At 37.7% G+C, this 57671-nt stretch carries 52 protein-coding genes (1 of these 52 running past the window's edge); 27 read left to right on the top strand and 25 right to left on the bottom strand.

The window, feature by feature from the left end:
• Nucleotides 1-543: 543 nt before the first annotated feature.
• Together GJU39_RS06940 and GJU39_RS06945 are read right to left on the bottom strand one after the other, a co-directional pair.
• Nucleotides 544-1743, bottom strand: a complete 1200-nt coding sequence (locus tag GJU39_RS06940; protein ID WP_154280002.1) for a DUF763 domain-containing protein — start codon at nucleotides 1741-1743, stop codon at nucleotides 544-546.
• 39 nt (nucleotides 1744-1782) lie between these two features.
• Complete coding sequence (locus GJU39_RS06945) at nucleotides 1783-2760, bottom strand: alpha/beta hydrolase (protein ID WP_154280003.1); 978 nt, start codon at nucleotides 2758-2760, stop codon at nucleotides 1783-1785.
• Between the two features lie 132 nt (nucleotides 2761-2892).
• Here GJU39_RS06945 and GJU39_RS06950 point away from each other — a divergent pair, with 132 nt between their 5' ends.
• Nucleotides 2893-3939 carry a metallophosphoesterase gene (locus tag GJU39_RS06950; protein WP_245227711.1) on the top strand — a complete coding sequence of 349 codons (1047 nt, stop codon included), beginning with the start codon at nucleotides 2893-2895 and terminating at the stop codon, nucleotides 3937-3939.
• Here GJU39_RS06950 and GJU39_RS06955 read toward each other — a convergent pair.
• Entirely contained in the window at nucleotides 3932-5077 is a 1146-nt protein-coding gene (locus tag GJU39_RS06955; RefSeq protein ID WP_154280006.1) for a sensor histidine kinase, read from the bottom strand. The two genes, GJU39_RS06950 and GJU39_RS06955, sit on opposite strands and share 8 nt — an antisense overlap.
• Before the next feature lie 156 nt (nucleotides 5078-5233).
• On the opposite strand from GJU39_RS06955, the gene GJU39_RS06960 reads away from it, so the two are divergent.
• Nucleotides 5234-6706, top strand: a complete 1473-nt coding sequence (locus GJU39_RS06960) for a glycoside hydrolase family 130 protein (protein ID WP_154280007.1) — start codon at nucleotides 5234-5236, stop codon at nucleotides 6704-6706.
• Nucleotides 6707-6783: 77 nt separating this feature from the next.
• Here the strand turns inward: GJU39_RS06960 and GJU39_RS06965 are convergent, their stop codons facing one another.
• Entirely contained in the window at nucleotides 6784-9054 is a 2271-nt protein-coding gene (locus tag GJU39_RS06965) for a glycosyltransferase family 4 protein (RefSeq protein ID WP_154280008.1), read from the bottom strand.
• Between the two features lie 136 nt (nucleotides 9055-9190).
• On the opposite strand from GJU39_RS06965, the gene ku reads away from it, so the two are divergent.
• Nucleotides 9191-9961, top strand: a complete 771-nt coding sequence (gene ku, locus GJU39_RS06970) for a non-homologous end joining protein Ku (protein WP_154280009.1) — start codon at nucleotides 9191-9193, stop codon at nucleotides 9959-9961.
• A 79-nt stretch (nucleotides 9962-10040) separates the two neighbouring features.
• On the opposite strand, the gene GJU39_RS06975 is transcribed toward ku, so the two are convergent.
• Nucleotides 10041-11159, bottom strand: coding sequence for an alpha/beta hydrolase (locus GJU39_RS06975; protein ID WP_154280010.1), 1119 nt, complete (start codon nucleotides 11157-11159; stop codon nucleotides 10041-10043).
• 372 nt (nucleotides 11160-11531) lie between these two features.
• Here GJU39_RS06975 and GJU39_RS06980 point away from each other — a divergent pair, with 372 nt between their 5' ends.
• Entirely contained in the window at nucleotides 11532-11675 is a 144-nt protein-coding gene (locus GJU39_RS06980) for a hypothetical protein (RefSeq protein WP_154280012.1), read from the top strand.
• A gap of 233 nt (nucleotides 11676-11908) precedes the next feature.
• Here the strand turns inward: GJU39_RS06980 and GJU39_RS06985 are convergent, their stop codons facing one another.
• Nucleotides 11909-12277: a response regulator transcription factor gene (locus GJU39_RS06985; protein ID WP_154280014.1), complete on the bottom strand. Its 369-nt coding sequence runs from the start codon at nucleotides 12275-12277 to the stop codon at nucleotides 11909-11911.
• 145 nt (nucleotides 12278-12422) lie between these two features.
• Here GJU39_RS06985 and GJU39_RS06990 point away from each other — a divergent pair, with 145 nt between their 5' ends.
• The 4 genes from GJU39_RS06990 (at nucleotide 12423) to GJU39_RS07005 (ending at nucleotide 16092) form a co-directional block, all read left to right on the top strand.
• Nucleotides 12423-14636 (top strand): ATP-binding protein, encoded by a 2214-nt coding sequence (locus GJU39_RS06990; protein ID WP_154280016.1) that lies wholly within the window; start codon nucleotides 12423-12425, stop codon nucleotides 14634-14636.
• A 2-nt stretch (nucleotides 14637-14638) separates the two neighbouring features.
• The gene (locus GJU39_RS06995; RefSeq protein ID WP_154280018.1) at nucleotides 14639-15058 is read left to right on the top strand and encodes a response regulator; all 420 of its coding nucleotides are present in this window, start codon (nucleotides 14639-14641) and stop codon (nucleotides 15056-15058) included.
• Between the two features lie 88 nt (nucleotides 15059-15146).
• Nucleotides 15147-15731 (top strand): biliverdin-producing heme oxygenase, encoded by a 585-nt coding sequence (locus tag GJU39_RS07000; protein WP_154280020.1) that lies wholly within the window; start codon nucleotides 15147-15149, stop codon nucleotides 15729-15731.
• A 181-nt stretch (nucleotides 15732-15912) separates the two neighbouring features.
• Nucleotides 15913-16092, top strand: a complete 180-nt coding sequence (locus GJU39_RS07005; protein ID WP_154280022.1) for a histone H1 — start codon at nucleotides 15913-15915, stop codon at nucleotides 16090-16092.
• A 230-nt stretch (nucleotides 16093-16322) separates the two neighbouring features.
• Here GJU39_RS07005 and GJU39_RS07010 read toward each other — a convergent pair whose 3' ends face one another.
• The 3 genes from GJU39_RS07010 to GJU39_RS07020 are packed head-to-tail and all read right to left on the bottom strand — an operon-like array spanning nucleotide 16323 to nucleotide 21083.
• Nucleotides 16323-17903: a hypothetical protein gene (locus GJU39_RS07010; RefSeq protein ID WP_154280024.1), complete on the bottom strand. Its 1581-nt coding sequence runs from the start codon at nucleotides 17901-17903 to the stop codon at nucleotides 16323-16325.
• Nucleotides 17904-17923: 20 nt separating this feature from the next.
• Nucleotides 17924-18988 carry an HmuY family protein gene (locus GJU39_RS07015; RefSeq protein ID WP_154280026.1) on the bottom strand — a complete coding sequence of 355 codons (1065 nt, stop codon included), beginning with the start codon at nucleotides 18986-18988 and terminating at the stop codon, nucleotides 17924-17926.
• Nucleotides 18989-19013: 25 nt separating this feature from the next.
• Nucleotides 19014-21083, bottom strand: a complete 2070-nt coding sequence (locus GJU39_RS07020) for a TonB-dependent receptor plug domain-containing protein (RefSeq protein WP_154280028.1) — start codon at nucleotides 21081-21083, stop codon at nucleotides 19014-19016.
• Between the two features lie 176 nt (nucleotides 21084-21259).
• Between GJU39_RS07020 and GJU39_RS07025 the strand changes: the two genes are divergently transcribed.
• From GJU39_RS07025 to GJU39_RS07065, 9 genes are all read left to right on the top strand, one after another.
• Nucleotides 21260-22192 (top strand): helix-turn-helix transcriptional regulator, encoded by a 933-nt coding sequence (locus GJU39_RS07025; protein ID WP_154280029.1) that lies wholly within the window; start codon nucleotides 21260-21262, stop codon nucleotides 22190-22192.
• Nucleotides 22193-22325: 133 nt separating this feature from the next.
• Nucleotides 22326-23420 carry an MBL fold metallo-hydrolase gene (locus GJU39_RS07030; protein WP_154280031.1) on the top strand — a complete coding sequence of 365 codons (1095 nt, stop codon included), beginning with the start codon at nucleotides 22326-22328 and terminating at the stop codon, nucleotides 23418-23420.
• A 51-nt stretch (nucleotides 23421-23471) separates the two neighbouring features.
• Nucleotides 23472-23834, top strand: coding sequence for a hypothetical protein (locus tag GJU39_RS07035; RefSeq protein WP_154280032.1), 363 nt, complete (start codon nucleotides 23472-23474; stop codon nucleotides 23832-23834).
• Between the two features lie 30 nt (nucleotides 23835-23864).
• Nucleotides 23865-24677 (top strand): hypothetical protein, encoded by an 813-nt coding sequence (locus tag GJU39_RS07040; protein ID WP_167515662.1) that lies wholly within the window; start codon nucleotides 23865-23867, stop codon nucleotides 24675-24677.
• Entirely contained in the window at nucleotides 24678-25619 is a 942-nt protein-coding gene (gene miaA, locus GJU39_RS07045; protein WP_154280035.1) for a tRNA (adenosine(37)-N6)-dimethylallyltransferase MiaA, read from the top strand.
• Nucleotides 25620-25721: 102 nt separating this feature from the next.
• On the top strand, nucleotides 25722-26231 hold the full coding sequence (locus GJU39_RS07050; protein WP_154280037.1) for a hypothetical protein: 510 nt from the start codon (nucleotides 25722-25724) through the stop codon (nucleotides 26229-26231).
• A 153-nt stretch (nucleotides 26232-26384) separates the two neighbouring features.
• Nucleotides 26385-26930 carry a hypothetical protein gene (locus tag GJU39_RS07055; RefSeq protein WP_154280039.1) on the top strand — a complete coding sequence of 182 codons (546 nt, stop codon included), beginning with the start codon at nucleotides 26385-26387 and terminating at the stop codon, nucleotides 26928-26930.
• A 96-nt stretch (nucleotides 26931-27026) separates the two neighbouring features.
• Nucleotides 27027-27557 carry a DUF3347 domain-containing protein gene (locus tag GJU39_RS07060; protein WP_154280040.1) on the top strand — a complete coding sequence of 177 codons (531 nt, stop codon included), beginning with the start codon at nucleotides 27027-27029 and terminating at the stop codon, nucleotides 27555-27557.
• A gap of 133 nt (nucleotides 27558-27690) precedes the next feature.
• The gene (locus tag GJU39_RS07065; RefSeq protein WP_154280041.1) at nucleotides 27691-28980 is read left to right on the top strand and encodes a citrate synthase; all 1290 of its coding nucleotides are present in this window, start codon (nucleotides 27691-27693) and stop codon (nucleotides 28978-28980) included.
• A 69-nt stretch (nucleotides 28981-29049) separates the two neighbouring features.
• Here the strand turns inward: GJU39_RS07065 and GJU39_RS07070 are convergent, their stop codons facing one another.
• From GJU39_RS07070 to GJU39_RS07090, 5 genes are all read right to left on the bottom strand, one after another.
• Nucleotides 29050-30177 carry a DUF3667 domain-containing protein gene (locus GJU39_RS07070; RefSeq protein WP_154280042.1) on the bottom strand — a complete coding sequence of 376 codons (1128 nt, stop codon included), beginning with the start codon at nucleotides 30175-30177 and terminating at the stop codon, nucleotides 29050-29052.
• Nucleotides 30178-30198: 21 nt separating this feature from the next.
• Nucleotides 30199-31584 (bottom strand): nucleoside permease, encoded by a 1386-nt coding sequence (locus GJU39_RS07075; protein ID WP_154280188.1) that lies wholly within the window; start codon nucleotides 31582-31584, stop codon nucleotides 30199-30201.
• A gap of 171 nt (nucleotides 31585-31755) precedes the next feature.
• Nucleotides 31756-32370: a bifunctional nuclease family protein gene (locus GJU39_RS07080; protein ID WP_154280043.1), complete on the bottom strand. Its 615-nt coding sequence runs from the start codon at nucleotides 32368-32370 to the stop codon at nucleotides 31756-31758.
• A gap of 51 nt (nucleotides 32371-32421) precedes the next feature.
• Nucleotides 32422-33390: an electron transfer flavoprotein subunit alpha/FixB family protein gene (locus tag GJU39_RS07085; RefSeq protein WP_154280044.1), complete on the bottom strand. Its 969-nt coding sequence runs from the start codon at nucleotides 33388-33390 to the stop codon at nucleotides 32422-32424.
• 99 nt (nucleotides 33391-33489) lie between these two features.
• Nucleotides 33490-34227: an electron transfer flavoprotein subunit beta/FixA family protein gene (locus GJU39_RS07090; RefSeq protein WP_154280046.1), complete on the bottom strand. Its 738-nt coding sequence runs from the start codon at nucleotides 34225-34227 to the stop codon at nucleotides 33490-33492.
• A 62-nt stretch (nucleotides 34228-34289) separates the two neighbouring features.
• Between GJU39_RS07090 and GJU39_RS07095 the strand changes: the two genes are divergently transcribed.
• Together GJU39_RS07095 and chrA are read left to right on the top strand one after the other, a co-directional pair.
• Entirely contained in the window at nucleotides 34290-34625 is a 336-nt protein-coding gene (locus tag GJU39_RS07095; RefSeq protein ID WP_154280048.1) for a tetratricopeptide repeat protein, read from the top strand.
• A gap of 30 nt (nucleotides 34626-34655) precedes the next feature.
• Entirely contained in the window at nucleotides 34656-35873 is a 1218-nt protein-coding gene (chrA, locus tag GJU39_RS07100) for a chromate efflux transporter (protein WP_154280050.1), read from the top strand.
• Between the two features lie 72 nt (nucleotides 35874-35945).
• On the opposite strand, the gene dnaB is transcribed toward chrA, so the two are convergent.
• Nucleotides 35946-37508: a replicative DNA helicase gene (dnaB, locus tag GJU39_RS07105; RefSeq protein ID WP_154280052.1), complete on the bottom strand. Its 1563-nt coding sequence runs from the start codon at nucleotides 37506-37508 to the stop codon at nucleotides 35946-35948.
• Between the two features lie 187 nt (nucleotides 37509-37695).
• Between dnaB and rlmB the strand changes: the two genes are divergently transcribed.
• Nucleotides 37696-38463: a 23S rRNA (guanosine(2251)-2'-O)-methyltransferase RlmB gene (rlmB, locus tag GJU39_RS07110; protein ID WP_154280054.1), complete on the top strand. Its 768-nt coding sequence runs from the start codon at nucleotides 37696-37698 to the stop codon at nucleotides 38461-38463.
• A gap of 61 nt (nucleotides 38464-38524) precedes the next feature.
• On the opposite strand, the gene GJU39_RS07115 is transcribed toward rlmB, so the two are convergent.
• Nucleotides 38525-39616 carry a mannose-1-phosphate guanylyltransferase gene (locus tag GJU39_RS07115; protein WP_154280056.1) on the bottom strand — a complete coding sequence of 364 codons (1092 nt, stop codon included), beginning with the start codon at nucleotides 39614-39616 and terminating at the stop codon, nucleotides 38525-38527.
• Nucleotides 39617-39630: 14 nt separating this feature from the next.
• On the bottom strand, nucleotides 39631-40599 hold the full coding sequence (locus GJU39_RS07120) for a KpsF/GutQ family sugar-phosphate isomerase (RefSeq protein WP_154280058.1): 969 nt from the start codon (nucleotides 40597-40599) through the stop codon (nucleotides 39631-39633).
• Nucleotides 40600-40690: 91 nt separating this feature from the next.
• Here GJU39_RS07120 and recQ point away from each other — a divergent pair, with 91 nt between their 5' ends.
• The 3 genes from recQ to GJU39_RS07135 all read left to right on the top strand — a co-directional run bounded on the left by recQ (nucleotide 40691) and on the right by GJU39_RS07135 (nucleotide 44497).
• Nucleotides 40691-42880 carry a DNA helicase RecQ gene (gene recQ, locus GJU39_RS07125; protein ID WP_154280189.1) on the top strand — a complete coding sequence of 730 codons (2190 nt, stop codon included), beginning with the start codon at nucleotides 40691-40693 and terminating at the stop codon, nucleotides 42878-42880.
• Between the two features lie 85 nt (nucleotides 42881-42965).
• Nucleotides 42966-43778: a 3-deoxy-8-phosphooctulonate synthase gene (gene kdsA, locus GJU39_RS07130; protein WP_154280060.1), complete on the top strand. Its 813-nt coding sequence runs from the start codon at nucleotides 42966-42968 to the stop codon at nucleotides 43776-43778.
• 2 nt (nucleotides 43779-43780) lie between these two features.
• Nucleotides 43781-44497, top strand: a complete 717-nt coding sequence (locus tag GJU39_RS07135) for a YqjF family protein (protein ID WP_154280061.1) — start codon at nucleotides 43781-43783, stop codon at nucleotides 44495-44497.
• Nucleotides 44498-44593: 96 nt separating this feature from the next.
• Here GJU39_RS07135 and GJU39_RS07140 read toward each other — a convergent pair whose 3' ends face one another.
• From GJU39_RS07140 to GJU39_RS07175, 8 genes are all read right to left on the bottom strand, one after another.
• The gene (locus GJU39_RS07140; RefSeq protein ID WP_154280063.1) at nucleotides 44594-46480 is read right to left on the bottom strand and encodes an OmpA family protein; all 1887 of its coding nucleotides are present in this window, start codon (nucleotides 46478-46480) and stop codon (nucleotides 44594-44596) included.
• A gap of 37 nt (nucleotides 46481-46517) precedes the next feature.
• Nucleotides 46518-47141: a 7-carboxy-7-deazaguanine synthase QueE gene (locus tag GJU39_RS07145; RefSeq protein WP_154280065.1), complete on the bottom strand. Its 624-nt coding sequence runs from the start codon at nucleotides 47139-47141 to the stop codon at nucleotides 46518-46520.
• 275 nt (nucleotides 47142-47416) lie between these two features.
• A complete protein-coding gene (locus GJU39_RS07150; protein ID WP_154280067.1) occupies nucleotides 47417-47839 on the bottom strand; it encodes a type II toxin-antitoxin system VapC family toxin in 423 nt (140 codons plus the stop codon).
• Nucleotides 47840-47842: 3 nt separating this feature from the next.
• Complete coding sequence (locus tag GJU39_RS07155; RefSeq protein WP_154280069.1) at nucleotides 47843-48103, bottom strand: DUF6364 family protein; 261 nt, start codon at nucleotides 48101-48103, stop codon at nucleotides 47843-47845.
• A gap of 131 nt (nucleotides 48104-48234) precedes the next feature.
• On the bottom strand, nucleotides 48235-49116 hold the full coding sequence (locus GJU39_RS07160) for a bifunctional 5,10-methylenetetrahydrofolate dehydrogenase/5,10-methenyltetrahydrofolate cyclohydrolase (RefSeq protein ID WP_154280071.1): 882 nt from the start codon (nucleotides 49114-49116) through the stop codon (nucleotides 48235-48237).
• 80 nt (nucleotides 49117-49196) lie between these two features.
• The gene (lepA, locus tag GJU39_RS07165; RefSeq protein ID WP_154280073.1) at nucleotides 49197-50984 is read right to left on the bottom strand and encodes a translation elongation factor 4; all 1788 of its coding nucleotides are present in this window, start codon (nucleotides 50982-50984) and stop codon (nucleotides 49197-49199) included.
• A 100-nt stretch (nucleotides 50985-51084) separates the two neighbouring features.
• Entirely contained in the window at nucleotides 51085-52509 is a 1425-nt protein-coding gene (locus tag GJU39_RS07170; RefSeq protein WP_154280074.1) for an MATE family efflux transporter, read from the bottom strand.
• 339 nt (nucleotides 52510-52848) lie between these two features.
• Nucleotides 52849-53268, bottom strand: coding sequence for an acyl-CoA thioesterase (locus GJU39_RS07175; RefSeq protein ID WP_245227713.1), 420 nt, complete (start codon nucleotides 53266-53268; stop codon nucleotides 52849-52851).
• Between the two features lie 406 nt (nucleotides 53269-53674).
• On the opposite strand from GJU39_RS07175, the gene rpsO reads away from it, so the two are divergent.
• From rpsO to GJU39_RS07195, 4 genes are all read left to right on the top strand, one after another.
• On the top strand, nucleotides 53675-53959 hold the full coding sequence (gene rpsO / locus GJU39_RS07180; protein WP_131537188.1) for a 30S ribosomal protein S15: 285 nt from the start codon (nucleotides 53675-53677) through the stop codon (nucleotides 53957-53959).
• 174 nt (nucleotides 53960-54133) lie between these two features.
• Nucleotides 54134-56269, top strand: coding sequence for a polyribonucleotide nucleotidyltransferase (pnp, locus tag GJU39_RS07185; RefSeq protein WP_154280078.1), 2136 nt, complete (start codon nucleotides 54134-54136; stop codon nucleotides 56267-56269).
• A gap of 291 nt (nucleotides 56270-56560) precedes the next feature.
• On the top strand, nucleotides 56561-57232 hold the full coding sequence (gene rpe / locus GJU39_RS07190) for a ribulose-phosphate 3-epimerase (RefSeq protein ID WP_154280079.1): 672 nt from the start codon (nucleotides 56561-56563) through the stop codon (nucleotides 57230-57232).
• Nucleotides 57233-57271: 39 nt separating this feature from the next.
• Nucleotides 57272-57671, top strand: partial view of a TonB-dependent receptor gene (locus tag GJU39_RS07195; RefSeq protein ID WP_154280080.1) — the 5' end (the start) only. It continues 2027 nt past the right edge of the window; 400 of the gene's 2427 nt are visible here — the first part of the coding sequence; the start codon lies at nucleotides 57272-57274; its stop codon lies off the right edge, out of view.

Consider the following 57671-nt stretch of genomic DNA (forward strand, 5'->3'; position numbering starts at 1 on the left):
TGCTGAACTTGATTCAGCATCTTTATATATGAATCTAGTTCCAGAAAATAAATTCGTATTGTCACATTGAGCTTGTCGAAATGCCGTGAGTTTGTAGAAAGCCCTTCGACAGGCTCAGGATGACACACTGACCGGTGAGGTCTTGCTTGAACTCCTCGTACGTCCTGCTGAATTTATGATCCTTTAGCAGCATCCTCTGATCATCCTGTCGAACCTTCAATCGTTCTTGCTGAACTTGATTCAGCATCTTTATATATGAATCTAGTTCCAGAAAATAAATTCGTATTGTCACATTGAGCTTGTCGAAATGCCGTGAGTTTGTAGAAAGCCCTTCGACAGGCTCAGGATAACACACTGACCGGTGAGGTCTTGCTTGAACTCCTCGTGCGTCCTGCTGAATTTATGATCCTTTAGCAGAATTCCCTGATCATCCTGTCGAATCTTCAATCGTCTTTGCTGAACTTGGTGGCATTCTGAATTCATTTCAGAACAGCATCTTATCTTTGTACAATAGGCTTTGGGATAGATTCAGTGCGCATAACCCTAAAATAAACTCAACTGATCACCCGGCGGTTTCTCTTTCCCGAAAATAGTTCTCCCGCCATGTTTCCAGCTTTCTGCTCTTTCTTTCTCAATCACCTTTTCAAAATTCATATTCGGCATAAAATTCCGCTCTGCATTTCGCGCAATCTGATGCAGCGATTTAATCGCCTGTTGCCTCTCGCTTTCCCCGATTTTAGCTTTCTCCACCGCTTTTTGCAAAACACTAATCGTCTCATCATAAACATTTACCGGAACCGGAAATGGATGTCCGTCCTTGCCGCCATGAGCAAAAGAATAACGCGCAGGATCTGTAAACCGCGAGGGGGTTCCATAAATCACTTCACTTACCAAAGCCAACGACTGTAATGTCCGTGGTCCCATGCCTTCCAGAAGCAGAAGTTCTTCAAAATCAGTTGGCTGTTTTTCCTGAGCCAGCCATAAGATACTGCCCAGGCGTTTCAGGTCGACATCTTGTGCTTTTACATCATGATGATCAGGCATCACCAGTTTCTGAATTTCCGAAATCATTCTGGTAGGGGATTCTGCAGTAATACCCATCATCGTCTGACGCGTAACATCAGCCTCAATAGAAGTAAGATTGAGAATCTGTCCCTGATTAACGCCACAAATTCCCGTATGCGGTTCTTCTATAAATGATTTTAAATTTTCTGAATGCCAATGGTATCGCCTGGCCGTGGAACTGGCATCGCTCATACCTTGTTGCACAACGGCCCAGTCGCCATCACTACTTAAAATAAAACTATGCAGGTATAATTGAAAGCCATCCTGAATGGCTGTATTGTCTACTTTCGCGCTAAGTTTGCTCGCCCGAACCAATTCTGTGCCGTTCAGGCCGGTTTTATCTGCTATTCTTAATAGTTCATTTGGGGTTTCGCGACTGGATTTTCCTTTTCCACCGCAAATATATATGCCGAGTTCTTTAGAAAGTGGATTGATCGATTTCTTCAAAGCGCCCATAACTGAAGTGGTAATTCCAGAAGAATGCCAGTCCATGCCCATTACAGCGCCTAAACTTTGAAACCAAAACGGACTACTCAACCTGCGAATAACTTCGGCTCTGCCATATTCTACAAGAATAGCTTCTACAATGGCTAAACCTAATGTGGCCATACGGTTGGCCAGCCACGGTGGAACATGCCCGTAATGTAATGGTAAATCTGCGCTTCCTGATCTTTTCAATACTAACAAATTTAGCAATATGTTTTGTTAAATTGAAATTTATTTCAGTTGCACAGCTGCCTGATTTTTAAATTGCTGGTCTAGAAAATTAATCATCAGGGAAGAAACTTGTTCAAGCCATGGATTAAACAGCCAAAAGGGGTGAGGTGTATCCAGAAGCGTATGCACTTCTGTGTAGATTCCAAATGGTTTGACCTTTGCAATCAGATCATCCCTGCCGGCATGGAAGCGCGGCGTGGAGCTGTTAATAAATAGCATCGGAACGGTATGTTGATTTGCATGATTTAACGCCGATGCATTGTGCCACAAATCGGGGTTATCTTTAAGCTCTGATCCAAGCCAGATCGCAGCCACTGATTTACGATTTGGATCTGTGCTCACTTCGGAAGACTCCGGATGATCGAAAGCCAATACACCATCAACATCGATTACTGCCTGAACGGTACTGCTATGTCTATTAATCTTTTCTTTTTCAAATTGTTCGTCGTTATTTGTCGTTCCAACCAGCGCAGCCAATTGTCCGCCAGCAGAAAAACCGGTTATGATTATCTTGTTGGTGTCTATATTGAATTTCTTCGCATTGGCTTTGATCCATCGAATGGTGTTCTTAAGGTCGAAAACTGCGGCTGGAAATTGCGCATGGGTGGATAACCGGTAATCTGTAGTAATTGCTACATAACCATTTTGCGCCATTTTTTGCGCCAAAGGAATGTTTTGCGAACGATTTCCGGAACGCCAGCCACCACCGAAAACAAATAAAACCGCAGGTAATAAATGCTTCGAATGCTTAGGATAAACTACATCTAATGATAAATTTCCGGTAGGAGTGTTTGCATAAAAGATGTTGCTTGTGGTTTTAAAATTTCCTTTTGTTAACGGCTGCGCAATGCTGATGTAGGGACGCTTCTTCTTTTCTTTAATATAAGTAGAATATACGCTGAATGAGGTGTCTGGCTGAATTTTTTGCGCATGACCAGCGGTAAAAAAGAAAATAAAAATTAAAGGTAAAAATTTCATCAGGCTAAATATATAGAATTGTTTAGGCTTGCGCGAACAGTTTAGCATTATAATTTGTTAAGTTTAGAACCAAAATTAATTAGATTGATGCGGAAATTTTTACAACGTTTATTTGGAAACAGGGTCATTCGAATGTCTAACAGATTTGGCTCCAGACCTGATCGTAAGCGTATCCACGAAGCATTAAGCAAGCTTTTTGAAACCATAAATGCCGAGCCTGGAAAAAGAGGTCTGGTGTTTGAAATCTCAGAAGCAGATAAATTTATCATCCTGAGCGATCAGCATAAAGGTGCCCGTGATTATGCTGACGATTTTTCCCTGGCAGAAATAAACTACCTCACGGCACTCGATTACTATAACGAATCTCAATTTCATTACATCAACCTCGGCGATAGCGAAGAACTTTGGGAGAATTTGTTGGAATCTGTAATCAAGCACAATAAACAAACCTTTGAGAAGGAAAAGTTATTCATCAACCGCAAAGCTTTCACGAAAATTTTTGGTAATCATGATTTGTACTGGGATAACGATCCGTTAGCAAGCTTTAATTTAAACCGGATTTATGGGCAGAAAGTTTCGATTTATGAGGGCGTGATTCTGAAAATAAAGTTTGAAACCGGCGTGCTTAATATTTTCCTGACTCACGGCCACCAGGGCGATTTACAAAGCGATGGAAACTGGTTTAGTAAATGGTTTGTAAGTACAATCTGGGCACCTATACAGTCGTATCTGCAAATTAATCCGAATACACCTGCCTATGATAATCAACTGAAAACCGCACACAACAGCCTGATGTATAGCTGGCAGTCTGAGCAAAAGGATACCGCGTTAATTACCGGACATACCCATCAACCGGTTTTTGCTTCGCTTACACACCTGGAGCAGATTTATTTAAAATTAAAAAACGCAACAATTGGAAGGCATCAGGCCGAGATTGATGAATTAAATGAGGAGTTGAAAAAACGAGTAAAGAAAGGCGATGATGTTCCGGAGTTTAAAACCTATAAACCGGGCTATTTTAATAGCGGCTGTTGTTGCTTTAGCGATGGAGACATTACAGGGATAGAAATAGAAAATGGTTTTATCAGACTTATAAAATGGTCCTTTCAAAAAACTGGAGCGCCAGAAAGGTCCATTTTAGAAGAAATGAAATTGGTGGAGCTGCTTGATGTTACTTAACAGGCAATTCTACATAAAAGGTAGTGCCTTTGCCAATCCCTTCACTCTTTGCCCTGATCTTTCCTTTATGCATATCTGCAAACATTTTAGCTACAATTAAACCTAAACCATTTGAATTTTCCCGACCCGTAGGCACAGCATTTAATTTTGAAAACTTAATAAACAAACGGTCCAGATCAGCTTCATCTAAGCCAACGCCAAGGTCTTTTATTGCGATAGTTGCCTGGTTTTCAATTACCTGATGAGAAATTTCTATCTCACTCATTGTTGGAGAGAACTTTATAGAATTTTGAATCAACTGTGAAAATAATTCCCGAAGCTTAACTTCATCTCCGAAAATTTCGACAGGCTCATTGATTTTTACTGACACAGATAGATTCTTGTTTGCTAAAGCAGATCCAAGATCATCGGTTACATCCGCTAATAATTTCTTCAGATCAATTTTTGTTTTCTGTGGCTTAAAAGAACCATTTTCCTTTCTCGCTGAACTTAAAATATCATTCAGGTTATCAACCATTCTTTTTGATTGAAGATTGATCTTACCGGCAATGTTGGCTACTCTTTCACCGGCATCCGGCATTCGGCTTACCAATTCGGATTGAAGTGAAATGGTCGTCATTGGATTTTTTAAGTCGTGGATCAGCACATGTAAACGATCGTCAAGCGCACGCATGGTCCTTCTGATTGCCAGTCTTGTTTCCAGTTTTTCTGCAACCATTTCGGCCAACCGTTCCAGCATAGATGATTGATGTTCAGTGGTTTCGACTGGCAGGTCATCATAAACCATGATCGCCCCTAAATTATGCCTGCCAGGTGATTTAATGATCGCGCCAGCAAAAAAGCCATTAAATTCTCCAGCTGTTTCGCTTATTTCATCGGCTGATTTCGCCAGATTAAAAATATACTGAACTTTATCTATCTCCGGTTCACTTCCGGTTACCGCTTTAAAGAATATTCCATTTTCGCCAAAAAAACCAACTGCAGCATTTTTAACCTGGAATATATCTGCTGCCAGCCGAGCAAAGTTATCGTAGCTCTTTTCTGCAGGCGTATCAAGTATTTCGTAACCAAAAAGGGTTTGCAAACGCAATTCTTCGTTTATGGAGATAGATTGATCTGGAATTTCGGCTGATTGCATCTGTCGGGAATGATTTAAAAAAGGGTTATTTGTTAAAGGTAAAGATTATCGTCAAAACGATAAATAATATAAACAATTAAGTATTAACTTTAGTTGTTATAGCTTATGTCATTTTCAAGAAAAAAGGCGTTATAAAAACTACCAAAATTATTAATAATGAGATTATACATAGAACGTAAACCTGTTAAAGTGAATCCCGATACCAAACGGGTTATTGCCCGTTTTTTTTTTAACGGAGAAGAAAGAGCTTTAGAAGTAATTAAAAAAGTGCTCGAATTTTCCGATGAAAAAGTTTTTTCCATCATTTCTCCCATCCTGCAGGAATATTCAAAAAGACACCGGAATATTACCAAAATTTTAAATCGCCATTGTAAAAAGCTGAAGAAACAATTTACAATCCTTGGTCAGGATATGGAAGATCTTGATCAATATACCAAACTGCTTATTGGTGCCTATTTTACCCATGAATATTCGATAGAATCGGCCGCTTTTTTTAATCCCAGCATTATTGATGATCCGGATCAAACCGACCTGGTTGAGGGAGAAAAAAGAGTAATTATCAGTTTCCGTGCTGTTGGAGAAGGACACATTTCTTCGATTGTTTTCAGGCGGGCTTTAATCGATAAACATAATAATATCCAGGTGTTGCCTGTTGGAAATTATGTTGATGAAGCGGAAGTGGTTAAAAACGCCATTTACGTTAAAAAGCATTTTATCAAAAAAGCTGCGTATGCACAAATTGATGCCACCGTACTCGAAGAAATGGAAGGTAAACTGAATGATCGCTTCGAGTATACCGACCTGAGCAACATTATCAAAGATTCTAAAAGTCTACATACAGAAAATCCTTCGCGCTTAATTGAATACGATAAAGTACTTTGGCTATCTGATACCTACCATACCATATCTTTCTCTAAAGATACAGACATCTCAGACCGCGTTATTTTCCCGATTTCAGAATTCGAGCGGAAAGGAATTGAAGATGCCCGCTTTGTTAAATTTATCAAAGACGACGGAAAGGTGGTTTATTATGCTACTTATACCGCATTCGATGGTTCACTGATTATTCCAAAACTGGTGCAGACGGAAGATTTCTACGAGTTTAAAGTAATTCCATTATATGGTGACGGTGCTCAAAATAAAAACCTGGCACTTTTTCCCCGTAAAATTAATGGAAAATATGTGATGATGAGCAGGATAGATGGTTGGAATAATTACCTGATGTTCTCTGATAAAGTAAATGTCTGGGAAAATCCTGTTTTACTGAAACAGCCACGGTACGATTGGGAATTGGTTCAAATTGGTAACTGCGGGTCTCCGATTGAAACAGATAAAGGCTGGTTAGTGATTACCCATGGCGTTGGGCCGATGAGACGGTATTGCATAGGCGTAGTTTTGTTAGATTTAGAAAACCCAGGCAAGGAAATTGGTCACCTCAAAGAACCGTTAATTATTCCAAACAACGACGAACGGGAAGGTTATGTGCCAAACGTGGTATACTCCTGCGGTTCAATTATAAGTAACGGTGAACTGATTATCCCTTATGGTTTATCAGATTATAGTTCTTCATTTGCTACAGTAAATCTGGAATTACTATTAAACAAACTATTGGAAAACGGCGTAGGATAAATAATTCATCTATGCGCATTAAATAAAAAAGGCTGGTTCGCATTTCGTGAACCAGCCTTTTACGTAGGTTAGGTATTTTATACCAACTTATTACTCTCAACCAATGGAGTTGACAGGGTTTGATATTCTGCCTCTGCAGCTTGCAAAACTGCTAAATGCGAAACGAAATATGCCAATGTACTTTCTGCACCCTGGTTTCTGTTCACACTATTAAACTGCAATCCATCGGCACAGCCATGTGTCTCAAAATCATATAAAGGAATATGCAAACTGTTTTTACCTAAAAACCATTCATAACTGGTATGCATTAAACTCAAATACTTACTGTCTTTAGTTACTTCGTATGTTTTACAATACAACAACACCATGGCCATGGTTTCAATTGCCTGCTGGTCATAAATTGGATTTTTACCATTTTTCTTCATCCAGCCATCATTCCCAACAGGATTTAAATAACCGTTTTCAAACGAAAAGCTGTTTAAGAAATTGATACTTTCCATGGCAATTTCAAATGATTCAGCATTGCCAGTAGCCTCGTAATGATGTAAAAGTGCCAGCGGCAAAATCGCATTATCATAAGTTAAAATATCTTCAAACCAATGCCAGTCGCCGTCTTTATTGGCTTTGTAGGCGTTTTTCAGACTATTCGCCAGGAGGTTGACTTCTTTAACGATAAATTCATCACCCCGATGAGCGCCAAGGTAATACGATCCACCAATTAGTGTATTGGCCATTCCGCGCAAATGGGAAAGGTTCTTAAAATGCGGAACAGCGTGTGAAAATAATTCGCGGCCAAATTCGCTGTATGAGTTATTAGGCGCTGCGCAAATTAAGTAACCTAAAGACCAGATTGTCCTTCCGAAGGAGTCTTCAGAACCGACTTCATCAAGATAGTTCCGGTTAAAACTTAGAAAGTTTCTAAAGTTCCCGTCTTCGGTTTGCATATATTGGATAAAGCTGAGGTAAACCGGCATCAACTTTAATGCAGTTGGGTTTTTATTCTGTTCAAAAGCCATCAGTGCCATAATGAGTGCCCTGGCATTATCATCAATACAATATCCTTCTTTTAGGTTTGGGATACCAAAACGGGCATGTTGAATAATTCCGGTATCATCTGTCAACAATGAGATGTGGCTTAAGTTTAACACTGGCATTTTCTCCACATCGATTATAGGAGGGGTAACCCGCAAAGGTTTTTCACCGGTCTCAATCGCCTGCTGAAGGGTTTCCAGGTAAATATTACCAATAGCTGGCCACCTTAGTTTTAAGCCATATTTGTAAGCGTTAATTTTTAGCTCCTGATGTTTGCTTTCATCGGCAAGTAACTCGTTTACAATATTCGCCAGGGCGGTATCGTTTTTAAAGTCGAACAGTCTTCCACGATTATCTGCTAACAATTCTTCAGCGTGCCAATATGGTGTAGAAACTACTGCTGCACCTGCGCCAACTGCATAAGAGAGCGTTCCACTTGTAATTTGAGCTTCATTTAAATAAGGTGTAATGTATAAATAGCAGGTAGTTAAATACTGATGAAGCTCTCCTTCAGAAACAAATTTATTTACAAATGCGATGTTATTTTCAACGCCTAAATCTTTTGCCAATGCTTTTAAGCTGTCGCGATATTCTTCACCGTTATGCTTTACTACACCTGGATGGGTATTTCCTAAAATAACATATAAAACATCCGGGTGTTGCGCAACAATCCGTGGAAGTGCTTTAATAACAGTTTCCAGTCCCTTGTTCCGGCTAATTAAACCAAAGGTAAAAAGTACTTTCCTGTTTTTGAACAATTCGCTTTGTGAAAGTTCATTTTTAAGGAGAGGCTCCAAATCAGGAACGCCATGTTCTATTAATTTAATTGATGTTTTAGAGATCTGATAAATGCTGGTGAGGAACATCACTGCTTTTTTACTCATTACCACAATTTTAGATGATTTTAATGCAATTTCCTTTATGATGGTTTGTTGCATAAAATTCGGTTCTTTTAAAACCGTATGTAAGATAGTGATAAATGGTTTTTTTAATTCATTAATGAGGGATAGGAGGAAGACCCCGCTATTGCCGCCATAGATCCCGAATTCGTGTTCAATAATGCAAGTATCTACGTCGCTATCGTTAATGAAATTAGCCGCTTCAATATAATCCTGTTGGTTCTGTTGCCTGATTACAAATTTAACTTCTGACGGATAATCATGTTCATTTACGTCATCAGATTCATTCATCGCAACTACGAAACTTCTATCTGCCTCATAAGATGGATTAATGCTTAAAGCATTAACTAAATTCTGGTTAAAAGTAGCTAAACCGCATTCGCGTGGGGGATAAGTAGAAATATAAGCAATTTTCATAGGACGTACTGTGGATTAATGTAATTACTTAACAAAAAAGGGGGTAAATAGTTTTTTTGAACATGATTAGAGGGATTTCCAGTCAAACAATATGAATTGACATCGTGTTAACCTAAATAATTAAAGAAAAACTATTATGAGATCGATTTGGAAAGGTTCTATTGGGTTCGGTTTGGTGAATATTCCTGTGAAACTCTTCTCTGGTGTGCAAACAACGCACCTGGATTTGGATATGCTGGATGAACGCGATCATGAAAAAATCCGCTATCAGCGGGTGAATGATAAAACCCATAAAGAAGTTCCTTTTGATAAAATTGTTAAAGGGTATTTTTTGAAAGATAGGTATATTATTCTGGATAAGCACGATTTCGAAGAGGCATCGCCAGAGAAAACTAAAATCATTGAACTGGAGAATTTTGTCGATATCAAAGAGATCAATCCCATTTATTACGAAACATCTTATTATACCGAACCAGAGAAACAGGGAAAAAAAGCATATGCCTTGTTATTGAAGGCGCTTCAAAAATCTGGTAAAGCCGGAGTTGGGCGTTTTGTATTGCGCAATACGGAAAATCTATGCGTAATCCATCCAATGGAAAATGTGATCGTGATTACGAAGATCAGGTTTGAACAAGAAATCAGAAGTCTGGATGAAGTGAATAAGGCCGACGATATTACCATTACTAAAAAGGAAATGGATGTAGGTTTAGCACTGATTAAGCAATATAGTTCTAAATTTGATCTGAGTTCATTTAAAGATGATTACAGTAACGAACTGTTGAAAATTATTAAAGCTAAAGCAAAAGGAAAACGCGCCACTGTTAAAAAGATGAAACCACAGAAAGCCACCAGCGATGATCTATATGATCAGTTGATGCAAAGTTTAGGTTCGAAAAAAGGTGCTTAAATAAACAATCTAATAAACTGTATTCCCAATTAAAAAAGAGTATATGGGGAGGTTAGCCCTCCCCATATACTAATCATTTCTATTTAAAAGCAGCTTTGAGTTGATCTGCAGCATAAGCCTGCGCTGCTTTTGCTTCCGGAACTACAGCGGCCATTCCGAAAAACTCATGCGTAACGCCTTCATAATTTCTGCTGTTTACTTTAACGCCTGCATCAGCTAATTTATTTGCCAACATGGTACCGTCATCATGCAAAGGATCAATCTCTGCGGTAATAATTGTAGTAGGTGGTAAACCTTTTAATTTTGCATTAACCAAAGAAATTTTTGGATTTTGGCCTTCAATCATGGTGGTTAGGTATTGTTCGGTAAACCAGGTCATCATGGCCTTGTTTAAAGGTTTAGCATTTTCATACATTTTATATGATTCCGTATTCATGTTCGCCTGCGCAATCGGGTAAACAAGAACCTGGTGTACAGGAACCATGATGTTTTTGTCTCTTGCGGCGATGGAAACGTTTGCAGCCAGATTTCCTCCGGCACTTTCTCCAACCACTGCAATTTTTGCGGGATCGCCTTTTAAACTAACCGCATTTTTTACAACCCATTCGTATGCTGTAAAGGCATCATTATGTGCGGTTGGGAATTTATTTTCAGGTGCCAGGCGATAAGCAACAGAAACGACTACAGCATTTACCTGTTCGGCTAACGCCTGTGCAGATGCATTGTAAACATCCAGATTGGCAATTACAAAACCGCCGCCATGATAGTAAACAATTACCGGATAAGGGCCGTTACCACCTTTCGGGGTATAAATTCGCAAGTGCACTTTGCCACCGGTAACCTCAATATCTTTTCCACTGGTATCTACTTTGGGCGTAGGAATTGTAATCTTATTGGCTTCAACCAAAGCCATTACGGCATCCGTTGGAATATGGTTTTTTCGTGCATCTGCTGCGCTTAACGTTTCAATGGGCTTATCTCCATAACTCACAAGCTTTTCGATCACTGACTGCATCTCCGGTTTGATGCTTTGGCCCCATTCTGGCGGCGGACCTGCTGGTTTTAGTGAGGCATTCGCAGAAGAATCAGATGGTATGGAATCTGTTGCGTTCGTGGTCTTTTTATCGCTCGTGCAGGCTGACACGGAAATAGCTAAGACAAGCGCCGCTATGGGTAGCCTTAATAGATTGCTTTTCATATAGTTTATTTTTTGGATTTATAAATATTGTTTCTATAACGTTAACCAGCAAGATAGAGTTTTAAATGTTTCACAACTTTTTAGAATTTGGATGCTGTCCAAACATCTTATGCATTTATCGTGTTCTAAATAAAAAGACGAAACACACGTTAGTTGAAATTCAGGTTTGCCTGACCATATTTTTGGCGTGAGGGACACAGGTGAAGTAACTAATGCAGATTTGAAAGATGCATTGCTTCCTGGGTTAGCCCGCACAGGCGATCTTTCTTTACTTTTTAACACCCGGCAGCTCAAAAGGCTTTAAGCCGAATGAAATAGAAGAAGCAAAAGAATGGCTTGCAGCAGAAGCATAAAAATATAAATTAAAATATTATGAAAGATTCAAAAACAACACCAGCAGAAAAAAGTAAAGCAACCGCACCAAAAGATGAAAAAGCCAAAGGCGCAGCGGAAAAAGTGACTTCAGCAAAAGATGCAAAGAAGGTAGAGGTAACTAAAGATGCCAAGAAAAAGTAGCCGTCAATTGCTATTTACTCAAAGCCCCCGTTTTGACAGGTCTTAATTTTATAAATTAAGAGGACCGGATTAAAAACTTATTTTGTTTGAAATTGGAGGTTTACGTGCGGTTGATGAGAGATTTAACGCCTGGGGAAATAAATATTCATTTACCAGCCGAAAGAACACTATTCACTCGACAATCGTAAACCTGGAAGGAGTAAGGTATAATCCATAAAATTGTAAATTGGCAACTAATCTTTCAGTAAAGCATAAATTTTGTCCATTAATTCATCAATGTTGAATGGTTTGGCCATGAAGTCATCTGCAGAAACACCATCTAACGCGTAGTTATTTGCATGGTAACGGGCAGAGATCATCAGCACCGGAATGTCTTTGGTCGAGGCGGTTTCCTTTAACTCTTTTAATAAGAGGCGCCCATCTATATCAGGGAGCATAATGTCCATTATAACAACGTCAGGGCTAAATTCCTGTACATGATTAAGAAAATTATTGCCATTATGTAAGCCAGCTACATTAAAAGCTTCGCTTTCTAAAATAAGAGTGATAACATCTAAAATTGCATGGTTATCTTCTACAACCAAAATATTTTTCTTTGCCAAGATTTGAAAGGGTATTTTAAATTCAAACAAATATAAAATAAAAAACAATTCTGATAACGGAATTCCATAACTTGTAGTCATCCTAAAGCGGGTTATCCATAGATTAATTCGAAAAATATAATATTTTTGTAGTGCTAAATTTCATATGACAACATTTTCTGTAGACCTTACAAATTGTGATAGAGAACCCATCCACATTCCAGGCAAAGTTCAATCACACGGTTTTTTAATTGCTGTTGATAAAATTGATTTCTTGATTGCTTACATTAGTGAAAACACCAATCTTTTTGTAAAAACATCTGCAGGCAATTTGCTTGGAAAGCCATTGTCAACAATTAATGCCTTCCTTGATCAGCTTGCTCCTGAATTTAATATTGAAGATTTGCTGCGACTGGGTATAATCCGGAAAAGTTTTGATGCCATAAGTCCGCATCCAGTTATCATCAATAAAAATCAATATTACATTACCATTGCTGATTCTGGAAATAATTTTTTGCTGGAGTTTGAACCTGCCACCTTACAATATGATCTACAAAGTGTGATTGGAAGGTCGGCCTCCGGGATGCTACAAGGGAAAAGCGTAAGCTCACTGCTTAAAGGCGCCGCTGTAGAAGTAAAGAAACTCATTGATTATGATCGCGTAATGATCTATAAGTTTTTGGATGAGGGGCATGGTGAAGTTGTAGCGGAGCAGATGAATGAAGACTTAGAACCTTTTTTTGGCCTTCATTATCCTGCATCAGACATTCCCAAACAGGCACGTGAGTTATACAAGCTGAATCTAACCCGGTTGATTGCTGATGTAAATAAAGAAGATTCTCCCATTATTACTTTTCTGGAAAATAAACCCCTCGATCTAACCAATTCTGGTTTACGGGCGGTTTCGCCGATTCATATTCAGTACCTCAAAAACATGGGCGTATGCTCTAGTTTTAGTATTTCATTAATTTCCCATGGTGAGTTATGGGGATTAATTGCCTGCCATAATTATAGTCCGAAATTTATCGATTACAAAGCCAGGGAAGGTGCAAAATTAATCGGACAGATTTTATCATCAGCACTCGAATACCGGCAGGATGCAGAAGATTCTGAGATGGTAGATCAATTTAAAGATATAGCTACTGCACTTACAGAACAACTTAACCGGGATAAATACCTGATTGAAGCCATTACGGGACATAAAAAAACTATTTTAGACGTTACCAAAGCTACCGGGGCAGCCATTTTATTCGAAAATAATTTAAAAACAATTGGTACTGTTCCAGCTGATGAAGATATCCTGGAGTTGGCAGAATGGTTAAAACAGACTAATGATGAGTCTGTTTATTATACCCATCGGCTTTCAGAAATACACTCACCAGCCAGAAAATATAAGCGCATTGCATCTGGTATTTTAGTTTGCACCATCAGCAAAGAACTCGGCGAAATGATTATCTGGTTTAAGCCAGAGCTTATCTCAACAGTAACCTGGGCGGGCAATCCAGATAAGCCAGCTACTCCGGAGGAGAACGGGTTGCTGAGTTTATCGCCTAGAAAATCTTTCGAGGCCTGGTCTGAGGAAGTGAATAATACTTCAGAAAAATGGCTTCCGGAAGAAATTGCTTCAGTGCTAAGGATTCGCGAAATCATCATTACTGATGTAAACAAAAAAGCAAATGAAATCAGGCAGCTGAATGAAAAACTTCAATCTGCCTATGAAGAATTAGACACTTTTAGTTATACCATTTCTCATGATTTAAGGACCCCGTTAACCTCGGTGAAGACTTATGCAGAATTGCTGCTTAGGAACAAAAGCCTTGATGATAGTGCCAGGAAAATGCTCGGCCGCATTTTAACAGGTGCAGATAAGATGAATTTCCTGATTAAAGAAATTTTAAATCTCGCCAGAGTCGGTCGTTCGGAAATCACTTTTGAAACGGTAAACATGCAGTTGCTTCTGAATGAGGTTGCTACGGAAGTTTGGTCGGCTTTTAAAGCAGACAAAGCCGAACTGATTTTAGGGCAAATGCCAGATATAAATGGTGATAAAACGATGATTGCCCAGGTGTTTACAAATCTGGTTTCCAATGCGGTAAAATACTCCTCAACGGTTGAAAAACCAACGATCGAAATTTCATCTTATATAGATGGCAAGGAAATTGTTTATACCGTAAAGGATAATGGTATGGGAATTGATAACCGTTATTACGACAGGGTTTTTGAGCTTTTTAAACGCATGGACAATGTTAAGGAGATTGAGGGAACTGGGGTAGGATTGGCAATAGTAAAAAGAGTAGTGGAGCGATACAACGGACGCGTATGGTTCGAAAGTAAATTAAATGTAGGCTCTACTTTTTACGTCGCCTTTAAAAATATATAATAATGAAAACGCCGGATATATTTTACGTTGAAGACGATATAGACTATGCATTTTTTATGCAAAGCGCTGTACAAGAAGTGAAAGATACGTTGAATTTGACTATAGTGGAGGATGGTACCGAAGCGATGGTTAAACTGCAACAATTTGCAGAAAGCAAAACCAAGCCTAAATTAATTTTATTAGATTTGAATTTACCAGGTTTATCTGGTTTAGATTTACTGAAATTTATCAGAGACATTCCTTATTTGAAATCTATACCCGTAATTTTATTTTCCACTTCGGATAATCCGGATGATGTTAAATCTTCAATAGAATTTGGTGCAAACGCCTATCTAACTAAACCAGATGGATATGATAACCTGGTTAAATGTGTGCATTCCGTACACGATTTCTGGTTTAATCAGCACCTTAGAATGAATTAAATACTTATTATTGATTAAAAACAAAAGATTCAAATGGCTCATTTGAATCTTTTGTTTTTAATCCTTTTTTAAATTAGATAAATAAATAATGATTGCCGGAATATTAAGAACAGAAACAGCAAAAAAACATGAAGCATTAGAATCATTAATGTTTATTAATGAAATTATGAACAATTCTTTGAGCCTAACAAATTATAAAAAATTACTGACCATCAATTACATCATTCATCAAAAGCTGGAAAATAAACTGGCTGATATGCTTAATAAAGATTTGGCCGATGAACTGGAAATAAATGGCCGTTTAAAACTCAATGCACTGGAAAAGGATCTGAATTATTGGCAAATTGATCGTTTAACCTTGCCATCGTTAAATTTCGATTTGTTTATTCCCCAAAAAAATACTGCTGAAATTATGGGTACACTTTATGTACTGGAAGGCGCAACATTAGGCGGTAATGTGATTAAGAAGCATATTTTAGCTAATCCAAACTTTAAAGATCAGGAGAATGGATTAAATTATTACGGCGTTTATGGCCCGGAGTTGGGCGCAAAATGGAAAAGCTTCGTTACTATCCTGAATGACAGGGTGAAAGCGGAAAATTACCAGCGGTGCGTAGATAGCGCAAATCAAACGTTTGAAAATCTGATTCAACTCTCCAAACAGATCAGTTAGCCTACACAGATTTTCTCACATGCGTTCTAAAAAATACTTCTATAATGCCGTAGGGGCATTTTTTGATTGTGAATATGTGCAAAACTTATTGCAAATTAATACTTGCTTTCTGTTGTTAATTCGTGGTAAATATGTATTATTGAAAAAATAAATTTTTTAAACCTTAAAACATCAATTAGCGATGGAAAAATTCTCAAAAGTTAAAGCTGCTGTTGCTGCTATTGAAGCAGATGTAGAAAAATTTTACAATGCTGGCAATGCAGCTGCTGGTACTCGTGTACGTAAAGCAATGCAAGATCTTAAAGTATTAGCACAAGAAATTCGTGCAGAAGTAACTGACAAGAAAAACTCTGAAAAATAATATTTCCTGAGTATGAAACAGAAAGGCCCCGATTTCGGGGCCTTTTTGCGTTAGCTGATATAAATTCAGCATAACGAATTCGGTAAGGAATTCCTGATTATGGAATCATTCATCATTTTTTAAAATTTCTGTTTATCGCGATGTCTGCTTTAAAAAGATAAAGCTCCCCATCGCGGGGAGCATCTATCCAACTAACAAAACATATTTTTTAATTATTTATATTCTCCATATTAATAATGAGACATCCAGTAGAAAGCGTCGTCATTATAGCTTTGAGGATCTGATAAAGGATTAACTCTTTTATATGGTGCCACAATAAGGGTAACTAATCCCGTATTTAATCCTCTTGTCGATGTCATATTTGGTTCAAGTGGCGCATTAATGACGTGCTCAATCACCGGATACTGTGCTATTGCATTTCTTCCTTTCAATTCAACGGGATCTTCAAAACTTAATATTGCTTCTCCTAAATTGAATGAAGAAACAGTGGTTGATACCTCGTATATGCTGGTTTTTGTTGAGCTCGTGCTGCCACCTGCGCTGGCCCCAATTTTAATCACCTTAAAAAGGTTAAAGCCTGCATCTACTTTAAAATTAGTTGAAAAATTAGAAGAGACGTTAGTCGTATATTTTTTAGTCTCCCCAAAATTAAACTCTTCAATTAAAAACTTCCAGGTGTCTCCATATTTTTGCATATCCCATGTAGCGATCTCTATTGGTGATATAGGGAAATATTTTGTTACCCTGGAACCTCCAACATTTGTGAATAGTTCGTTTTTACTAACGCTAAATCCCTTTTTAACATCTTTAACGGAAGTACCTTCAACAAATAGTGTAGTAACATAAATTTCATAAATACCTTCGGTCCAGTCATTATTTAAGGCATCCAAAGTTTGCTCAGAAGAAGAACTATTGAAATAAAATCCTTGGATTGCTTCTGCGTAAGTATTATCCAAAGTACCAGAATCCGTGTCGTTCTTTAAGCTGTAATAGATGCAGTCTCTATCATAAGTAAAGTTATATCCTGAATAATAGCCATGCCATAATTTGCCAACGTATGTACCCGGACCTTGTCCATTTTGGTACGTAATTGAATTATTTGTAGGGTTTACAGATGCTGTTTTTGATGGAATATTTAAATTTTTAAAGTCAGAACTTGTAAAATAAAGTTGTTTATTATTAACTGACATCAACGCATCTCCTTTTTTTATTGTACTAAGATTATTGCTATTTGTTGATCCTGAATTATCATCAAAATTCACACGTTCATTGTTTTTTACAACGAGTACGGGAACGGTGGGTTCACTCGAATACGATAGGGCTAATTTATTTTGATTGGAATCAAATGCTAATAATGGTTTATTTGTTACTATATCATTCTCGTTTCTCACTGCAACAATAGGAATTTGATTCTCCGTGCGCCATGTATCCGGTTTAAACACCTTTAATGAGGGTACGAATATTGTAAGTAAGACTGCATCATTTACGTTAGTTACAAATTTATCCTTTCCAAGTTCTGAAAAGCCAGCTATAAAGTCTAAAACCTTAGTTCCATCTGACAACTTTACATCTTTAATTTTTTGAAAAAGCACATCATTATCCTTGTCAAATTCTAAAAGAGATTCTTTCCTGATTAATTCCCTTAATTCATAATTAGTAATGGCTTTTGATAAGGCTTTAGCAAATGCTTTGTTTGTAACAGAAAAATCTGCTGTCTCAATTTTTTCCGTTTCAAGAATACCTTCTTTTTTTGAACAAGACGTGAAGCAGAATACTGCCATGAGTACTAGAAATACGTTAACTTTTTTCATTTTTTTACATTTAATTTTAATTATACTTTTTTGATTAATTTGTATTCAATTATGGGTTTACCACGAGTACCACCATCGCCAGATATAAAGCTTACGAATTTCAATTTGTAAAGGTTACCGGTAGCATCTTTTATTATAAAAAACACATCGGTATTAACACGTCCGCCATTGCCATTTCTATCTGGAGCAGTTCTCCACTTTGAACCAATGACGTCTCTTGCAGAAGAAAATGAGAGATCTGAAATATTAGATTCATTAAATGAGGCATAAGTTTTGGTTGCCGTGGCTATAACTGCTGCTGCAGCAACTCCGGCCAGGTTGTTTATGAAAACTAAGTCAGAGAAAGCATAAGGAGATCCAGCTGTAAAATACATACTATATCCCCAAACAATATCCCAGCTACCTTTCGCCGGTTCAACGGTAATAGCGGCTCCTTTAATTAGTGATGCAAACTGATAGTTTACTTCAGCATTTTTATTAATATCCAATGATTTAAAAGTAGTTTCGGCAACTTTAGCATATTGTAAAGTATAACCAGTCCCCTTTCTCAATACACGAATTTTGTATAAATCATTTGTAGTCAGGGTAGTACCTGCACCTCCTTTCCTGTTAATGATGTATACTTTGTTATCTGCATCAGTAACTGAAACGACTGCGATAGCGGTTTTATTAAGTATATTAGACTCACGTCCATCGTCTACAATCGTAAAATTGCCAAGGCCTTGTCCAACTTTTAATTCATTTGGGTCGAAGTCGGTAGCTGTAACAGCATTTAAATCAGTTTTATTAACCAATAGCGCCGATGCTCCGTTTGTTGAATTTAAAATTACCCTGAAATCGCTTCCGGAGTAAAATCCCAGGTCCCAGCTATCTCTTTCAACAGAAGTCTGTTTATCAGCACTAAAATCAACATATACACTATTTCCGGCTGCCGTACCATCTTCTGCTCCAACTAATCCGTTTAATGTTAAAGTGTTTCCATCAGATGGTGGCACAATGAAAATAGGTTCATCTGCTTCTTTTTTGCAGGCTGTAAATGTTACCGCTAAAAAAGCGATAGCGATCATTGAGTTAAGTTTATTCATATTTATTATTTTTAATTGTTAATGATTAAATTTTATTCCAGTTAAAGCTTAAGCCTAATACATAAGAGCGGCCATAACTCAATGGAACCGGTTCTCCGCCAGTGCTATGTGCACCACCTGATGCCGTTGATGTATTGTTCAATTGCGTTATATTGAAAATATTTTTAACTCCTGCGGTTAGCAAAAGCGATTTGTATAAAGTCTTATTAACCATTAAGTCTGCAAAGCTGAATGATGAAATTTTAGTTGGTAGATAGGATAGCGTTGCATTGCCGGTGCTGGTTTGGAAACCTAGTTTTTCTCCGGTGTATTTATAAAATATACTTACGTTCGCATTAATCTTATTTATAGCGTAAGTGAGGTTTGCCGTAACCTCTGGCGACCATAATATCTGCTTACCGGTAAACGTTTCATCTTCAGAATAGGTATGAAAAGAACCAATATAAGAGACGCCAATGCTGGCGTTTAGATTTTTAAAAGTTAAGTTGTTATCTAACGTAGTTCCAACGGTTTTAAAATTACTAATGTTTAATAAGGTGGTTCTTGAATTGTCTGATGGATCTAGTCCGAAATCAATTTTATTCTTGAATTTATTAAGAAAACCTGCTAACGTAGTGCGAAAACCTAAATGCTTTTCCTTTATGGCAGACCAGACAAGTGATCCGTTATAGCTGTTAGATTGCTCCGCTTTTAGATTTGTATTTCCGTAGATACTGTGGCTCGCATCTACAAAATCATAATACAATTCCCGTAATGCAGGCGATCTAAATCCTTTAGCATAGCCCAATCTAAGATCAAGATTTCTTGAAAGTTGAAATTTTGTGTTTAAAGAAGGCACTATAGGGGCATTGTAAATAGAGTTTTTAATTACCCTTAGTCCCGGCCGGATATTAATCTCATTGTTTAATTTTATTTCAGATGATATAAAAAATGCCAGGTCGTTAATCACAGGCGATCCGCTTATTCGTTGTCCTGTGGCTGCATCTCTGTTAAATTCAAAACCAGGCTGAAAAGATACCATATCCGTCATTTTATAAACCGCCGTAGTTCTGAATATGATGGTATTAAATTTTGCTGTATCCTGCTCACCGGCGCCAGTGGTACGTTTCTCTGTATTGTTAATAAAGTTATGGTTAACCGTTTGTGTAGATCTTTGCAGATCTGTATAGCCCGCAATCGCTGATATATTAAGTTTTTGGCTGATCTTCCATTCAGATTGCAGCTGATTTGTATATCGTTTAGTAGTGTAAGTAGCAAGTTTGCCTTCGTAAGTGTTAGGGTTTATTCCAAACCTGGCATCAATTGTTTCGTTTACAGCATCAAGGCGATACCAAATATTAAAGTTTTCATTCCGATAGCCCACTTTGGTATTACCCAGCCATTGCTCTTTAGGTTTCCATTGGTTTTTCCTTTGATTAAATTCATCCAGAAAAGCAGTTTTTGGAGCCATATTCCAGCCGCCAAATTCTTGATGGGAAACGCCAGCCAAAGCATTCCAACCCTTATTCTGCCAGCTTAAGCTTAAGTTTTGATTGTGCAAACCGGCGTCAGTGAGTCCTGCATATTCTTTTCCAGCGGTTTCTTCCTGAACGCGGGCATTCAAGCTCAATAAAGACTTACCCGCATTTTTCGTGATGATGTTAATTACTCCAGCCAAAGCATCGCTTCCATATGTAACAGACATCGGACCCTCTATAATTTCTATTCTGTCTACGGTGTTGATATCAATTTGCCCTAAACTTTCCCTTGCATCCGATCTGTCTACCATAGGTACTCCATCAAGTAAAATTTTAACGTTTCTTCCCGACATTCCCATTAGCGAAACATCTGTTGTTCCAAGAGTCAGGTCATTTGAGAATCTAAATCCAAGTTCCGTATTTAATACTTGTTGAAGATTAGTAGCAGCCCTTAACCGAATTTTTTCTGCGTCAATTGTTCGCACATTATATATTGAATTTTTTAAACTCTGTTGTCCATACTGCCCGGTAACCACTACCTCATTTAAATCATTTGCTTTTGCGGTATCCACTTTAATTTCCTGAGCCAGCGCAACGGATTCAAAAAGCAAAAAGACAAGCGATAAATATATTTTCATTTATTTAGACTAATTATAAATAATTATGCAAATTTGTAGATAATCAGCATAAGGAGATAACGCCATACGGATAATTAATGCCGTGATACGGATTAAAATGAAGGCCTATTATTTGGCGTAGCAATGTTATTTAAAATCAATAATGATGATATGTGGATGTGCGGAGAATTAATAAAATGAAAATCAGACTTTTAGAATATCATACTCAAACTACTGTTTACGAAAACACCTATGGCTACAATTTTGATATCAACGGCGATCTGGAGGAAAGTAAACAAGAGATCCGAACGGAGAATTATCAGGTTAATTTATCAGAGAAATGGTTTAATGGAATACACATCAGCACTGCTGAAATTATTACGCAAAACGCTCAAGACTTTTATTATGAATCTTCGCAACAGCACATTGGGTTTTTATTTTGTTTAAATGGAAGTATCAGCTATTTCAACGATGCGAAAACCAAACACCTCCTTAGCCTGAATCACAACCAGCAAAATATTTCAGCAGGGCAGTTTAATCGGGTAGTATTCAACATTTCCGGAAAAGCGAGTTATACCTATATTCAGTTAACAGAATCATATTTTAGCAAAGTGACTAATCAGTGTTTTATAGAGCAAAATGGGTTAACTCAAAATGCAATTACGCCAGAGATTGAGTTGTTACTTCGAACATTCGAGCATCCTAATTACAATGGAAGGATGAAACGCATCTTTCTCGAATCAAAAATATTCGAATTGATTATTTCTTACCTGCAAAAAAAAGAAGTTGCGGCCGTATCAATCAAGGAAGAAGACGTTCGGAAAATCTTGTTTGCGAAGCAATTAATCGAAAGTAATTTGCAGCATCCCTGTTCACTGATGGAGTTATCCCGCAAGGCTGGTATAAACGACTATAAACTTAAAAAAGGTTTTAAAACCCTGATTGGTTATACGGTTTTCGGTTACCTGTACAAAATCCGAATGGAAAGGGCCCATTATTTTCTGCTTCACGAAAAAAAGTCTGTTAATGAAGTTGCTTTCCTTGTTGGCTATAAAAATGCACAACATTTTATTTCGGCTTTTAAAAAACACTATGCACTGCTGCCCGGAAGCCTAAACAAAAATTTTTAGCACCATTCCATAATAGTAAGATATCAAGGCTAGGTCTGTATTTTGTAAGATTAAGGCCAAAAATTCATGGAACGAATAGTGCTTGCCGATTATCGTTCCGGCAATACCTACATTAGCGCATTAAATTTAAAAAATGGTTTTCCTTTATATTATAGTTGCCATCATTGTGCTTGTTTTGATTGTAATCAACCTGCCAGTATTCGGACGTTTACCCAGCGGTTTAAGATTGGATAAAATTCATCAGCTGGCCAATTACCATGATGGAGCAATACATAACTTATCTTTAACACCGATGCAGCCAGAAGGGGTAAGCTTTTTTATGATTTTGAAGGCGTTTTTTTTAGAGAAACATCCTAATAAAACTCCTGATAAGGCTTTAAAATTTGTTCTACCGGATTTAGATGCTCTTCCAAAGGATCAGGCACCGGAAATCATCTGGTTCGGACATTCGTCTTACCTGATCAAAGTGGATCAGCTAAGGATTCTGGTTGATCCTGTTTTTAGTAAAGTTCCATCACCATTTTCATTCATAGGGAGTAAAGCATTTCCCGGAACTGATTTTGTAAAGGCAGAACAATTTAAAAATATAGACATCCTACTCATCACACATGATCACTACGATCACCTGGACTATCAAACGATCTTAACCCTGGCCCCGAATGTAAAAAAAATTGTCACTTCAATTGGTGTTGGATCGCATTTGGAAAGATGGGGAATACCTGCGGCTCAAATAAATGAACTTTGCTGGCATGAGTCGATATCGCTTACCAACCATTTGAAATTTACCGCCGTACCCGCGCGGCACTTTACCGGAAGAAAAGTTAAGCGTAATCAAACCTTATGGTCTGCCTTCGTTTTGGAAACGGAAAAATCCAGACTATTTTTGGGCGGAGATTCAGGCTATGATACCCATTTTGCAGAAATAGGAAAAACTTATGGACCATTCGATCTGGCTATTTTAGAATGCGGCCAGTACAATGCTTATTGGCCATTTATTCATATGTATCCAGAAGAAACCGTGCAAGCGGCAATAGACTTAAAAGCAAAAGTATTGTTGCCCGTACATTGGGGTAAATTCAGTTTGGCTATGCATCCCTGGAACGAACCGATACAAAGAGTGGTTTCAGCAGCTAAGGAAAGCAGGCTGCATTTAGTTACACCAAGGCCCGGCGAAACCATTATACTTGACCGGTATTTACCTGATGCAAAATGGTGGCAGGAAGAATAAGTTAAACAATAATGGGCTGATCGTGTTTATTTTTAAAAATAAGATACGATTATGAAAACAGACCTTGTAGAAATATTTCAAACGATTAGGGCAGGAGTTCAACCTTATGCCACACGAGGATATACGGTTCATGAAAATTCTGAAACAGGATATGATTTATATAGCGAAAAAAATATTGAAACAGCCGGTGAGAAGATTACAGAACGTTTTTTTATAGGGATTTATATCAATGGAGGTGTAGTAGAGGTTAAGTTAAATGCTGAGGACTTTACTTCGAATACAGAAGAATTGAAAGTATTTAGTGATGATAAGATTGGTTACGAGATTTCAGAAATAGACGATCAGAAATTGAGTGAAGTACAAACTTTTGTAGAGATTATTCATACTCACTTCAAAGAAAAAGAGTGGATATAACAATAGGATAGTTAAATTTGCTGCAAGCATTTGGCAGATAATTTAGCACCTTTGAATCAATTAGCATTTAATCAAAATATAGAATGGCATCATCAATTGAGATCCGGATTAGCGGATCTAGAAATTGAATGCCATTTTTCTTTTGATCACGATTTTTGTTTACTGAAGTTGGCTAATTGCAAACTTGTCGTCCATTTGGTTAGCATTGCGAATCATCATCAGCCGCAAGCGCTTATCAATTTACAGGAAGAATACCATATCGCCGAAATTAAACTGATTCACCTTTGGGAAGATGTTTGGTTGACCAGGCCTTTGCAGGTATTGGCAAGAATTGGGTCTTTGTTAGGACTAAATGTCAGAATTCATGGTCGGAAAACGAAAATTTATAAAATTGCAAAGCCGGTAGCTGATGAGTTTATTAACGAAAACCACTTGCAGGGCGCTGTAAATAGCCGTTATAAATTTGGATTATTTGAAAATGAAGAACTGGTTGCCGTGGCTACTTTTTCTGCATTGAGAGGTATGAACCATACCGAAAATTATAAATCTGCGGAATTGATTCGATTTGCAGTGAAGTCGGGTTATACGGTTACCGGAGGTTTAAGCAAGCTGATCTCGCATTTCTCTGAACTTTTAAAACCAAACGATTTAATGACCTATGCCGATAGAGACTGGTCAGCTGGGGAAGCTTATGCAACGCTTGGCTTTTCATTAACAGCTACCATTGCTCCCAAACAATTTTCATTAGATCAAAATTTAAACCGGTCTATTATTAAAGATAATGCTGAAGCTAACACAGCGGTTTTTAATACCGGAAGTCTTAAATTTATCCTGAAGTTTTAAATGGCAGATCAAAACCTAATTATTATCCTCGGCGCTACAGCATCTGGTAAAACAAAGCTTGCAGTTCAGGTAGCTAACGAATTAAATGGTGAAATTATCAGTGCAGATAGCCGGCAGATCTTTAGAAAGATGAATATCGGAACAGGGAAAGACCTTCATGAATATGAAATCAATAATAAGATTATTCCACATCACTTAATTGATATTTTAGATCCTGGAGAAAGATATCATGTAGACGCATTTAAAAATGATTTTTACCGGGCATTTGAGTCGATCAACAGTAGGGGAAGGCAGGCGATTTTATGCGGTGGAACAGGAATGTACATTCATAGTCTGCTGCAAAATCAACAATATACCGCAGTTCCTATCAATGCAACATTGAGAACATCATTAGAAGTTTATGAAAAAGATCAGCTGGTACTGAAGTTAAATACATATCCCCCAATTCATGTTGCACACGCAGATGTATCATCTAAAAAGAGGTTGATCAGGGCAATAGAGATTGCCGAATACCTGCAAAACCATGATATAGAAGAAAAATACCGGCCTGAGATTAAGCCACTAATTTTTGGATTGAAAAATCAGGTTGAACTTACCCGGGCTAAAATTTTATCCAGACTTGAACATCGGCTGAATAATGGAATGATTGAGGAAGTATCCCACTTAATTGCAAGTGGTGTATCAAAGGAAATATTAGTTTTTTATGGCTTAGAATACAAATTCATAGTCAGTTACCTGGATGGTTTGCTTACCTATGAGCAGTTGAAATTAAATTTGGGCATAGCGATTTGCCAATATGCTAAACGGCAAAATACCTTTTTTAGAAAAATGGAAAAAGACGGCGTAAATATCGTTTGGCTCAATGCTGCATTGTCAACAGACCTATTAAAAGCGCATATTTTAGAAAAGGCCCTGTCAGGAGGTTTAAACTCCTCTTACTAAGCGTGTTCTTGTTTTAAATTCCTAAAAGTTGTTCAATTTAAGCTTTTGGCACATGTTTTGTAACAGTGCTGATATATTTATTTAACTTAAAAATAATATTTGATGAAAACTTTTACTAAAATTATTGCTACTTCAGCAGCTGTAGTGGCATTATTCTTTGCAACTAATGCTAACGCACAATCTCAAAAATTAGGAATAGGAATTATTGGTGGTATCCCTACAGGTGATTTATATAATGTAGCACTTGGTGCAGATTTACGTTATCAATTTGATGTTGATAAACAATTATCAATTCCAGTTACCGCAGGTTACACTCGCTTTTTAGGCAAAGAGATCAATGGCTTTGATGTTCCAGATTTCGGTTATATCCCTGTTAAAGTTGGTGCAAAGTATTTCTTCAACGACTCTGGAGCAGGTGTTTATGGTTTAGCTGAACTTGGTGCTGGTTTTGGTACTAATAAAGGTAGTGGAACTTCATTCGTATATTCTCCTGCTTTAGGTTATGCCTGGAGTAATGGATTAGACCTTGGATTAAAATATGAAGGTTTAGCTAAAGACGGTGGAAGCACTGGTTATGTTGGTCTACGTTTAGCTTACGGTTTCAGTTTGTAAGAAAATATAAATTATCATTCAAAAGCCTCAGCAAAAGCTGGGGCTTTTTTTATTGATAAAAATTTCTGAAAAAAATGAAAATAAAATAAATCTAAATGAAATCACTTTTCGTATATACCTCAAAACCTTATTAATTAACTTAATTTATCTAATATGAAAACGATTACTAAAATCTTTACAATGGCAGCCGCAGTTGCACTTTTTGCTACTACAAGCCTGAATGCACAAACAATGATGGAAACTGATCCTAATCCGGCTCCAAAAGGTATGGGTTTCAAAGTTGGCGTAGGTATTAATGGCGGTGTTTTCCGCGATAAATCGCCTATGGATTATGCTTACGGTGCAGATTTAAAATTACAATGGGACCTAACGCCATATGTTGCAGTTACAGCTTCTGGAGGTTATACCAAATTAATTGCAAAGGATAATGCAGTAGATGCAGATTTTATTCCGGCTAAAGGTGGTGTAAAAGTATTCCCGATCAAAAGAATGTATTTAGCTACTGAGGCTGGCGCAGGTATTGCTATTCAGGACGGTGCTAAAACTAACTTCATTTATTCTGGTGGTTTGGGTTATGAATTTGGCGGCTTTGATGCTGGTGTGAGATATGAAGGTTATGTGAATGATAGCGCTTCTACAACTTACTTCAGAAAAACAGGACAATATGCCGTTAGATTAGCATATAATTTCAAATTATAATTAGAACATCATTTAATAGTTAAGCCTCGCAATTTGCGGGGCTTTTTTTGTTTATTTAATATTTAAATCCCTATTTTGAACCGAAAACCAAATACCATGAAACGAATATTCGGAATTGTTATTCTTGCCGGCCTTATGGCTTGCAATCCATCAGAAAAAAAATCTTCGGATAAAAATGATACCCTTCAAAAAGACTCGCTATCTGTCAATAACGAAGTTTTAATAAAAGACCAAAAGAAAGCCGATATTTTTACCGCGTATGTAAGTTTGAAAAATGCTTTAGTGAAGGCTGATCAAAAACATTCTCAGAAAGCTGCTGCTGATCTGCAAAAAAGTCTGGCAAATTACGAAGGTTGTGAGCCCACCGCAGAAGTTGCCGGTAAAATTGCATCAGGTACTAATCTGGTAGATCAACGGAAAAATTTTACAATCTTAAGTGCAGATTTGATCGCGCTAATGAAGAATGCTGAAATAGAAAAGGGAACGATTTATGTTCAGCATTGCCCAATGGCTAACAAAGGTGATGGAGGAGACTGGTTATCGACAGAAAAAGAAATCAGAAATCCATATTACGGCGATGAAATGCTCGAATGCGGCAGCGTTACGGAAGAATTAAAAGCAAAATAGAAGGTGTTTCAACGTTAAATTCAGTATGATTGTTACTTCATTTTGACCGATAATTCATATTAATTTAACAGATTTGTTATGCATGTATATTAATTTTATATAATTTAGAAAGCTATAAACACAATACAATAATATGTCAGATATTGCAGAAATTAAAGTTGATGGTAAAACGTTAGAATTGCCAGTAATTACAGGAACTGAAAATGAAAAAGCCATTGATATTTCAAAATTAAGAGATCTTTCTGGCTTTGTAACCCTGGATACTGGTTTTAAAAACACTGGTTCAACCAAAAGTAAAATCACTTTCTTAGACGGTGAAAAAGGTATTTTAAAATATAGAGGCTATTCAATCGAAGAACTTGCGGCCAAATCTAGTTTCTTAGAAGTAATCTATTTGATCGTTTATGGAGATCTTCCAACACAAACACAATTAGAAGATTTACAAACTGACATTAACAAGCATACGTTGATTCATGAGGATATGAAGAAATTCTTCGATGGCTATCCGTCGAAATCTCATCCTATGGGTCAATTGGGTTCGTTAATCTTTTCATTATCTACCTTTTACCCAGAATGTTTAAAGCCCAATCAAACACCAGCGGAACAAGACTTAACGATTATTAAACTGTTGGCAAAATTTCCAACTATCGTTTCATTTATTTATAAAAAGTCTTTAGGCAATCCACTTATTTATCCAAAAAATAAATATGATTACGTAACCAATTTCCTTTGGATGACTTTTGGTCAGCGCACTGAAGATTATGATGTAAATCCAATTGTGGTTAGCGCAATGAATAAATTGCTTATTCTACATGCAGACCATGAGCAAAACTGTTCAGCATCGACTGTTCGGATTGTTGGTTCATCTGACTGTAACTTATATGCATCTATTGCTGCAGGTATTGCCGCACTTTGGGGGCCGCTACATGGTGGGGCAAACCAAGCCGTTATCGATATGCTGGAATTGATTAAGGAAGATGGTGGAGATACGGAAAAATGGATTAATAAAGCAAAGGATAAAAATGATCCTTTCCGGATGATGGGCTTTGGACACCGGGTTTATAAAAACTTCGATCCACGTGCTAAAATCATTAAAAAAGCTTGTGATGATATTTTAGAAAATCTGGGAATTGACGATCCAATTTTAGAGATTGCGAAGAAATTAGAGGAAGCAGCTTTAACCGATCAATACTTCATTGACAGAAAGTTATATCCAAATGTAGATTTCTATTCAGGAATTATTTACAGAGCCTTAGGCTTCCCATCAGAAATGTTTACGGTATTATTTGCTTTAGGCCGTTTACCTGGATGGATTGCACAATGGAAAGAAATGCACGAAAACAAAGAACCAATCGGTCGTCCCCGTCAGATTTACGTTGGCGAAACAGACAGAGAATTTGTTGAATTAAAAGACAGAAAATAAAATAATAATAGCATAAAAAAATCCCGGGCTTAAGAACCCGGGATTTTTTTATGTTCAAGATTTAGGTATTTAACTTACATAATATATAATGTTAAGCATTACCACTTCGGTAATTGCAAAGGCAAATCCATAAAGCATAAAGATCCATATCATTTTCCAAATGATTGCGCCGCGTTTTCGTTGATAAAATACTTTTAGGGCATTATAAAAATACCATATAATCCAAATAAATACTCCAAATTCAATCACGCCTGAAAGAAATGAATCTGCACCGAAAACATATTTTATAATTGGTTTAGTAAAGATAGATACAATGAAATAAGCAGTCATTCCATGTATGGTGAATATCAGATGGTTTAAATAATACATGTGATTTTTGCGGAAATTCCACATGATGAACAATGCCAATAGCGGCATTAGCAGAAAGTATTGTTTAGGCCTGTTGTGTTCTAATGTTTCTGTAATGATTTCTGATTTTTGGCCCATTGCTATTGAACGCTTCGTTACCATTCGTTCGAACCAGTTGTCTTTTTGAAAAATAGGCAGTTGTTTTTGTCTGATTAAGTAAGCGCTGTATGTACTATCGTTTCTATCATTATAAATACTGGAAAATTTAGAGATTATGTTTTTCAGTGAATCAGTTTTTTTTGATTTATTCCGTATTTTGAAGTCAGCGAGAATGCGTCCCTGATCTTTAAAACTAAGTGCTTTAAATTGTTCTATATCCAGTTCTTTTTTAAAATCGGCTTTAACATTATCTAAAATCTTACCTGTTTTGTTATTCACTACGCCAGCTTTTGTTAACTCCTTTCTTACGCTATCCAACACCATGTATTTCACCGAAGCAGATTTTCCGGGCTTATGCCCGTTTTCGGTGTCTGAATGTTTTGGAGAGTACGCAACCAAAAAGTAAACAATAGATACAAAAATGTACATGCTTACCGGGTTGATGTACCTGGCCCGTTTTCCATCCAGGTAATCTAAAGTAACCCGCCCGGGCTTGGTAAGCAGGGGAGAGAGTGTCTGGAAAAATTTATTATCAAAGTGAAAGTAATGCGCAATACTATGGCTGATGAAACCCCAGAAACTTTCTTTCAGTTCTAAATTGGGTTGACCGCAATTGCTGCAATAATGTTTTTCTACATGAGAACCACAATTTAAGCAATTATGTTCTTTTCTATACTTGCCGGCTGACATAAGAGGAATTGAGAGATTAAATTAATGACTGATGGCTTCGATAGCTTTTTCTTCAGCTTGTGTATGCTTATGTTTAAATAGTAATGCAAAAAGTATAGTGATGATTAAGGCATAGATAGTGAAGGAAAGCCAGATATGGTGCCAGTCTTTCATCTGAATGGCTTTATCAAAGGTGCCGTTATTTAAGATGCTTACACCCTGACTTTTGACAAAATCAAGCAAATGGTTATTGGTAGGTTCTGAACCTACAAATTCAGATGTCGCCTGGATAGTTGTAAATGATTTAGTGAAATATTTGTCGATCATCCAGCCTGATACTAAACTGCCGAATACGGCTCCGAAACCATTTGTCATCATCATAAACATACCTTGAGCAGAAGACCTTGTTTTCGCTGTAGTGGAAGTTTCCACGAATAATGAACCTGAAATGTTAAAGAAATCAAATGCCATTCCATAAACTACGCAAGAAAGAATAATCATCCAGAGGTTTCCGGAAGGATCTCCATACGCAAAGAAGCCAAATCTAAACACCCAGGCCAACATCGCAATAATCATTACTTTTTTGATTCCAAAACGTTTTAAAAAGAATGGAATAGCCAAAATAAAGAGTGTTTCAGAAACTTGCGAAATCGACATGATGATGGTAGAATATTTTACTACAAAAGAATCTGCATACTTGGGAAAATGCTTAAATTCATCTAAAAATACGTCCCCATAAGCATTGGTAAGCTGTAGCGCTCCACCTAAAAACATAGAGAAAATAAAGAATAAGGCCATTTTATAATTAGCAAAAAGCTTAAAAGCCTCTAGCCCCAGCGTGTGCATTAGCGAAGCTTCCTCAGCAATAAGTTTGCTCGGTTTACATTTTGGCAAAGAAAATGCATATACCCCGAGTAGTAATGCGCCGGTACCTGCGATATAAAATTGATATGAACTTGCCTTATTGCCTGTTAAATTGGTAATCCACATGGCCGCGATAAAGCCAACTGTTCCCCATACACGGATGGGAGGGAAGTCTTTCACAACATCCAGATTGCCAGATTTTAACGTAGTATAAGATATAGAGTTACTTAAGGAAATTGTAGGCATATAAAAGCACATGGCTGCTAACATTGTCCAGAAGAAGGCGTTGGGGCTTTCAACTTGTGGTAAATAAAATAGAACGCCGGCATATAAGATATGAAGTATGCCATAAAGGATTTCTGCATTTACCCACTTATCGGCAATAATGCCGGTCAGCGTTGGCATAAACAGAGAGGCAAAGCCCATAGTGGCGAAAATTGCACCAAACTGTGTACCATCCCATTGTTTTGTTCCGAACCAATAATTTGCAATTGTGATAAGCCAGGCACCCCATACAAAAAATTGCATAAAGCTCATTAAGGTTAAGCGAAACTTAACATTCATCATATCGTCTGTTTGATTTTTGAAAGTAAAGGCTGAATATAGAACTAATTTGAAACATAATTCAAAAATAAACCCAAATTATTTTGAACAATTTGGGTTTATTTTATTTTCAGCTTTTTATTATGAAAATTATTAAATTTTATAGCAGTAAATGAACTTAAAGAGATATTTTTAAGATGTACCTCGCTTATTTAATTCGTCCCGCAACCTTGCGGCCTTTTCATATGCCTCTTCGGCTATTGCCTCCTGCAATTTTTGTTGCAGTTCCTCTAATGATAAGTCGGTAAAACCCGGTTGTTTTCCGCTGCCGGGTAAACTATCTGCATCTGGTTCTTTCGCTATGGAATCCATATTTTCCAGGAAGAGAAAATCGTTACCTTCAATTACGATTCCTGCAGATGATAAGATGAATTCATAAGTGTAAATCATAGCATCAAACCGTACTGCAAGTGCAATTGCATCAGATGTTCTTGCATCAATTTCATGTTTGTTCTTTCCATCGTTGCAAATTAGTTTTGCATAAAACACACCGTCAACCAGGTTGTAAATAATGATTTCCTGGATGTTAATGTGGAAAGTATCAGCCATTGATTTAAATAAATCATGCGTCAGCGGCCTGCTGGGGGTCATTTTCTCAATTTCTATCGCAATAGCCTGTGCCTCAAACGCACCGATAATGATAGGCAATCGCCTCCGTCCATTTACTTCTCCTAAAACCAGGGCATAGGCGCCAGACTGCGTCTGGCTGTAAGACAATCCTACAATATCTAACTTAACTTTTTTCATATCTATATTTCAAACCCGGGAGGTTTTAAGGCCTGCCGGGTTTAAACACTTTTATCCTTTATGTGCTTTTAATGCTTCTATTAATTTCGGAACCACTTCGAAAGCATCTCCAACTATTCCGTAATCCGCAACCTTGAAGAAAGGCGCTTCCGGATCTTTATTAATTACTACAATTACTTTAGAAGAACTTACACCTGCTAAATGTTGAATGGCACCAGAAATCCCAATCGCGATATATAAATTAGGACTGATGGCAATTCCTGTCTGACCAACGTGCTCCGAGTGCGGTCTCCAGTCTGCATCGGAAACTGGTTTTGAACAAGCTGTTGCTGCGCCGAGTAAACCTGCCAGTTCTTCAATCATTCCCCAGTTCTCCGGTCCTTTTAAACCTCTTCCTGCAGATACTACTAATTCTGCATCTGGTAAGGAAACTTTATCTGTTGCCCTAACAATATCTTTGATAACAGTGCCGAGGTCTGATTGTTTAATATCAGCAGCGAAGTTCTCAATTGATGCATCAGTCGCATTTTCTTTAACGCCAAATGCATTTGGATTCAAAGCGATTACTTTGTTAGCTGAAGTTAGTTCGGTAATGGCAAAAGCTTTTCCTGAGAAAGCAGTCTTCTTAACTGAAAACTTTCCATCAGTGCTTGGTAATTCCACCGCTCCATCTGCTAAGCCGGCTTCAAGTTTTACTGCAATTCTTGGCGCTAAACCTTTCCCTGAGAAGGAGTTCGATAGTACCACAATGTCTGCACTTTCCTTTGAAGCAGCAGCAGCGATAACACTTGCATAGGCCTGGTTAACGAAAGTTTTTAACTGATCGGCGCTTACATTTAATACTTTAGACGCACCGTATTTTCCTAATTCTTTCAATTCACTTTCGGCAACATCGCCAATGGATATTGCGCTTAAATTAGTTGATTGCTGATCTGCAATAGCTTTGGCGTAAGAAACTGCTTCAAAAACAGATTTCTTAAACTTTCCTTCAGCTTGTTCTACATATACTAATACTGACATATATTTATCTCTAAATCCCTTACGGAGATTTTATTTTTAATGAAATTAATTCTATTAATTACCTCTTTTTTTACCGATTGAATTCAAACAGCTAACGGTTTAGATTACTTTAGCTTCGCTATGTAGTAAACCAATAAGTGATTCAGTCTGATCAGCAGGAACTAGCTTTACAGCTCCGCGTGGTGCAGGAGTTTCATATTTAGCTACCTTCGTTACTGCATCAATGGCTACCGCTTCAATCACGGTTAAAGGCTTGGTTCTCGCACTCATAATTCCACGCATGTTTGGAATTTTAGGTTCCGCAACACCTTCCGCGCAGCTGGCCACAAATTTACCAGACACCGTTACCACTTCCTTACCACCTTCAATTTCTCTTTCGATCGTTGCCGAAGTACCATCAAAGTCTAACTTTTTAATAATTGAAATGGATGGAATATCTAAAAATTCTCCAACCATTGCAGCAACCTGGTTTCCATTATAGTCGATAGATTCACGCCCGGTAAGAATCATGGCGTAATCTTTATCTCTTGCGTATTCTGCGATCTGTTTTGCAACGAAATATGCATCGCGTGGAGCTGCGTTCACCCGAACAGCTTCATCAGCACCAATGGCCAATGCTTTTCTAACCGTTGGATCATTCCCGGCTTCACCAACATTGATAACAGTTATCGTTCCCTTACCACCTTCAGTAAGTTCAATTGCTCTTGATAAAGCGATCTCATCATAAGGATTTACAATATATTGCACTCCTGCAGTATTGAATTCGGTATTATCGTTGGTAAAAGTTATTTTTGTCGTCGTGTCGGGCACGTTACTGATACAAACTAATATTTTCATATTTATTGAGATTTATATATAAGGTCTTTCTGCAAATTTAATTAAAAAAGCAAGGAAATAAAATGTCATCAACCCGTTTAGCCAAGTTATTGGAGTTTTTAGAAAGTGAACCTAACGACCCGTTTATCCTATATGCCTTAGCCACAGAGTATAACAATCAAAATGATGCTGAAAAAGCGTATTCTTTTTACCTTCAGTTAACTGATAATCACCCGGATTATGTTGGAACTTATTATCATTTGGGCAAGCTTTATGAGAAAGACGGACAAAAAGAGAAAGCAATCGAAGTTTATCAGAAAGGAATGGTAACAGCCAGAAACAAACGGGATATGCATGCATTTTCCGAATTGCAAGGTGCATATAACACCGCCGCAGGTTTAGATTATGAAGATGATTAATTCTTTTGCTGTTCTAAATATTCATTCTTAATGCAAACTAAACCTATTTCCGCAAAGAAACAGTGGTTATTTCTTCGTAACGTACTGTTTTTTACTTTTACATCTTTCGGTGGTGCACAAGCCCATCTGGCCCTGTTATTAAAATATTTCGTACACAGTGCAAAGTTCATTTCAGAAGAAGAATTATTGGAATTAAATGCTTTAGCACAAGTTTTACCAGGACCAGCTTCTACGCAAACCTTAGTAGGAATTGCCTGGAAAGTGGGTAAGCTTAAGCTGGCGATCATTACATTTCTGATCTGGATACTCCCAACAGCGGCCATTATGACTTTCGCCGCCATCAGCTATGCCTTGTTAGATCAAAAACAAAAGTTTAACGATGTGCTGGAATACATTCAGCCAATTGCGTTAGGAATTGTGGCCTATGGTGCCTGGAAGTTAGGCCGGAAGGTATTAACATCACAAGTGTCTATATTTCTGGCTATTGGATCAGTTGTAGCTACTTTTGTATTAAGGAACGCATATGTTTTTCCTTTAGCCATTCTGGTAGGCGGCATCATTTCCTCCGCTATTGAAACACCAAAAGAGGAAACGGAATTAAGGGTAAGACTTTTTTCAAATCTGAATCCGAAAAAGATGATCTACTTCTTAGGGGCATTGTTATTATTTGCATTGGTAGGAGCGATCATCAACAGAACATCTCCATTTAGTTTACCTATCCGCTTGCTGGAAAATTTTTACCGTAACGGGATTCTGGTTTTTGGCGGAGGGCAAGTGCTAGTGCCATTGATGTTCACCGAATTCGTTGACATGAAGCATTATCTAGCAGCACCTGGTTTCTTGTCTGGTTTTGCCCTGCAACAGGCACTACCAGGCCCAACGTTTTCATTTACCAGTTATTTAGGGGCGTTAAGCATGAAGAATTTCGGCTACGGCCTTTCAGGTCAAATACTAGGTGGCTTAATTGGGGTAGTTGGAATCAATTTGCCCGGTTTAATTCTGGTGCTGTTTATCGTTCCTTTTTGGGATGACTTAAAAAAGATCTCTAGAATAAGACACAGTTTAGGGGGAATCAACGCAGTTAGTGTCGGCTTTATTATTGCGGCTTTTATTTTGCTTTTAATTCCCATGGGGATGAATTGGTTGTTTCTGGGAATTATGTTGGCCACGTTTGCGCTCCTTAATTTCACCAAGATCAGCCCGCCGGTAATTGTTTTGGCTGGAATCCTGATCGGATATTTGTTTTAGTATAATTTATAAGGCATAAAAAAAGGGAAATGACTGATTTCCCTGCTTATTATTATTGTTGATATTTTCTGACTAAAACGGTGGATCATCATCATTATAATCATCCATTTTAGATGGGCGGATAATTACGTTACTTTGTTTTTCAAAATCCTGGGAAGGGTACATTCCTGCAGAAGGATCAGCTGCTGCGAAAGATGTTGGTGCTGTAAAATCTTCTTCCAAATCGGTAAACTTAACGAATTTACCAATAAATTTAAGTGGAACAATTCCAGTTTCACCGTTTCTGTGTTTTGCGATAATTACCTCAGCAATACCCGCCTGAGATCTGCCCTGTTCATCTTCGGTAATTCCGTAATATTCCGGTCGATATAAGAATAAAACCATATCCGCATCCTGCTCAATAGATCCAGATTCCCTCAAATCGGATAGCATTGGTCGCTTACCCTGTAAACCGGGCCTGCTCTCTACCGCACGACTCAACTGTGAGAGTGCCAATACAGGAACATCTAATTCTTTAGCAACAGATTTTAATGCCCTGGAGATACTACCAATTTCCTGCTCACGGTTACCGCCACCTTTTCCTTCGCCCTTACCGTGCATCAGCTGCAAGTAATCTACAATGACCAACTGAATATCATATTGAGATTTTAACCTTCTGCATTTTGCCCTGAACTCAAAAATATTTAGAGCTGGCGTATCATCGATTAATAAAGGGGCTTCAGTTAAACGGCCTATTTTGCTGTGAAGTTGTTGCCATTCCCATTCCTGCAAGTTCCCTTTTCTGATTTTTTCCTGTTCAATTTCTGCTTCTCCGGAAATCAAACGATTTACCAGCTGAACAGATGACATCTCCAGTGAAAAAACCACCGTAGGCTTTTGAAAATCTACCGTAGCATTTCTTGCACAGGTTAAAACGAATGCTGTTTTTCCCATCGCAGGACGAGCAGCAATGATTACTAAATCCTGCTTTTGCCAGCCACCAGTAATTCGGTCTAACCCGGTAAACCCGGTTGGTACACCCGTTAATCCATCTGTTTTGGTTCTTAATTCTTCTAACGTTGCTAAAGATTGCTTAATGATATCGTCCATTTTCTGGGTATCTCTCCGCAAGTTATTTTGAGCAATATCAAATAAACCCTTTTCTGCATGATCCAGTAAATCGAAAATATCAGCGGTATCTTCGTAAGCAGTTGTGATAATGTCTGTAGAAATCCTGATTAATTCCCGCTGAATATATTTCTGAGAAATGATCCTGGCGTGGAATTCTATGTTCGCTGCTGAGGCAACCCGATTGGTGAGATTAGTGATGTAATAGGCACCGCCTACCATTTCCAGCGAACCCATCTGGCGAAGTTCTGCTGTTACCGTTAAAATATCTACAGGTTTAGATTTTTCGAAAAGCATGTGAATGGCTTCGAAAATCTTTTGATGCGCTTCCTGATAGAAAACTTCTGGTTTTAAAATATCAATTACAGCAGACAAAGCATCTTTTTCAAGCATTAAAGCTCCTAAAACAGCTTCTTCCAGATCTAAAGCCTGTGGGGGTAATTTCCCCATCGTACTTACTGTGCTGGTGAGCCGTGCTTTTCTCGCTGTTAAACTATTTTTTCCACCTTGTCCGTTATCGATACTCATTCTACAAAAGTAACGAAAAGTTTAGCGGATTGGTTTAACAAGTTACTAGCAGTTTGTTAACAAATTGGAATAGAATAAATTTCTTTTTTGAACTTTACAAATGGACAGGAAATTAGTTGGCAATAAGCATCAGATAGATTAGGGCTAAAGCAATTATTTGAATACTTTTGCCTAACAATTTCAAAACATGGATAATTTAAGAAGACCGCAACGCGCAAAAGAGAATAATGAGTTTGTATTTGGCATCAGAGCTGTTATAGAAGCGGTGAAGGCTGGAAGAGATATTGAAACGATTTATCAGCAACGCGGCTTGGGCGGAGAACTTTTTTTAGAGTTAAAAGCTTTATTAAAAGATACACTGATCCCTTTAAATTCGGTTCCGGTTGAAAAATTGAACCGCATGTCGCAAAAAAACCACCAGGGGGTTATCGCGGTAATATCACCAATTACTTATCAAAACATTGAAGATATTGTTCCTGCTATATTCGAAAAAGGAGAGGTGCCATTGATTTTGGTATTGGATAGTGTTACCGATGTGCGTAACATGGGTGCTATTGCCCGTACAGCGGCCTGCGTTGGTGTACATGCCATTGTAGTGCCATTAAAAAATGCGGCACAAATAAATGCAGATGCAATTAAAACTTCAGCCGGAGCTTTATTTAATATCCCAATCTGCAGACATGCCAACCTTCATAAAATTTGCCTGTATCTACAAGAAAGTGGTTTACAAATTGTTGCCTGTACTGAAAAAACAAGCGATTTAATTTACTCACCGGATTATACGATGCCAACGGCGATTGTAATGGGATCGGAAGATGAGGGCATTTCAAATGAGCTGCTGCGTGTGGCCGATCATTTGGCAAAAATACCAATGGCTGGTAAAATAGAATCACTGAATGTTTCTGTTTCAGCTGGTGTAATTTTGTACGAAGCGGTAAGACAACGGAGCATTTAATTTAAGCTAAAAAAACTGAATCGCGTAGTAATGGAAATTCTTACGCGATTCAGCTCTATATCTAGATGAATTTATTACCGAAGCGGGATTTCACTTCAGCCACAAACTCTTTAACTTTTTGCTCTTCATTTCTTGGACAAATCATCAACATATTGTTGTTCTCCACCACAATATAGTCGTGCAGTCCATTCAGAATCACTAATTTTTCTTTGGGTACATTAACCATACAATTAGAAGAATCGAACATAATTACCTGTTCAGATGGAATCACTGCATTACCTACATAATCTTTATCAGCCATTTCATAAATAGAAGCCCAGGTTCCAAGATCTGACCAGCCAAAGTCTGAAGGAAGAACATAAACATTATCTGCCTTCTCCATAATACCGAAGTCGATAGAAATATTGGTACATTGAAAATATGCGTTATTGATAAATTCTTTCTCGCCAACTGTATTCAAATCAGATCTGCCAACATTGAAAATTTCATACATATCCGGCAAATGCTTTTCGAATGAATTTAATATCGCACGTGCCGACCAGATGAAGATACCGGCATTCCATAAGAAATCGCCGCTTTGAATAAATGATTTGGCAAGTTCTAAATTCGGTTTTTCGGTAAAGGTTTTAACTTTATGTAAATCCGTATCTGTATTCAATACATGATCAGTATGCTGGATGTAACCGTAACCTGTATCAGGACGGTTAGGTTTAATGCCTAAAGTGATCAGACAATCATTTTTAGAAGCAGCCGCTAAAGATTGCTCAATCGAATCTACAAAACCATCCAGATCAGCAATAGTATGGTCAGATGGTGCCACAACGATTGTTGCATTTGGATTAAGTTCAGCAATTTTGAAACTCCCGTAGGCTATACAAGGACCGGTATTTCTCATCAAAGGCTCCGCAAGAATCTGATTATCACTTAATTCGGGAATCTGTTCTTTTATTAAATCTGAGTAAATATCGTTGGTTACGATGAAAATATTTTCCGGTGGACAGATCCTTAAAAATCTTTCGTATGTGCTCTGAATCAGCGTTTTACCAACGCCGAAAAAATCGATAAACTGTTTTGGGTATTCTGTTCTACTAACGGGCCAAAAGCGACTTCCGACTCCGCCAGCCATAATAAGTGCATAGTAATCTTTATTCATTTTGTTTTTTAATGTTACACAATCCCTTCATTTAGGAGATCATGCAGATGGATTATTCCAAAGTAAGTATTTTGTTCTAACACTAGCAACTGTGTAATGTTATTTTCCTTAATTATGTGTAGCGCATCAACCGCAAGTGAGTCATATTGTATACTTTTGGGCAGCCTTCCCATGATATCTTCCGCTTTCAATCCTACAATTGAACCATTATTCTCCAGCATCCTCCGAATGTCGCCATCCGTAATTACGCCAACTACAGAATTTACCTCATCAACAACAGCAACGGCACCTAAACGGTTTTTACTAATTTCTATTAAAACATCTTTTACCGGGGCGGATGGACTAATAGATGGTTTTTCATTGGTGGAGGCCAGATCACCTGCTTTTAAATAGAGTTTTTTACCTAAAGATCCACCCGGATGATATTTGGCAAAATCAGCTTCATTAAAGTCCCTGCATTCTAAAAGGCAAATGGCCAAAGCATCACCTAAAGCCAATTGAGCAGTTGTGCTGGTTGTTGGTGCCAGATTATGTGGACAAGCCTCTTTTTCGAAAGAAGTATTTAAAATTAAATTCGCCTGTTCTGCTAAAAAAGAATGGATTTCGCCAACCATTCCAATTAACGTATTTCCTGCAGATTTGAGCAGGGGAACCAGAACTTTAATTTCGGGTGTATTTCCACTCTTTGATAAGCAAATGATTATATCGTTTCGTTGAATCATCCCTAAATCACCGTGGATTGCATCTGCGGCATGCATAAAAATTGCAGGCGTGCCGGTAGAATTAAAAGTAGCTACAATCTTCTGGGCAATTATCGCACTTTTGCCTATTCCGGTTACAATTACGCGGCCGTTACAATTTAAAATCGCCGATACTGCCTTTTCAAAATCGTCGTTTAAATTCCTGGCAACATTCAATATTGCTGCTGCTTCGAGCTCTAATGTACTTATGGCCGACTGGAGAATATATTTTTTACTTTTCAAAGAGAAAATAATTGTTTGTTGATACTTGAAATTGTTGTAAAATTATGTTATTTTGGATAGAAAAATAGCATCGCATATTTTATTACACAAAATGGACGTGAAAAAGTCGTTATTTGATAACCTGCAAAATTTCTTCGGGTTTGATAATTTCAAAGGTGATCAGGAGTCGATCATAACAAATATTTTAGAAGGCAATAATACTTTTGTTATTATGCCAACGGGCGGAGGGAAGTCTATTTGCTATCAATTACCGGCTTTAATGAGTGAAGGAACAGCGATTGTAATTTCGCCCCTCATTGCATTAATGAAAAACCAGGTGGACCAGTTAAGGGCCTTTGGTGGAAATGATAGTATTGCTCATTTTCTTAACTCATCTTTAAACAAATCTGAAATTACGCAGGTAAAGTCTGACCTGCTTAGCGGGCAAACTAAACTATTATACGTTGCGCCAGAATCGTTAGCTAAACAAGATAATATTGAGTTTTTAAACCTGATAAAAATTTCGTTTGTAGCAGTAGACGAGGCACATTGTATTTCGGAATGGGGACATGATTTTAGACCGGAATATCGAAAAATTAAACAGGTAATAGCCGGGCTGGGAGATAATATTCCAATCATTGCACTTACGGCTACGGCAACTCCAAAAGTTCAGCAAGATATTGTGAAGAACCTTGGCATGTCTGAAGCCACCTTATTTAAATCTTCATTTAACAGACCGAATCTTTTTTATGAAATCCGTCCAAAGCGCGACATCAATAAAGAGATTATCAAATACATTAAATCGAATCCGGGTAAATCAGGAATTATTTATTGCCTCAGCCGTAAAAAGGTAGAGGAAGTGGCTGAAGCCCTTAATTTGAATGGGATTAGTGCTTTGCCTTATCATGCTGGTTTAGACCCAAAAATCAGGGCTGACACACAGGATAAATTTTTAATGGAAGATGCAGAAGTGATTGTAGCCACGATCGCTTTTGGGATGGGCATCGATAAACCAGATGTTCGTTTTGTTATTCATCATGATGTGCCCAAAAGTATGGAAGGCTATTACCAGGAAACAGGTAGGGCCGGACGTGATGGCGGAGAAGGAATTTGCATTGCCTTTTACGCACAAAAAGACGTAGACAAACTGGCTAAATTTATGAAAGATAAGCCTGTTTCGGAACGTGAAATAGGTACTCAGATCTTAAAAGAGGTAATTGATTATGCAGAATCTGGCGTTTGCCGCCGGAAGCAGATTCTGCACTATTTTGGTGAAAACTTTAATGAAACTGGCTGTAATTGCATGTGCGATAATTGCAAAAAACCTAAAAAACAATTTGACGCAGAAGAACAACTGTCTATCTTATTAAAGTTCATTCAGAAAACTGACGAAAAGTTTGATGATGCACATTTATTAAACGTTTTTCTGGGCTTAGAAACGGCACAAACCATTGCGTACGAGCACAGTAAGGTTTTGGAATTTGGAATCGGAAAAGAAGAAGGTATCCTGCTCTGGAAATCAGTAATCCGCCAGGCAGTTTTAAATAACTATCTTTTTAAGGATGTAGACAATTATGGATTATTAAAACTGACTAAACAGGGGAAAGAATTCATCATCAACCCTTATAGTTTGAAGTTTATCTTAAATGAACCTATAGAAACCGGTACCGATGATGATGACGATGATGTAAAGCAAGGTTCTGGGGCGTTAGATACGCATTTATTGCAGCTGCTTAAAGATTTACGTAAGAAAATTGCCAAGCAGAAAAGTGTTCCGCCATTTGTTGTTTTTCAAGATCCATCTTTGGAGGAAATGTGTACACATTATCCCATCACTTCTGAAGAGTTGAAGCAAATTTCAGGTGTAGGTTCAGGCAAAGCGATGAAGTTCGGTACGCCGTTTATAGAGTTAATTAAAAAGTATGTAGAAGACAATGATATTGAACGTCCGATTGATTTAATCATCAAAACGCAGGCGAACAAATCGCAGATGAAGGTCTCTATTATTCAGAATATTGATAGACAAATCGGTTTAGAAGATATTGCAGACGCTAAAGGCATTACTTACGAAGAAATTTTAAAAGAAGTTGAATCAATTGTAAACTCCGGAACAAAGCTTAATCTTAACTATTTCATTGATGAAGTTATTGATGATGACAGGCAAGATGAAGTTTTCGATTATTTCAGAGCGGCAGAAAATGACTCTATTGATGAGGCGCTGAATGAACTCGGTGAAACGGATTACACGCGTGAAGAAATTCAACTCATGCGAATTAAATTCATGTCAGAACTAGGAAACTAAAAATAGATTTGAGTCGTTAGATTTTAGAAAAGAGTGATTTTCACTATAGTTTCAAATCTCACTTCTCTTATCTCATACCTCAACTATGTTAAACTATTTAGATAAAATAAAAAATACAGCATCAGGAAACTTTTTTTTAATGGCTGGTCCTTGTGCAATAGAAGGTGAAGATATCGCATTGCGTATTGCAGAAAAGATTATATCCATTACTGATAAGCTTCAAATTCCATACATTTTTAAAGGATCTTACCGCAAAGCAAACAGAAGCAAAGGAAGTTCTTTCACCGGCATCGGCGATGAAAAAGCTTTAAAGATTTTAGAGCGAATTGGGCGTGAGTTTGGTGTGCCCACCGTAACAGATATTCATGAAAGTGATGAGGCTGCTATGGCTGCTGCTTACGTAGATGTACTGCAAATTCCAGCGTTTCTTTGTCGCCAAACAGATCTTTTAATCGCAGCTGCGCATACAGGCAAAGTCGTAAACGTAAAAAAGGGTCAGTTTCTTTCGGCAGGCTCTATGAAATTTGCCGTAGAGAAAATAAAAGAAGCGGGCAATGATAAGGTTATTTTAACAGACAGGGGAAATACTTTCGGTTATCAGGATCTGATTGTTGATTACCGTGGCTTGCCGGAAATGCAGAGTTTCGGTGTGCCAGTTGTAATGGACTGTACACATTCTTTGCAGCAGCCTAATCAAAGTAGTGGTGTAACTGGTGGTAAGCCAGAATTAATATCTACCATAGCAAAAGCTGCGATTGCAGTGGGTGCTGATGGCTTATTTATTGAAACTCATCCTGATCCGGCTAATGCGAAATCTGATGGTGCGAACATGTTGCACTTAGATTTATTGGAAGAAACATTAGTTAAACTTATTCGGGTGAGACAAGCAATCTTATAAATTTGGCCAAATCAAAAGTGTTCCTCACCGCCGAATGGCGAAAACTTGCTTTAGCGCAATATGCGGTAGATAAAGAAATTTTGAAAAAATATCTTCCTCCAAATACGGAGTTAGATGATTGGAAGGGTAAATATTATGTTAGTCTCGTAGGCTTCATGTTTGTAAATGTGAAGCTCTTAGGCGTTAATATTCCTTTTCATACTAATTTCGAGGAGGTGAATCTTCGGTTTTATGTGAAATATAAAGAGGGTGATGAGTGGAAACGTGGGGTAGTATTTATAAAGGAGATCGTTCCTTTGCCTGCAATAACGTTTGTAGCCAACACCATTTATAAAGAGAATTATCAAACACTTCCCATGAAGCATGTGTGGTCAGCAACAGCTGGTGAATTGAAAGTAGATTACCTTTGGAAGGCAGATAAATGGTATAACTTCGCAATCACTGCATCTTCCAAAGCTGTAGATATTCCATTTGGAAGTGAGGAGGAATTCATTACGGAACACTATTGGGGATACACTGAAATTGGCCCGAACAGCACATCAGAATATGGCGTAGAGCATCCGCGCTGGGAAGTATACCCGGTAAAAAGCTACAAGATTAACGTCGATTTTAGCTTAAATTATGGAGATGATTTTGCTTTCTTAAACAATGCCGAACCAGATTCTGTGATGCTGGCTGAGGGGTCCGAAATTCGCGTGTTAACAGGTCGAAAATTTTAATTGATTTATCGTTGATCGTATTGCCATATGGTTTTTGATCTTAGCTAACTGCTTTAAGCGGATGAAGCTAACTATCTCGAGATTTTACCAGCTAACTTAAATTTTTGTGATCATAAATGAAGTCCGGCGGTTATTTTTCCTTCCTGTTTCTGTTTTGTTATCTGCAATTGGGCTACTTGCTCCGAAGCCTTTAAATGATAATCGCCTGGAGTCGATTTCATTTTTAATTAGATAACCATATACGGCATTCGCCCGATCAAATGACAATTTCTCGTTTAGCTTATAATCGCCAATATTATCGGTATATCCTTGAATTTCGATATGAACACCTGCATTTTGCTGTAAAAAATCTATCAGCAAATCCAGTTCACGTATCGAAGCCGGGAGCAAGTTAAACTGGTTGGTATCAAAAAATATATTTTTTAAAGTGACATTGCTGCCTGGCTTTATTCTCTCTATATATACTTCTACTTGATAGGGTTTATTGATATCACCCTGTTTCAATTCAAAATTTTCAGAATAAAACATATATCCGTCGGCGTTTACATTAAAAAGATAGTTACTGCCAATCGGCATTACAGCCAGAAATTCACCCGTTTGAGGATCTGTATAATCATCAAAAACAGGTCTGTTGGTTTTTAAATCAATTACCTGAACGTTGCTTTCAATTGTTTTCCTGGTATTCTTATCTTTTACTATACCTTTAACGTAAGAAATTTTAAGCGGCTTAGCGACTTCTGGAATTCCAAAACTATAAATATCCTGAATACCAAAACCATCACTTAAATTGGAAGAGAACATACCGGAATTTCCATCAGCGCTTACTATTAAACCATTTTCATCTTCAAAAGAATTAACAGGATAGCCCATATTTACTGGCTTTTTAAACTTTCCGGCCTCGTCCATTCTGCTGTAATAAATATCCTTGTGACCAAATCCTGGCCAACCGTCAGATGAAAAATATAGTGTTCTACCATCCGCGTGCAGAAATGGCGTATTTTCATCAAAGGGGGTGTTTATCTCCGGACCGAGATTTACAGCAGCACCCCACCTGGTATCATCTGTAATGGTACTTTTCCAGATATCATAACCTCCGGATCCACCAGGCCGATTGCTTATGAAATATAATGTTCGTCCGTCTGGGCTAATTGCAGGCTGAGATTCCCAATATTCTGAATTTACCGGTTTACTAACGTTGTAAGGCTCACCCCAATCCTTGCCTTCACGGTGTGATACATAAATATCGCATCTGCCTAAACCGTCCGGACGGTTACAGCCCGTGAAAAACAGGTATTTCCCATCCGGAGAAATGGTTTGTGCGCCTTCATTATATTTTATGGTGTTAATCTTAGGTGATAACGGAGTAGCTTCAGTCCACGAATTATTCTTAAATTGTGAAGTCCAGAAATCTTCGTTACCACCAACCTGTCGTGTAAAAATTAGTGTCTCGCCGTCTGCAGTCAGCGCCGGGAAATACTCTGCGGCTGCTGTATTTACGCCCTTACCAAGATTTGTTGGGGTATACTTTACGGGTTTATTGATTGCAGCAGCCGCGAAGTCACAATCCTGAAGATATTTTTTTGCTTTCTTTGCTCGATCTGTAGAAGCGTCCTGCATCAGAAAATCTGCGAAATGCTTTTTGGCTTGATCAAATTCCTTCGTAGCAAACTCCATTTCAGCTAAACTATAAAGTACTGCCGGTGGAACATCTGAATTGATTAAAACTGATTTTCGATAGCCGGTTTTCGCATCGGCATATTTCTTTTGAAGCCTTTGTACATCAGCCAGCAGCATATAGGCGCGTTGAAACATTGGATCAGCTTCTACTGCGCTTTTTAATACTTCTTCTGCAGCTGGATAATCTAATTTTTCAACCAACGGAACCGCGCGTTCAAAAAAACTTTGCGCCTTTTTATTATTTGATGCCTGAGCAAAAACGCCAAGACTAATTAGTGTAAAAAGTAAGGAGAAGCGAAACCTCATAGACAAAACATTGGTTATTAAGCGAATGTATCGTTTTTTAAGGGATATTTAAAAATTTATGTGTTTGTAAAGAAATTTCCCATTTCGGATTTGCCATTACATACTCAATGATCATGGGTGTAATCTCTTTTGATTTGGACCATTCTGGCTGTAAATACAATTTGCAAGTAGGGGATACCATCGCTGCATATTCCTCAGCCCATTTAAAGTCACTTTTGTTGAAGACAATTACTTTCAACTCATGCGCAAACGGTGTAATATCTGGACGGGGAGCTTTGAATTTTTTAGGAGACAAACAAATCCAATCCCAGTTTCCAGAAAGTGGATAAGCGCCGGAAGTTTCAATAAATGTTAAAATTCCTCTTTCTTTTAGCTTATTCGTTAAATAATCTAGATTGTAAATCAGCGGTTCGCCTCCAGTAATCACCACTGCCTTGCCTGGGAATTTATCTGCATTATCGACAATAACATCCGATAGGGTGAGTGGATGCATTTCTGCGTCCCAGCTTTCTTTTACATCACACCAGTGGCAACCTACATCACAACCGCCTAAACGAATAAAATATGCTGCCATGCCAGTGTTAAATCCTTCGCCTTGTATCGTATAGAACTCTTCCATTAAAGGAAGTAATGTGCCGTCTTCTGGTATATGTTGTTTCATTTTTGAGGATGCAAATATCCTAAAAAAATATGGTGGAGTTGCCCTTCATTTAAAATTTAATCGAAAGATGAAATAACACTGATATATAAACACTTATTTTGACGGGAGGAGAGAGTTAAAGACTTGAAATTATATAGGGATTCAAATTGATTTGCCATTGGCTAAAGTTGAATGGCAATGGTTTTTGAACTTGTGTCCTGATTGGCAGAAATTTATTTATTCATCTAATTATTATGAATCTGCTCTTTGATAGCAATCAATATCAACTGATTGCACTAATTTAATAAATGCCTTTTAAAAAATGCCTGGCAATTTAAAACTTCAATGTCGGAGAAATGGAAATCTTCAATATCTTCTGTAATGATGCATTTGCAGTCTTTTTGTTGCGCTGCATAATAGTCAAGTCCATCTTCAAAGTCATGAATTTTCTTATTAGATAGGGTATCTGAAACACCATCAGATAAATTTTCTGCAATTTTTATATGCTGGCAAAGCAAATTTATCTTCTGTTTAGCTATTGCGGCGCCGTGTTTCTTTTCAGCAAAGTAAAATGCTATCGCCAGGCAAAGCGGTGATGTATACACTTCGAATTTCGGGTGTGATGCTAAACTCAATATCCTGGATGAATAAGTGAAAAGTGGGTATTCTTTATTTAACACAGAAACCAGAACATTAGCATCTAAAAATATTCGTAACATCGACTATTTTTTAGAAGAAAAGAATTCATCCTTTGCCGATTTACGACTGGTTTTAACCGTTTTTTTATACTCTACCTCACCCTTGGCAACCATACTTACCCAATCGCTGATCGGATAATCTTCTAATGATTTGTATTCTGTAGCGGTAACTTGTATTAAAAGGTGTTCAATTAACCTGGATAAGCTAATGTTATGATCAGCGGCATATTTTTTAGCCTTATTTACTACATCCTGATTGAAGCTTAAAGTAAGTTTGGCATCCATTATCTTATGTTTTACAAACAAATATAATAAATGTACGTGTAATTTAAAAAATCAATACGTAAAAAAAGCAACCCGAATTATGAGTTGCTTACAATATTTTTAAACGATTGGTTTTCGCTTTAGTCTTTTACCTAAGAATAAATTTCTTTTCTTGCTGATGCAAGTGTATTCTTCAACAAGCCGATAATTGTCATCAAGCCAACACCACCCGGAACCGGCGTAATGTAAGACGCTTTTGGAGCCACATTTTCAAAATCCACATCGCCATATAGCTTGAAACCAGATTTGGTTTCTGTTGATGTCTCGCGGTTAATACCAACATCAATAATAATTGCACCAGGTTTAACCATATCAGCCGTCACAAAATTTTTCTTACCAATAGCCGCAATTACAATGTCTGCCTGAAGAATCTGTTCTTTTAAATCTCTTGTACGGGAGTGGGTAAGTGTTACCGTACAGTTACCAGGATTAGCATTGCGGGCCATTAAAATACTCATCGGGCTCCCCACAATATTACTTCTACCTACTACAACGCAATGTTTGCCGGCGGTATCAATATTGTATTCTTCCAACATAAGCATGATTCCATAAGGTGTAGCCGGAATGAAACAGGGTAAATTACGCATCATTCTACCTAGATTAACCGGGTGAAAACCATCCACATCTTTTCGATGATCGATTGTTTCCGTTACTTTTTCCGGATCAATGTGTTTTGGCAAAGGCAATTGAACAATTAAACCATCTACATCAGCATCCTGGTTAATTTCTTCGATTTTAGCTAATAATTCAGCTTCAGTAACCGAGTTATCATATCTGTGAAGAGATGATTTAAAACCCACCTTTTCACAGTTTTTCATTTTACTGGCTACGTAAGTTTCGCTTCCACCATCGTTACCCACTAAAATAGCAACTAAATGGGGTTTTCTCCCCGTATTGCTCAGAAACTCAGCAGCCTCTTCAGCAATCTGAATTTTTACTTTTTCTGATACGTATTTTCCGTCTAGTAATTTCATTTTTAAAGTATCGAGTAGTAAGTATCAAGTATCAAGATTAGCAATTAGCGCGCTACTTGATACCTGTATCTTGATTTTATCTAATCCAATTTCAAAACCGCCATAAATGCTGATTGTGGAATCTCTACGTTTCCAACCTGACGCATCCGTTTTTTACCTTTTTTCTGTTTTTCCAACAACTTACGTTTACGGGAAATATCACCACCATAACATTTAGCAGTAACATCTTTACGTAAAGCACTAAGCGTTTCACGGGCAATAACCTTCGCACCGATAGAAGCCTGTATTTTAATTTCAAATTGCTGACGAGGAATTAATTCTCTCAATTTTTCGCAGATTTTCTTTCCGAAATCGTAAGCGTTACTTTTGTGAATTAGTGAAGATAAAGCATCAACAGGTTCATCATTTAACAACAGATCTAAACGTACCAAATCAGATTTACGATAACCAATCTGGTGATAATCGAAAGAGGCGTAACCTTTAGAAATCGTTTTCAACTTATCATAAAAGTCGAAGACAATTTCAGCCATTGGCATTTCAAAAACCAATTCAACTCTATCGGAAGTTAAATAAGATTGATTAACGATCGTTCCTCTTTTCTGTATACAAAGCGACATTACGGGGCCAACAAATTCGGCTTTGGTAATAATGTTCGCTTTAATAAAAGGCTCTTCTACCGAATCCAGTTTACTTGGGTCAGGCAAATCAGATGGATTATTCACAATAAATTCATCACCTTTTGTCGTATGCGCAATGTACGATACGTTGGGAACGGTCGTAATTACGGTCATGTCGAATTCACGTTCTAAACGTTCCTGAACAATTTCCATGTGTAGCATGCCCAAGAATCCGCAACGGAAACCAAAGCCCAGAGCCGCTGAACTTTCCGGTTCGAAAACGATCGATGCATCGTTTAACTGCAGCTTGTGCATCGCCTCACGCAATTCTTCGTATTCATCTGTATCAACAGGATAAATACCAGCAAAAACCATAGGTTTAACCTCTTCAAAACCTTGAATCGAATCCAGAGATGGTCTGTCAACAGTTGTAATGGTATCACCAACTTTTACCTCACGTGCTTCTTTAATACCAGAAATAATGTAGCCTACATCACCGGTTTTAACTACGCTACGCGGCGACATATCCAGTTTCAAAATCCCAACTTCATCAGCTAAATATTGCTTACCAGTATTGATGAATTTAACTTTATCACCTTTTTTAATTTCGCCGTTTATCACTTTATAATAAGCAATAATTCCCCTGAATGAGTTAAAAACGGAGTCGAAAATTAATGCTTGCAGAGGTGCTTCTGGGTCGCCAACCGGAGCTGGAACACGGTCTACAATTGCCTGAATAATATCTGGAATTCCCATTCCGGTTTTACCAGACGCTGGAATAATATCTTCGCGTTTACAGCCAATTAAATCAATAATCTGGTCTTTTACTTCCTCAGGCATTGCCCCGGGCAAATCCATTTTATTTAAAATTGGAATAATTTCCAGGTCGTGTTCTAACGCCAGGTATAAGTTTGAAATGGTCTGGGCCTGAATGCCTTGTGAAGCATCTACAATAAGCAGAGCGCCCTCGCAAGCGGCAATAGAACGTGATACTTCATATGAAAAATCGACGTGTCCAGGTGTATCAATCAGGTTGAAATTATATTCAATATCACCTACTTTATAATTCATTTGTATGGCATGACTTTTAATCGTTATGCCTCGCTCACGCTCCAAATCCATGTTATCGAGCAATTGCGCCTGCGCCTCACGCTGCGAAATCGTCGCGGTATATTCTAATAACCTATCAGCCAAAGTGCTCTTGCCATGGTCGATATGTGCTATAATGCAAAAATTACGTATATGCTTCATCTTTGCGCAAAGATATGCTTTTTAATGGAAAATTTAAGTTGGAAAATCTTAGCCCGGTAGCGGTCATTTTTGCTCATTTTTCAAATGGAATCACCTCAGTTTAAACGATCGTTTTTTTCCATTTACCCTTTTTAAATAGGATAAAGGCAGCTACAGCAATCCCCACTTCGGCGGTAGGAATGGCAATAAATACTCCCGTCGGGCCCATCTCAAAATGTTTAGCTAATAAGTAAGCTAATGGGATCTGAAATAGCCAAAACGCAAACACATTTATTTTAGTTGGCGTCCAGGTATCGCCAGCTCCATTAAAAGCACTGGTAAGTACCATGCCCATTCCGTAAATGACAAATCCTAAACTCAATATTTTCAATGCACGACTGGCTATTTCTATTACTTTTTCATCGGAAGTAAAAAAGGCAGCAAAAAGATGACCACAGGTGAGAAAGAGAACTGTAACAATTGCCATGAAAACAAAAATATACTTCATGGTTTGATATACAGACTTTTCAGCGCGATCAATATGGCCGGCTCCGAGGTTTTGTCCAACCAAAGTTGCGGCGGCATTACTTAATCCCCAGGCAGGTAATAAGAAGAACATCATTAATCTTAAGGCCGTTTGATAACCTGCAGAACCTTCATCTCCACCGGTAGTTGCCACTAACTCTGCCAAAAACACCCAACTGCAGCTTGCGATCACGAACTGGAAAATTGCCGGGGCTGCAACTTTTATAATTGCTTTAATTTGTTTTAAATCAGGAATAAAATGGCTAATGCTAATTTTTAACGCGTTCCTACCATTAAATAGATTATAGATTTGATAGCTTACACCCAAACCTCTGCCAATTGTTGTGGCAATTGCCGCACCAGTTAAACCGAATGCAGGTACAGGACCAAAACCGTTGATGAAAACAGGGCAGAGGATAATGTTGGCAATATTGGCAATCCATAAACTTCGCATGGCGATTGCCGCATTTCCTGCACCCCGAAATATCCCGTTAATTAAAAAGAGTAATACGATAATAATGCTTCCGCCCATCATAATCCGTGTAAAAGTAGCACCATGATCTGCTGTTTCTTTGGAAGCGCCCATTAAAAGCAGAATATCTCTGGCATAAATCAAACCGAGAATCGTAATGATGATGTTGATCAAAACGGCTATCACAATGGTTTGCATACCCGCCTTTGATGCCGCTTCGGGATTTTTTTCTCCAATTCTCCTTGCAACGACTGCCGTAGCAGCCATACTTAATCCGATAGCGAGCGAATAGATAATGGTTAAAACAGATTCTGTTAATCCAACGGTTTGTATTGCATGACTACTGTTTTCGAGGTGGCCAACGAAATATAAATCAACTAATGCAAATACTGATTCCATTGCCATCTCCAGCATCATCGGAATAGCCAATAGGATAATTGCCCGTTTAATTGTAATGGAGGTTAAATCAACTTCGTTGCCTTTTAACGACTGTACGAGGAGGTCAAAAAATGATGATAGTTTGCCCTGTGTCTTTGTTGACTGTGACATATAATAAGAAATAAAAGTAATGAATAGACCAAAGAATACGCTTAAGCATTCTTTATAAAATTAAAACGGAAGGAAATCCTCGGTTGGTTAGAACCTAAATCGGATTGCAGATACTATCATGGCTCTGATTTTTTGATAAGCCAAAGATAGTTAAATTTTCTAATTGTCAAGTTTTAATGACTGATTTTTAAGGGATTGATTAGTTTCTTTGTTCGGATGTAAATAAAAGGTGTTCTTTTTTGCCGGGAGGATAGCAATTGAAAGAATCCAAGACAGATATTGTAAAGCATTTAAAACGATTTTTCCTTTCAGTCGAAATGAAGAATTATTTAATTGCGATTAAATACTATATGCCAGGATCATTTCTTCGGAAACTTTCGTTCCCCTACTTGTATTCAAATCGATTAATACATAATCAAAAATACCGTCAGAGGCTACTTTATTCGTTTTTTTGTTGATAATTTCAAATTGAACGGAGCAGCCTTTTTCATGCATGGTCAAAATACCGGTTCTGATCAACATCAGATCGTTCATTAATAAAGGACGTTTGAAATTTATATCGACGTGACTCACTACCCAACCCAATCCTAATTGGGTGAAATGCTCCCAGGGCATGCCGTAAAATTTTTCCATTTGCTCATAACGGGCAGCCAATACATAATCCAGATATTTACTGTTATGTACGTGATTAAACATGTCTATATCATCTGGACGGACACGCAATTCGGTTTCAAAAATACTGTATTGATTCTTTTCCAAGGGTAAAGGTTTTATACAAAAGTAAGGTTTTGACGTCATGATATCTTGATATAAAGATATATTATCATCTGTTTTTTGTATTTTTGGGTTGATGGGAAATTTAAAGCTATATGATATTAATATACCCCGCGAAACAATTCTTGCGTAGCACGACGCTTTATATTTAAGCCACACTGCCGCAACGTTTCTTTAGTGTGTTGCATCTCAACCATATTTCAGTCGCTATGAAGGGAGGGAAGCCATTAAAATCACCTCAAGGTTAATCTACTAAATCAGATTGTTGCTTTCCAAATAATCAATTGCTTAGCAATAAAATTCTATAGGTTAATTCCTCTTGCTTTTAACTAAAAATACCTTTACCTTTGCAGCAATTAATTAATTTTATACACTTTAATATTATTCAAGAATGTATTTAAGTACAGAAAAGAAAGCCGAAATTTTTAAAACACACGGCGAAGTAGAAACCAACACAGGTTCTGCTGAAGGTCAGGTAGCGTTATTTACATACCGTATTGCGCACTTAACAGAACACTTAAAGAAAAATCGTAAAGATTTCTCTACTCAGTTGTCACTTCAAAAATTGGTAGGTAAACGCCGCGGTATTTTGGCTTACTTATACAAAAAAGATATTGAGCGCTATCGTGCTATCATTAAAGCTTTATCGCTTCGTGATATCATTAAACAAAAATAAGCGTAATGTTATCAATAAAAGCCATTCTTTAGAGAATGGCTTTTTACTTTTCCTGTTTATTTTTTATGGGGAATTATTACAGATAGGGTTTTAAATCTTATCTTCGTTTGCAAAAACAAAACATGTATAAACAAGGTGTGGGCAAAGAGGAAAACACACCATAATTCTAATTAAATGAATGTAATAAAAAAGTCGCTTGATTTAGGCGACGGCAGAACAATCGAAATTGAAACTGGTAAATTGGCTAAACAAGCTGATGGTTCGGTTGTAGTAAAAATGGGTGATACCATGTTGTTAGCAACTGTAGTATCTACTATAGGTGCTAAACCAGGAACTGATTTCTTACCGTTATCGGTTGATTATCAAGAAAAATACGCGGCAACTGGCCGGATTCCAGGTGGATTTTTACGTCGTGAGGCCAGGTTATCAGATTACGAGGTTTTAATTTCCCGTTTGGTAGACAGAGCTTTACGCCCAATGTTCCCATCAGATTATCACTCTGATACACAAGTGATGATTTCATTAATTTCTGCTGATAAAGATATTATGCCTGATTGTTTAGCTGGTTTGGCTGCATCGGCTGCATTAGCGGTATCAGATATTCCTTTTAACGGTCCGATCTCTGAAGTACGGGTTGCTAAAATTGATGGCAAACTGGTAATCAATCCATTAGCGAGCGAATTACAGCGTGCAACTTTAGAATTTATGGTTGCTGGTTCTGCTAACGATATTGGTATGGTTGAAGGTGAGTGTGATGAAATTCAGGAAGATGAAATGGTTGAGGCATTGAAATTTGCACACGATGCAATTAAAAAACAATGTGCTTTACAACTTGAATTAACTCAAGCAACTGGTAAAACAGTAAAACGCGAATATAACCACGAAGACCATGATGCTGATTTAAGAGCTAAAGTTTTCGCTGATACATACGATAAAGTTTATGCTATCGCAAAATCTGGTTCTAATAAAGATGAGCGTAAAGTTGGTTTCACAGCAATTATCAACGAGTTTTTCGAGGCAATGCCAGAAGATACTGCAGATTTAACTAAAGCAATGGCTAAACATTATTACCATGATGTTCAGTATGATGCCATTAGAAATCTGTTGTTAGATGAAGGTATTCGTTTAGATGGTCGTAAAACTACAGAAATCCGTCCAATCAGGAGTGAAGTAGGTTATTTACCGGCAGCACACGGTTCGGCAGTGTTTACACGTGGCGAAACTCAATCTTTAACATCAGTTACTTTAGGTAGTAAAGATGATGAGCAAATGATTGATGGTGCTTTCTTTAATGGTTATCAAAAATTCTTATTGCACTATAATTTCCCTGGTTTCTCAACCGGCGAGGTTAGACCTAACAGAGGTGCCGGCCGCCGCGAAATTGGTCATGGTGCTTTAGCGCAACGTTCATTGAAAAAAGTATTGCCACAGGGTGATGCTAACCCATATACTATCCGTATCGTTTCTGATATTTTAGAATCAAACGGTTCATCGTCAATGGCAACTGTTTGTGCGGGTACGCTGGCACTGATGGATGCAGGTATTAAAATCAAATCTCCGGTTTCCGGGATTGCAATGGGTTTAATTACTGATGAGAAAACTGGTAAATATGCGATCCTTTCTGATATTTTAGGTGATGAAGATCATTTAGGTGATATGGACTTTAAGGTAACAGGTACTGAAAATGGTATTGTTGCTTGCCAGATGGATTTAAAAATCAATGGTTTATCTTATGAAGTTTTAACAAAAGCTTTATTGCAGGCCAAAGAGGGTCGTTTACACATCTTAAATGAGATGAAGAAAACGATTGCTCAATCTAATGATGATTATAAACCACATGCTCCACGTATTGTTTCTTTAACTATCGAGAAAGAATTTATTGGTGCTATTATCGGCCCCGGAGGTAAAATTATTCAGGAAATGCAACGTGAAACCGGTGCTTCAATCTCTATCGAAGAAGTTGATGGTAAAGGTATCGTAGAAATTTTCGCTGATAATAAAGCTGCAATTGATTCAGCTGTAACCCGTATCCGTAACATCGTTGCCAAACCAGAAATTGGTGAAATTTACCAGGGTAAAGTGAAATCAATTATGCCATTTGGTGCATTTGTTGAGGTAATGCCAGGTAAAGATGGTTTATTACACATCTCTGAAATTTCATGGGAACGTTTAGAAACCATGGATGGTGTATTGAAAGAAGGTGATAAAATCGAGGTTAAATTATTAGACATCGATAAACAAGGCAAAATGAAACTTTCCAGAAAAGTTTTATTGCCAAGACCAGAAAAACCAGCTGCGCCTCAAGTCTAAATAAAAGTCCGGAGTTGGTAATCAAGAGTCCGAAGATATATTTGAAACCCTTTCAGTTTTTTGCTGAAAGGGTTTTTTGTTGTTGGCTATTTTGTTTAACAATGATTTTGTAACTTGCCGTTACTAATTAATACACTATATTTTTAAGGAAAACGTTAAGCCAATTCGTCATGCTGAATTTATTTCAGCACCTTTCTTTCAATTAAGACCCTTAAAATTCAGGGTGACGAACGCCTTTAGTTGAAGACCTAAACTGAAATAGTATAATATAAAACTGTTATAAATACACAAATGAAATACATCATTGCTCCATCTATACTTTCTGCCGATTTTGGCAATCTGCAACGCGATATTGAAATGATCAATGAAAGTGAGGCTGATTGGTTTCATGTAGACATAATGGACGGGGTTTTTGTGCCGAACATATCCTTCGGCTTCCCTGTTATGGCAGCAGTAAAAAAATACGCAGCTAAACCATTAGATGTTCATTTGATGATCGTTGAGCCAGAGAAATATATTCAGGAATTTGCTGATGCGGGTGCAGATAGAATTACCGTTCATTATGAGGCTTGTACACATTTACACCGAACCATTCAATTAATAAAGGCAGCAGGATGCAAGGCTGGCGTAGCATTAAATCCGCATACGCCTGTTACCCTTCTGCAAGATATAATTGAAGACCTGGATCTCGTATTAATTATGTCAGTTAATCCTGGTTTTGGAGGACAACAATTTATCCATAATACCTACAAGAAAATTCAAGACTTAAAACGCCTGATTGAAGGTAAAAACGAAGATTTAGTCATTGAAGTTGATGGTGGGGTAAGTTTACAGAATATCGCTAATTTAGTATCTGCAGGTGCGACTGCTTTCGTTGCGGGGAATGCTATTTTCGCGACTGAAAATCCGGGGGAAACCATCTCGAAAATGAAGCTTTCGACAACAACCAGTTTGAGCGCTTAATTCTAATCTCAATGCCTGATATATTTTGACACTATTTAAATGCTCCAGTTCCGACTAATCCTTTGCCTGATCATCGCTAGCTGCAGTTTAGCTGTTGCACAGCCTCTGGTAAAAGTTTCAGGAATAGTTTATAACGAGGAAAAAATACCACTTTCCCAGGTTACGGTTATGGTGTTAGGTCAGGCACAACGTACAGTGACAGATGAATTTGGAATTTATACTATTTACTCAACCTCCAAAAATTTCACTATTAAATACACTTTACTTGGTTATCAGCCTCAGACATTTAAATTCAATGAAAGATCCGGAGCACGAATAGTTCACCAGGTTAATCTGGTAGCAAATGTTAATGAGCTTGAGCAGGTTAACATCACTAACAAACAAAATCAACTCAGCAATACCACCACTATCAATATTTCAGATATTGCATCAGTGCCAC

It is taken from the genome of Pedobacter petrophilus (assembly GCF_009674725.1).
Classification (GTDB): Bacteria; Bacteroidota; Bacteroidia; order Sphingobacteriales; family Sphingobacteriaceae; genus Pedobacter; species Pedobacter petrophilus.

Coding starts and splice junctions, on each gene's coding strand:
- GJU39_RS06945 (WP_154280003.1), bottom strand. CDS start 2,760: ATGAAATTTTTACCTTTAATTTTTATTTTCTTTTTTACCGCTGGTCAT.
- GJU39_RS06950 (WP_245227711.1), top strand. CDS start 2,893: ATGTCTAACAGATTTGGCTCCAGACCTGATCGTAAGCGTATCCACGAA.
- GJU39_RS06955 (WP_154280006.1), bottom strand. CDS start 5,077: ATGCAATCAGCCGAAATTCCAGATCAATCTATCTCCATAAACGAAGAA.
- GJU39_RS06960 (WP_154280007.1), top strand. CDS start 5,234: ATGAGATTATACATAGAACGTAAACCTGTTAAAGTGAATCCCGATACC.
- GJU39_RS06965 (WP_154280008.1), bottom strand. CDS start 9,054: ATGAAAATTGCTTATATTTCTACTTATCCCCCACGCGAATGCGGTTTA.
- ku (WP_154280009.1), top strand. CDS start 9,191: ATGAGATCGATTTGGAAAGGTTCTATTGGGTTCGGTTTGGTGAATATT.
- GJU39_RS06975 (WP_154280010.1), bottom strand. CDS start 11,159: ATGAAAAGCAATCTATTAAGGCTACCCATAGCGGCGCTTGTCTTAGCT.
- GJU39_RS06980 (WP_154280012.1), top strand. CDS start 11,532: ATGAAAGATTCAAAAACAACACCAGCAGAAAAAAGTAAAGCAACCGCA.
- GJU39_RS06990 (WP_154280016.1), top strand. CDS start 12,423: ATGACAACATTTTCTGTAGACCTTACAAATTGTGATAGAGAACCCATC.
- GJU39_RS06995 (WP_154280018.1), top strand. CDS start 14,639: ATGAAAACGCCGGATATATTTTACGTTGAAGACGATATAGACTATGCA.
- GJU39_RS07000 (WP_154280020.1), top strand. CDS start 15,147: ATGATTGCCGGAATATTAAGAACAGAAACAGCAAAAAAACATGAAGCA.
- GJU39_RS07005 (WP_154280022.1), top strand. CDS start 15,913: ATGGAAAAATTCTCAAAAGTTAAAGCTGCTGTTGCTGCTATTGAAGCA.
- GJU39_RS07010 (WP_154280024.1), bottom strand. CDS start 17,903: ATGAAAAAAGTTAACGTATTTCTAGTACTCATGGCAGTATTCTGCTTC.
- GJU39_RS07015 (WP_154280026.1), bottom strand. CDS start 18,988: ATGAATAAACTTAACTCAATGATCGCTATCGCTTTTTTAGCGGTAACA.
- GJU39_RS07020 (WP_154280028.1), bottom strand. CDS start 21,083: ATGAAAATATATTTATCGCTTGTCTTTTTGCTTTTTGAATCCGTTGCG.
- GJU39_RS07025 (WP_154280029.1), top strand. CDS start 21,260: ATGAAAATCAGACTTTTAGAATATCATACTCAAACTACTGTTTACGAA.
- GJU39_RS07030 (WP_154280031.1), top strand. CDS start 22,326: ATGGTTTTCCTTTATATTATAGTTGCCATCATTGTGCTTGTTTTGATT.
- GJU39_RS07035 (WP_154280032.1), top strand. CDS start 23,472: ATGAAAACAGACCTTGTAGAAATATTTCAAACGATTAGGGCAGGAGTT.
- miaA (WP_154280035.1), top strand. CDS start 24,678: ATGGCAGATCAAAACCTAATTATTATCCTCGGCGCTACAGCATCTGGT.
- GJU39_RS07050 (WP_154280037.1), top strand. CDS start 25,722: ATGAAAACTTTTACTAAAATTATTGCTACTTCAGCAGCTGTAGTGGCA.
- GJU39_RS07055 (WP_154280039.1), top strand. CDS start 26,385: ATGAAAACGATTACTAAAATCTTTACAATGGCAGCCGCAGTTGCACTT.
- GJU39_RS07060 (WP_154280040.1), top strand. CDS start 27,027: ATGAAACGAATATTCGGAATTGTTATTCTTGCCGGCCTTATGGCTTGC.
- GJU39_RS07065 (WP_154280041.1), top strand. CDS start 27,691: ATGTCAGATATTGCAGAAATTAAAGTTGATGGTAAAACGTTAGAATTG.
- GJU39_RS07070 (WP_154280042.1), bottom strand. CDS start 30,177: ATGTCAGCCGGCAAGTATAGAAAAGAACATAATTGCTTAAATTGTGGT.
- GJU39_RS07075 (WP_154280188.1), bottom strand. CDS start 31,584: ATGAATGTTAAGTTTCGCTTAACCTTAATGAGCTTTATGCAATTTTTT.
- GJU39_RS07080 (WP_154280043.1), bottom strand. CDS start 32,370: ATGAAAAAAGTTAAGTTAGATATTGTAGGATTGTCTTACAGCCAGACG.
- GJU39_RS07085 (WP_154280044.1), bottom strand. CDS start 33,390: ATGTCAGTATTAGTATATGTAGAACAAGCTGAAGGAAAGTTTAAGAAA.
- GJU39_RS07090 (WP_154280046.1), bottom strand. CDS start 34,227: ATGAAAATATTAGTTTGTATCAGTAACGTGCCCGACACGACGACAAAA.
- GJU39_RS07095 (WP_154280048.1), top strand. CDS start 34,290: ATGTCATCAACCCGTTTAGCCAAGTTATTGGAGTTTTTAGAAAGTGAA.
- chrA (WP_154280050.1), top strand. CDS start 34,656: ATGCAAACTAAACCTATTTCCGCAAAGAAACAGTGGTTATTTCTTCGT.
- dnaB (WP_154280052.1), bottom strand. CDS start 37,508: ATGAGTATCGATAACGGACAAGGTGGAAAAAATAGTTTAACAGCGAGA.
- rlmB (WP_154280054.1), top strand. CDS start 37,696: ATGGATAATTTAAGAAGACCGCAACGCGCAAAAGAGAATAATGAGTTT.
- GJU39_RS07115 (WP_154280056.1), bottom strand. CDS start 39,616: ATGAATAAAGATTACTATGCACTTATTATGGCTGGCGGAGTCGGAAGT.
- recQ (WP_154280189.1), top strand. CDS start 40,691: ATGGACGTGAAAAAGTCGTTATTTGATAACCTGCAAAATTTCTTCGGG.
- kdsA (WP_154280060.1), top strand. CDS start 42,966: ATGTTAAACTATTTAGATAAAATAAAAAATACAGCATCAGGAAACTTT.
- GJU39_RS07140 (WP_154280063.1), bottom strand. CDS start 46,480: ATGAGGTTTCGCTTCTCCTTACTTTTTACACTAATTAGTCTTGGCGTT.
- GJU39_RS07145 (WP_154280065.1), bottom strand. CDS start 47,141: ATGAAACAACATATACCAGAAGACGGCACATTACTTCCTTTAATGGAA.
- GJU39_RS07150 (WP_154280067.1), bottom strand. CDS start 47,839: ATGTTACGAATATTTTTAGATGCTAATGTTCTGGTTTCTGTGTTAAAT.
- GJU39_RS07155 (WP_154280069.1), bottom strand. CDS start 48,103: ATGGATGCCAAACTTACTTTAAGCTTCAATCAGGATGTAGTAAATAAG.
- GJU39_RS07160 (WP_154280071.1), bottom strand. CDS start 49,116: ATGAAATTACTAGACGGAAAATACGTATCAGAAAAAGTAAAAATTCAG.
- lepA (WP_154280073.1), bottom strand. CDS start 50,984: ATGAAGCATATACGTAATTTTTGCATTATAGCACATATCGACCATGGC.
- GJU39_RS07170 (WP_154280074.1), bottom strand. CDS start 52,509: ATGTCACAGTCAACAAAGACACAGGGCAAACTATCATCATTTTTTGAC.
- rpsO (WP_131537188.1), top strand. CDS start 53,675: ATGTATTTAAGTACAGAAAAGAAAGCCGAAATTTTTAAAACACACGGC.
- pnp (WP_154280078.1), top strand. CDS start 54,134: ATGAATGTAATAAAAAAGTCGCTTGATTTAGGCGACGGCAGAACAATC.
- rpe (WP_154280079.1), top strand. CDS start 56,561: ATGAAATACATCATTGCTCCATCTATACTTTCTGCCGATTTTGGCAAT.